The sequence below is a fragment of the Neobacillus sp. NPDC093182 genome (assembly GCF_044754045.1).
Map to the genome: position 1 here is coordinate 1 of NZ_JBIVOI010000006.1, position 57671 is coordinate 57671.

Consider the following 57671-nt stretch of genomic DNA (forward strand, 5'->3'; position numbering starts at 1 on the left):
TCACACCCGTTCCCATACCGAACACGGAAGTTAAGCTTCTCAGCGCCGATGGTAGTTGGGACTTTGTCCCTGTGAGAGTAGGACGTTGCCAGGCTGCAATACTATTATTATTCCGCAGTAGCTCAGTGGTAGAGCTATCGGCTGTTAACCGATCGGTCGTAGGTTCGAGTCCTACCTGCGGAGCCATTCTTTTATGGAGAGCTGTCCGAGTGGCCGAAGGAGCACGATTGGAAATCGTGTAGGCGGGTAACCCTGTCTCAAGGGTTCAAATCCCTTGCTCTCCGCCATAAAAACACTGTCTATTATTAATTTGGCCCCTTGGTCAAGCGGTTAAGACACCGCCCTTTCACGGCGGTAACACGGGTTCGAATCCCGTAGGGGTCACCAAAGTTTTTTCGCGCTAGCGAAAATAACTATCCATTATTCGGAGGATTAGCTCAGCTGGGAGAGCATCTGCCTTACAAGCAGAGGGTCGGCGGTTCGATCCCGTCATCCTCCACCATGATATTTTCACTAGAGTGAAAATAATCTTCAATATTTATTGTCGCGGGGTGGAGCAGTCCGGTAGCTCGTCGGGCTCATAACCCGAAGGTCGCAGGTTCAAATCCTGTCCCCGCAATTCGGTCTGGTAGTTCAGTTGGTTAGAATGCCTGCCTGTCACGCAGGAGGTCGCGGGTTCGAGTCCCGTCCAGACCGCCATTTTCTTTATGAAATAGGCTTTATAGTGTGGCTCAGTAGCTCAGTCGGTAGAGCAAAGGACTGAAAATCCTTGTGTCGGCGGTTCGATTCCGTCCTGAGCCACCATTTTTATTCTATTGATTATATGCTTGCCGGTTTAGCTCAATTGGTAGAGCAACTGACTTGTAATCAGTAGGTTGGGGGTTCAAGTCCTCTAGCCGGCACCATTTGGTTTTTATCTCATAATATGTGGAGGGGTAGCGAAGTGGCTAAACGCGGCGGACTGTAAATCCGCTCCCTCAGGGTTCGGCGGTTCGAATCCGTCCCCCTCCACCAAGTTAATTTCATGATAGTGAAAATAAGCATTGTTTTTAGGGGTATAGTTTAAAGGTAGAACGAAGGTCTCCAAAACCTTTGGTGTGGGTTCAATTCCTACTACCCCTGCCAATTAATTTTATTATGGCGATTGTGGCGAAGTGGTTAACGCACCTGATTGTGGTTCAGGCATTCGTGGGTTCGATTCCCATCAGTCGCCCCATAAGACCATTTTTGGATGAAGATAAAAGATTATCATTGGGCTATAGCCAAGCGGTAAGGCATCGCACTTTGACTGCGACATGCGTTGGTTCAAATCCAGCTAGCCCAGCCAATTCGCGGAAGTAGTTCAGTGGTAGAACACCACCTTGCCAAGGTGGGGGTCGCGGGTTCGAATCCCGTCTTCCGCTCCATAATATGGCGGCATAGCCAAGTGGTAAGGCAGAGGTCTGCAAAACCTTTACCACCGGTTCGAATCCGGTTGCCGCCTTTAATTTTTCACTTGAGTTTTAATAGCGCATTTTATTGCGCCGGGGTGGCGGAACTGGCAGACGCACAGGACTTAAAATCCTGCGGTAGGTGACTACCGTACCGGTTCGATTCCGGTCCTCGGCATTATCTTTTAAAAATTTTATAATGCCGGTGTGGCGGAATTGGCAGACGCGCACGACTCAAAATCGTGTTCCTCTGGAGTGTCGGTTCGACCCCGACCACCGGTATCTAAAAACACTCACAAACGTTGTTTTAACAACATTTGTGAGTGTTTTTGTTTTAATATGCTTGAACTCTATTAAGCGCATCTAAGTCATCTGATTCCTCTTGAATTCGTTATATCAGGATAGCGGGGATCATACAATCCAAATGTACAACTATCGCTGCTCCTTCTATTAAAAGGGTGTTACTAGCTGGCGGTCAAAAGTAAGGTTAAATTAAGTCAACGAGACTAAAAAAGGAGACATTCATAGGAAAGATCGTTATCTTCCATGAAATGTCTAATTGCTAAAATATATTATTTCTGTACATTCAAGATGGTCGTAAACACTTTTTGGTACCCATAAAAACCTAGTATGGCAATAAAGGGTCCAGTGAAGAGAATGATCAGAAAGGGCAGATAGGTAAAACTAACATAAAGTATAAAAATGCATATTAATACGATTCCAAACGAGAATATAGGATTAGCAACCGTAATAATCAGAACATTTTTTAAGCTCTGTGTAAGTTTTGATTCAGTATGAACTGTGTCTGATAAAAAGTACAAAGTATAAAGTAACAAGAAGGCCAAAATAAATAAAACGATGTAATTTACAAAAGATACATCCGATTTCATGTATAGGAAATCAACTACTCCCACTAACCATAGGAAAGATAGAATAAGTCCGCCAGAGAGACTCCGTTTATAATTCTCTTTATAAAACCTCCAGAAGGATTTAACAATTTGTATTTCCTCCTTCATGAACCACTTCCTAACAACTCCGAACATTGCCGTAGTGGCAGGAAATAACAAGAATGGTGATAGCACTACTATAGTTAGTACTATCATAAGAACCTGACTTGTATGTTCAACAAGAACTAGAAGTATGCTTAGATAAGCTATAGGAAAAATAAAAACCAACCAAGTTATGTTTAATGAAGCTAAGTTAATAATCCATTCAAAAACGGGTTGAATTCTGCCAAATACATTATTCAACGACTCTCACTCCTCTTCTATTCTACTTTTCTCAATAAACCATATAAAGTTAACTTTGTAAATCAATAAATTTTTTGACCCTAATAATCAAATAAGCCAGTCACCGTTATCTCTAAATTACAATGGATAATTTCTATAATAATTGGGGTGTTTTGGTGTCGGGGAAAGATGCTAGAGTTAGGACAGCGGTTACATTCACTCCTTTTCTGTTTGTAACCGTTTCCTTAATGATGCTAAATATCAACTATATAGCGAGGATGAGAAATAGATGGAAAAAATAGCGGACAAAAAGATAGTTGAATTTCCCTTTCAAAATCCCGATTTACCATTGGAAGCTAGACTGAATGATCTTATTTCAAGATTAACATTTGAAGAAAAGGTTAATTTGATGTGTCAATATCAACCCGCAATTGATCGTCTGGGAATAAAAGCGCATAAACAAGGAACGGAAGCAGCGCATGGTATGGCTTGGTTAGGGAAGGCAACCACTTTTCCGCAGACCACAGGATTAGCTTGTACATGGAACCAAGAATTACTGCAGGAAGTTGGGGATGTCATTAGCAGTGAAGCCAGGGCTTTTTATAAGAAAAATCCAGAAGTAAATGGATTAACATTATGGGCTCCTACTGTTGATATGGAAAGAGACCCAAGGTGGGGAAGAACAGAAGAGGCATATGGTGAGGATCCCTATTTAACAGGGAAACTAACCGCTTCCCTAGTAAAAGGAATTCAGGGAGATCATCCGTTTTTCTTCAAAGCCGTTGCTACGCTAAAACATTTTCTAGCGAACAACAATGAGATTGACCGTGGCATCTGTTCGGCGAGTATTGATCCTAGAAATATGCACGAATATTATCTTAAAGCTTTTGAAGTGCCTTTTAAAGAAGGCGGTGCCTACTCCATGATGACGGCATATAATTCCATTAATGGGACACCGGCTATTCTTCATCCTTATGTCAAAGAAATTGTGAAAGAAAAATGGGGAATGAACGGATTCATAGTCAGTGATGCAGCAGATTTGTTAGGGGTTGTAAGAGAGCATGGGTATTATGATAATCATGCCCAATCGGTTGCTGATGCGATTAAAAATGGAATTGATAGTATGACAGATGATTTTGAGGAAACAACAAAGGCGATATTGGAAGCAGTGGAAAGAAAATTAATCAATGAAAATGACCTAGATTGTGCATTGAGAAATACGTTCCGAGTACGTTTTCGTTTGGGAGAATTTGACCCAGCAGAAAACAATCCATATTCAACAATCACTGAATCCATTATTTGTGATCCGAAACACGCTGAAATATCCAATCGAGCCGCTAAGGAATCGGTTGTTCTGTTAAAAAATGAAAATAACACTTTACCATTAAATGGGAGTGCTCTTAAAAAGGTATCAGTAATCGGACCATTAGGAAATATTGTTTATCGAGACTGGTATTCAGGAGATTTCCCTTATACCCTAACACCCTATGAAGGAATAAAAAGCAAGTTGGAAGGAAAGCAAGTAACATTCCATAGCGGAAATGATAAGATCCTGCTAAAACAGGGAACTGATTTTGTTGCTTTAGGAGCGGAAGAAAACAGTCCGCTAATCATCACTAAGCAAGAAAAACATGAAGCAGCACGGTTTGAGCTTTCAGATTGGGGATGGGGAAGCTATACAGTCCGTTCATTGGATAATGGTAAGTACGTAACAAGTGCTGACGATAAAAATATTGCTTCCTCAGCTGATGAAATCTATGGGTGGTTTGTAAAAGAGGTTCTACATTTCATACCTGAAAATGAAAGTAAGCTTACGCTGTCAACTTGGAATAATCATGCTGTCGTACTAGGTGAAAACGGCAGATTGCAAGTTTCTGAGAATCATGATAGCAGCAATGCTGTTTTACTTGAAAAAGAAATAATCGAAAATGGGCTGGAAGAAGCGGTTAAAGCAGCCAAAGAGTCGGATGTGGCGATTGTATTTGTCGGGAATAATCCTGTTGTTAATGGCAAGGAAGAAATTGACCGGCCAGATATTACCTTAGCCCAAGCACAAGAACGATTAATTAAAGAAGTATATAAGGTAAACCCTAATACCATTGTAGTCGTTGTTGGAAGTTACCCGTTTGCCATTAATTGGGTGGATGACAATATCCCAGCCATCCTTTACACCTCACATGGTGGTCAAGAATTGGGGAATGCCATAAGCGATGTATTATTTGGAGATTATAATCCAGCGGGCCGATTGAATATGACCTGGTACCGCTCGGTCAATCAATTACCCAGTATTTTAGACTACGACATTATTAAAGGTAAACGTACTTATCTGTACTTCGATGGAGATGTACTATACCCATTTGGCCACGGAAAATCATATTCAACTTTTGAATATAGTAATCTTAGACTAAGTGTTCATGAAATAACTGAACACGAAGAAGTAATCATAAGTGTTAACGTGAAAAATAAGGGCACCCTTGCTGGTGATGAGGTCGTACAACTATACTTCCGTTCACTAGATTCCCGCTTCCAAAGGCCGCTTAAACAGCTAATTGGTTTTAAAAGAGTTTCTATCAAAGCTGGGTATTCACAAGAAGTACAATTTAGCATAAATGCCAGCGAACTAGCGGTTTGGGATGTTACAAGGGATAAATATTGTGTGGAATCAGGCGTATATGAGTTAATGGTTGGAAAATCATCCTCTGATATACAGCTGAAGGAACGACTAAAGGTTAACGGGGAAACCATCCCTTTACGAAATCTTTACGTGAATACCAGAGCAGAAAACTATGATGATTATGACGGGACTATCATAAATGAGTGTAAAGAAGGCGGTCATTCCGTCCAGATGAAAACAGGGTCTTGGATTATGTTTTCCGATATAGATGCTAGCAGGGGCTTACAATCGATTGAAGTTCGTGCTGCCAACCAATCGAAAAAAGCTGAGATTGATATTTATCTAGGACATCCTGGGGGAGAAAAGATTGGCCAGCTCGTGGTCAATAACACAGGAGGCAGTCAAAGCTGGCATACGGTAACGGGCGCAGTTACATTACCTGAAAACGCCGTAAATACCAAGATTTATTTTGTAAGTAATGGTGAGATATTGATCAGTTATTTCCGTTTCATTGCTTAGTGGTATCGAGACTAAGGCTATAAAGGTGAAAGGTCAGGTGGGCAGGCATTGCCTACTGACCTTTTCAGATTAGAGGTGAAATAATGGGAAACGCCAAAAGTAATGATTTGAAATTATGGTATACATCTCCAGCCTCAAAGTGGGAGGAAGCAGTACCTATCGGAAATGGAAGAGTAGGAGCCATGGTTTTCGGGGGTGCAAAGTACGAAAAAATTCAATTAAATGAAGATACACTGTGGTCGGGTGAACCAGGAGCTAAGATAAATAAAAATGCCCTTCATACGTTAGAGAAGGCAAGAGAGCTTATATTTAAAGGTGAGTATTTTGAGGCTGAACAATTAATAGAGAAAAATATGGTTGGAGAAGATTGTGAAGCCTACCAGCCTCTAGGTGATTTGACCATTGAACATAATTGTGAAGGGGCAGTAACAAGCTTTCGGCGTGAATTAGACTTACAACGTGCTGTTGCCTTGACTGAATATCAGATTAAGGATTGTACGTATCGCAGGGAAACGTTTATAAGTTACCCTGATCAGGTTCTTGCTATTAGGATAAAAGCTTTAGGTCCAAACAATCCTGCTATAAACCTGAAAGTTCATCTAGACTCATTACACCCGTATGTATTAACAGAAACCAATAACAAGCAGCTAATTCTGAATGGGAAAAGCCCTATTTCTGTAAAAAATCCTGGTGAGATTTTATACGATGAACATCGAGGCTTGAGGTTTCAAATACATCTGCTAAGTTCGACAGCATATGGGAACCTTTCTGTGTCAGATGGAACAATGGATATTACAGGTGAAAATGAAGTTATCTTACTGCTAACTGCTAAAACAAATTTTACAACCTTTAATGAAATCCCAAACCTGGATTTAAGCAAAGTTGAAAATCAATGTCAGACGATTTTAACTACCGCATTAGAAAAAGGTTTTGATGAATTAATGCTTCGTCATATTGAAGATCATCAGGCTTTATTTAATCGTGTTTGCCTATTTCTAGATGGAGAGGAACAATATGAAGAACTGCCTACAAACGAAAGGCTGGAACGTTATAAAAGCAACCGGAATGATTGTTCACTGGAGGCTCTGTATTTCCAGTACGGACGGTATTTGATGATTGCATGTTCTAGACCCGGTACTCAGGCAGCAAATCTGCAAGGAATATGGAACCCGTATATTCAACCACCCTGGAATAGTGACTATACGACCAATATAAATACGGAAATGAACTATTGGCCAGCGGAAGTATGTAATTTATCAGAATGTCATGAACCTCTTTTTACTATGATCGAGGATTTATGCCTAACAGGAGAAAAAACAGCAAAAGAATTATATGGAGCAAGGGGCTTTGCTGTTCACCATAATGTTGATTTATGGCGGAAGTCTACTCCTACAACCGGCCAGGCATCATGGGCCTTTTGGCCAATGGCCGGGGCTTGGCTGACAAGTCATTTATGGGAGCATTTTTTATTCACTAGGGACGAAGGATTCCTTAAGGAAATAGCCTACCCATTAATGAAAAGCGCTGCACAGTTTTGCTTAGATTGGTTAATAGAGGGACCAAACGGGTACTTAGTTACAAATCCATCAACATCACCGGAAAATAAATTTCTTTCCCATAATGGTAAGCCAACAGCTGTTTCCTACGCCTCAACAATGGATGTAACGTTGATTAGAGAGTTATTTCTTAATTGTCTTAATGCAGCTCAAGAATTAAGCATTCAAGATGATTTCTGCATTGAAATTTCCCATGCATTAGAACGGCTGGTGCCATTCAAGATTAATTCTAATGGACGTTTGCAGGAATGGGTGGAGGATTTCCCTGAACATGAACCTGGTCATAGACATGTATCACATTTATATGGATTATACCCAGGCAGTCAGATTAATCATCTAGCGACCCCGCATTTAGTTGAGGCCACACAGAATTCTTTAACCTCTCGCTTGGAGAACGGGGGCGGGCATACCGGCTGGAGTTGTGCTTGGCTAATAAATCTTTTTGCTCGTCTTCACGATGCCAGAAATGCACATTTATATGTACAAACATTATTAGCACGTTCCACACATCCGAATCTTTTCGATGATCATCCTCCCTTCCAAATTGATGGGAACTTCGGCGGGACAGCAGGAATTGCAGAGATGCTAGTCCAAAGTCATTTGGGAAAAATTGAACTCTTACCCGCATTACCTGATGTATGGGGGAGTGGTAGAGTCAGCGGCTTAAGAACAAGAGGTGGTTTTGAGGTAAAGATGGAGTGGGCTGAAGGCCAACTAAAAATAGCAGAAATAACATCAAGTGTTCAATGCCAGCTAAAAGTTTCATATAAGGGTAAAAAAATAAGAATGGTAAAAGAAGATGGTACAGTTGTAACAGCTAATGAGCTGACAGTAGGGAAAAAAGAAACCATTAAAGTTATGGCACTGGAGTAAATAGCAGGGCTTGTAAAACTGCAGATGAGGAGGGAAAGGTATGATTAGTACTAAAATCTCAAAAATGATTTATGGTGGAGACTACAACCCAGAACAGTATGACAGAGACACCATGTACGAAGATATAAGGATGTTTAAAAAGGCTAAAATTGACTTTGTTCGAGTAAATATATTTGCGTGGGCCACCTCACAAAAGGACGAGGTTTCCTATGATTTTACCTGGTTAGATGAAGTGATTGACACTTTATATGACAATGGCATCCAAGTTGGGATTGGAACAGGAACAGCAGCCCATCCGGCCTGGATGGCAAAGAAGTACCCTGATATCCTTAGAACTGAATTCGATGGAAAGAAAAGGAAGTTTGGCGGCAGACATAATTCATGTCCAAACAGTCTTACCTACCGAAAATTTGCCTCTCTGTTTGTTGAAAAACTAGTTGACCGCTATCAAGATCATCCGGCAGTACTGCTTTGGAATATATCGAATGAATGGGGCGGCGCCTGCTATTGCGAAAATTGTGAGAAGGAATTTCGTGTTTGGCTAAAAAAGAGATACCAATCATTAGATAACGTTAATAGAGCGTGGAATACTAGCTTTTGGGGACATACGTTTTACGATTGGGATGAAATTGTAACACCCAATCTTTTAAGTGAGCACTTCGGAGAAAGGCAAACGATGTTTCAAGGGATATCATTAGATTATGCCAGGTTTAATTCTGACAGTATGCTAGAATGCCATAAAATGGAGTATGAATTGATTAAAAAAGCCATACCGGAAACGATTGTTACAACCAATCTTATGGGCGCTTATAAACCATTAGATTATCAGAAATGGGCCCCTTATATGGATGTAATCGCTTGGGACAATTATCCCTCTATGGATACACCTGTAAGTTATACAGCAATGATGCATGATTTAATGCGAGGGTTAAAGAATGGCGACCCATTTATGTTAATGGAACAAACACCAAGTCAACAAAATTGGCAGCCATACAACTCTTTAAAGCGTCCAGGTGTGATGCGCTTATGGAGCTATCAGGCAGTTGCTCATGGGTCTGATTCCGTACTCTTTTTCCAAATGAGACGCTCCAGAGGGGCTTGTGAAAAATTTCATGGCGCTGTGATCGAACATGTTGGACATGAAAATACGAGAGTTTTCCGTGAAGTAGCAGAACTGGGGGATGAACTTACTCAATTACATGATAGGTTACTAGATTCAAGAGTTAACGCTAAAGCAGCGATTGTATTTGACTGGGATAACTGGTGGGCTGTTGAATATTCAAGTGGTCCGTCCATAGCATTGAAATATGTAGATGAAGTCCATAAATACTACAAAGCATTGTTTGATATGAATATTCAAGTGGATATTGTAAGTGTAGAAGCAGATTTAACTCAATACAAAGTTGTCATCGCACCCGTTTTGTATATGGTAAAGCCGGGATATGCTAAAAAGATAGAGGGATTTGTAGAAAATGGCGGGACATTTCTAACCACCTTCTTTAGTGGAATCGTAGACGAAAATGATCTTGTCGCGCTTGGAGGATACCCTGGTGAACTGCGTAAGGTATTAGGAATTTGGTCTGAAGAAATTGACGCACTTGCTCCAGAACATAGTAATAAGATTGTGATTGAGAAGGAATATGGCAATTTAAAGGGGACGTACACCTGTAATCTGTTATTTGACCTTATTCATTCTGAAGGTGCTGAGGTAATCGCAACGTATGGAGAAGATTTCTACCAGGGAAGACCAGTGGTAACAATGAATAGGTTTGGCAAAGGGCAAGCATGGTATATTGCCTCAAGTCCTGAACAACCATTTTTAGCAGATTTAATGAATGAAATTGTTGAGGAAAAGGGAATTAAAAACGAAATTGCAGCAAATAAACATGGAATAGAAATAACAAAACGAACAAAGGGAGATAAAGTTTTTATTTTTGTATTAAATCATAATAGTAATTCCGTAAGTGTTGAACTGCCTGGTATAAAAGGTGTTAATCTATTAACCCAAAGTGATGTAGCGGAATCTATTGAACTTGGTTCATTTGATGTAGCTATTATTGAACAATGGTAAAGGGAACAAACAGAGGGGCTATAGCTATAAATAGCCTCTTTGTTTATAGGAACTTTTTTTATCACCATAAATAATTGCTAATCTTATAAACTACTATAGAATAATAAATATACATGTAAGGTTATCAATTAAAGCGCTTACGCGTAATCGTTTTGGTGGTGCAATTTTAATGAAAAAAATTAAAAACTATTTTAATAATATGAAGCTCCATTCTAAGTTAGTATTTTGTTTTATCATAGCCGTTTTCATTCCCCTGCTCACTGTTGGTTCCTTTTTAACACATGAATTAAGATCGAATGCTCTTTCTGATACAAAAGAACAAGTGTCATCAGATTTAGAAAGGGTTAAAAAGCGAACGGCGGAGACACTGGAAAAGGCGATTTATGTATCAAATAACTTAACTTTAGATACTGAGCTAAAGGAAATAGTCAATACACAATATCGTACCATTCATGAGGTTGTTTCAGCCTATAATCATTATCAAAAATTCGAAGAGTATCTTAAAACCTATCAAGAGATTTCTAATATACGTGTTTATACAAATAATAAAACAATGTTAAATAACTGGAGGTTTATGCCGGAAAACACGATTAATAGTGATTTTTGGTATCGTTCAGCTAAAGAGGCTCATGGATTAATAGGGTGGTATTATATCCCAGATGAGACAAAAAAGAACCGAAAATTTTTAAGTTTAGTACGTAATATAAATTACCACGATTATAAAACAAATGCTGTGCTTGTTATAAATGTTAACAATAATCATCTATACGATATGCTTAGCCAAGAACGAACGCCAGTTATGATACTCGATGATAATAATTTTATTGTCGTTTCTAATCGGAAAAAATTTATCGGTAAAAAAATCGATGAAGTTGTAAAGATTGATGTCCCTCCTAGTGAATGGGCAGGTACGTTCACTGGAGAGGTTGATGGAGAAAAATCAGAGGTTCTTGTCGATATCTTATTACCTGAGATTAGTTCTAACAAGGTAAGGTTCGTTTCGGTTATACCTAAGAAGATCATTATGGCAGATGCAAACCGATTTTTACTATTGGGCTTAGTTGTAATCGTATTTAGTTTAGTTATCGCTATCATGTTAATCTACTTCTTCTCAAAACTTTTAGCAAACAGGTTCCTTAAACTAGGTGAACAAATCGATACGATTTCAGAAGGGAATTTAACCGTTGATATCCATGTGGATGGAGAAGATGAGATAGGGTTATTATCAAACCAAGTAAATCACATGGTTCGAAATATTAAAGAGCTAATAGATGAAGTGGAGAAAGCACATATCAAAAACAACATTTTAGAGAAGCGTCAACAGGAAATTAAACTGAAAATGATGGCTAGTCAAATAAACCCTCATTTCCTATTCAATGCTCTAGAATCGATTAGAATGAAAGCTCATATGAAAGGCGAAAAGGAAATAGCAGGGGTGGTCAAGCTGCTCGGAAAATTAATGAGAAAAAGTATTTCTGTTACAGGAGAAATGATAACGTTACAAAGTGAAATAGAATTAGTCAAGTGTTACCTTGACATTCAAAAGTTCCGTTATGATGATCGTTTATCCTATTCATTAAATATTGATCCCAATACAGAAAATATTTCAATACATCCTCTTATTATACAGCCTCTCGTAGAGAATGCAGTACTTCACGGTTTAGAAGACCAATCACATGGGGGAACTGTAGAAATTACCACAAAGTTGATGGGAGAGGAATTACATGTAATCGTTTCGGATAATGGCAAAGGTATCAGTGATGATAAAGTAGTATCCATTAACAAAGTACTAGAAAAAACAGAAGATAATAGAGGCAATAGAATTGGATTAGTTAATGTGCATCAAAGGCTTACACTTACATTTGGAGAACAAAGCGGTCTTTCCATTAAGAGCAATCCTAATAGTGGGACAAAGGTGTCATTTGTCATACCAGTAAGGGGGAATAATCATGTATAACGTGTTATTAGTTGATGACGAGCCAATGATTCGAGAAGGAATGAAAACAATTATACCGTGGGAAGATTTTGGTTACCAAGTAATCGATACCGCAAGAGATGGTAAAGAGGCTTTAGAAAAATTTAGGACAAATGAAATACACTTAATGATCGTCGATATACGGATGCCAAAGATGAGCGGTTTAGAACTAATTGAAACCATTAGAAAAGAGGATGTTAAGGTACAGTTTATTATTTTGAGTGGATATGCTGATTTCGAATATGCCCAAAAGGCTATACGAGAAAATGTAGCTGGTTATTTATTAAAACCTGTCGAGGAAGAGGATTTGATTGGTTTTATTCAACGAATTAAGCTGAGTTTAGACAAGGATCAATCAGATAATCAGGTTAGGACTGTCAGTTTACAGGAAGTCAGACATACTGTATTACAGACGATTATTGAAAGAAATGAAAAGGTGTCTAGTGAGGAAGTATATGGGGATATTTCCGAACTTGGATTGGATGGAAGGTTCTATCAGCTGGTGATGATACGGCTGTTTCACAATACTAACCTAGAACTTGAGGATTTTAGACAGCTATTAGCACAAGATCTTGAAGGGAATTGGGGCTATTTATTTATTAAAGATCATTATCTTTGTATCTTGCTAAAAAACATAAGACCAAGCCTAAAATCTTATAACGAACTGTACGATATAGTGAAAAGCTATCTTAAAAACTCGTCAATTGTTATGTGCTTAAGTGAAGTCTTTACTGAGATTAGCAGTTTAGGTACAGAGTATAGGAGTACAAAGACTAGACTTGATTTGCAATTCTTTTATAAAGAGACAAAATTTCTTAGAACGGACTCAGAACTTGTTTTCCAGCCTAAAGAGGAATACCTGCCGGATGTGCCGTCAAATGAGTTTCCAGTGCATTCTTTTGCGGAAAAATTATATTTTGCCCTTGATGCGTTAAATGAAAAAGCAATGAAAGACGAAATTATCAATGCTGCACAAACGATGATTAATAACCATCATACGGAAGAGCAAATTAAAATCAATTATATACGCTTACTATCTCTAGTTTTTAGTAAATGTTCAGTAAATAAGCCAGAGCTTGGCGACACATTATCCGATGTAACCGCAGAGCTACATAAAATAAATAGGGAAGCGACTATAAATTCACTGCTGGAGTTTATTTATAGTTTACTAAATAAAGTTATTACTAGTCTCAACGTTGGGGATCATGAAGATCAACTAAAAAAACTTGTGGATTTCATTCATCGTAACTATCCGGAAAATTTAAGGCTTGAAAATCTTGCTAAGGTATTCGATTATAACAGTGCCTACTTAGGTAAAATTTTTAAGAACCATACAGGGGAATATTTTAATACCTATCTAGATAAGGTCAGAATGGAAAATGCAAAAAAATTATTAGCTGGAGGTATGAAGGTTTATCAAGTAGCTGAAAAGGTTGGCTACTCGAATGTAGATTATTTCCATAATAAATTTAAAAAATATATAGGAATGTCTCCGAGTAATTTTAGAAAGGAGAAGCTGTAACGTACACGATACATTCGTTGTACGTTCTTTTATTTTTACTAAACCTATGAAGTTACTTATATCAAAATTTTATATGATTTTTGTTTTAATTTGTTAGGTATTATGCCCATCGTGAATGCGCTATCATTGGTATATAAGTAAGGAGGAGGTCTAATGCGTGAAAGCGGTTACTAGCGAAGAGAAATCAATTACGATTATTCAAAAACCGAAAAAAAAGAGCTTCTGGAAAACATTTGTGCAACAGAAATATTTATATTTGATGTCTGTCCCTTTTGTCCTTTTAGTTATTGTTTTTAATTATTTTCCATTATGGGGATGGTCAATGGCATTTCAAAATTATAAGCCAGCTCTATCTCTTTTCCAGCAAGAATGGGTCGGGTTCGAACATTTTATTGAACTGTTTTCAGACGAACGGTTTTATCGGGCACTAAGAAATACACTTGGTATGAGTGTTCTTGGATTAACGGTAGGTTTTGTAATGCCGATTATCTTTGCAGTCCTATTAAATGAAGTAAGGTTATCCATATTTAAACGAACAGTCCAGACGATTACTTATTTGCCACATTTCGTATCTTGGGTTGTTGTGGCTGGCATCGTGACAAAAATGCTCTCTACGGATGGTGGAGTGATTAATGAAATGTTGGTAAGTTTAGGTATTCTTGATAAACCTACCCAATTTATGGCAGAAGGTACGTATTTTTGGGGAATCGTTGTAGCCTCTGATATTTGGAAAGAGATGGGATGGAATGCGATCATTTTCCTTGCTGCAATCTCAGGGATTGACTCTCAGCTATATGAGGCAGCAAAGGTAGATGGTGCAGGCCGGTTAAGACAAATTTGGCATGTAACGCTGCCAGGTATAAGGCCCACGATACTCGTTTTATTAATTTTAAATATCGGCCATTTAACTAGCATTGGGTTTGAGAAACAAATGCTGTTAGGAAATAACTTAGTTGTTGATTATGCAGAAGTACTAGATTTGTATGCATTGAATTATGGAATTGGGTTAGGTCGATTCTCATATGGTACTGCAATCGGCATATTTAACTCTGTAATTAGTATTATTCTATTATTTGTGGCCAATGGAATTTTCAAGAAATACTCGAACTCCAGTGTAATGTAAGGAGGAACAAAATTGAGAAGACATAATACACTTCACAAAACAGTACTGAAAGATCGTTTGTTTGATAGTTTTATATATATCTATTTGCTCTTTATTTCGGTAGTAACCTTATATCCTTTTTTAAACGTATTAGCCATTTCCTTGAATGAGTCACTAGATACGGTCCGAGGCGGGATATATATATGGCCAAGATCGTTTACATTAGACAATTATAAAGAAATATTCCAATACGATAACTTGATTACAGGATTTATAAACTCAGCTTCTCGTACCGTTATTGGGACAATCCTAGGAGTACTTTCTTCTGCTATGGTTGCATACACACTAAGCCGTGCGGACTTTCAAGGCAGGAAATGGTTCTCAACCATTATTGTACTAACGATGTATTTCTCAGGCGGTCTGATTCCGGGTTACATGTTAATTAGAGATTTAGGATTAATTAATAGTTATTGGGTCTACATTATCCCGGGTATTGTAAATGCATTTAATATTATCATTGTTCGGTCGTTTATGGATGGACTTCCCTATGCTTTGCAAGAATCTGCAAAGATTGATGGGGCAAATGACTTTACAATCTTCTGGAAAATTATCATGCCATTGTGTAAGCCTGTTTTGGCAACGGTTGCGTTATTCGTTGCTGTTGGGCATTGGAACTCCTGGTTTGATACTTATTTATACAATAGCATGAATGAAAATTTGACTACCTTGCAATATGAATTAATGAAAATCTTACAAAACACGTCAATGGGGAGTACGGATCCTAATTCGATGAAAGGGATGACGGCGGACCAATTAAAAACATTTGTTTCTCCTGAATCCATAAAAATGGCCATTTCAATTGTCACGATTGTTCCCATCTTAGTCATTTATCCTTTTGTTCAAAAGTATTTTGTTCAAGGAATGACGATTGGTGCAGTAAAAAGTTAGGGTGACGGTAAGGACAACTTGTCAATTTTAACGTAACTGTAGGAGGTGATTGACGAAATAAAGGGTAGAGTATAGATGATATAATGATTCGTCGATGTAAATACCAATAAGAGACTATAGGGGGATATACATGAAAAAGCGTATTAGCAAAATCACTTTGTTATTAGCTGCTTGTTTTGTACTGATTGTTTCTGGCTGTACAAGTAAATCTAATAGTGATGGTGAGAAAAATAAAGAAGGACTAACAGAGTTCACATTATTCAGCGCTGATCCACATGCCCAGTGGGATGATATGAGCAGCCCTGTCAGCAAATTAGTAAAAGAAAAAACAGGAGTAACATTAAAACCTGAATTTGACGTAAATGGTGGAGACCAAAAAATTGCCTTAATGGTTGCAAGTGGCGAATACCCGGACTTAATCACACCAAAAGGCGGAGCAGGTACATTAGTTGAAGCGGGCGCACTTATCGATCTTACTGACCTTATAGAAGAGCATGCTCCAAACTTGAAAAAAATCTATGGTGATTACATGAACCGTTTAAAATGGAGCAGTAAAGACGAATCTATCTACATTTTGCCAACAACTCCAGTAGATACACAATATTTTAGTCCAGGCCATGGTGTTGGACTACAGCACTCAGTGGTAAAGGAACTAGGATTTCCTGAAATTAAAACGCTAAAGGATTATGAAAATGCGATTAAACAATATAAAGAAAAATACCCAGAAGTAAATGGGCAGCCTACTATTGGATTATCATTACTCGCAGATGATTGGCGCATTATGATTTCTACCACTAACCCAGCTTTCTGGACAACAGGATTATCAGATGATGGTGAATTCTATGTTGATCCAAAAACATATGAAGCCATCTTCCATTACAAACGTCCGGAAGAAAAAGAGTATTTCCGTTGGTTAAACCATATGAATGCTGAAGGATTATTAGACCCAGAAAGCTTTGTTCAAAAATATGACCAATACTTAGCAAAATTATCTTCTGGCCGTGTATTAGGGATTATTGATGATGATTGGCAATTTGCTGAGGCACAGCGCTCATTACGTGAACAGGGCTTACATGACAAAATGTATGGTTTATATCCTGCAACGTTAACGGAGGATATGAAACACGCAAATTTCCAAGATGCTGGTTATCTAGCAGGTTGGGGTATTGGTATTACAGTTGATTGTGAGGATCCAGTTGCAGCAATTAAGTTCCTTGATTATCTTGCTTCTGAAGAAGGTCAAATTCTTCAAAACTGGGGAATTGAAGGTGAACACTACACGATCGAAGATGGTAAACGTGTGATTTCTGATGAAGAAATGGATAAAAGAAATAACAATGCAAATTATGTGAAAGAAACTGGAATTGGTGTTCTAAAAGGGTTTGCACCGGCTTATGGTGATGGTGTTCTAGACTCCAATGGACAGACCTATACCATCGCCTCTCCAGAGCAAGTACAAGATTCTTATACGGATGTAGAAAAAGAGGTCCTTTCTAATTTTGGAGTCAAAATGTGGAAAGAATTATATCCACAAAAAGATGAATTCCCTGTAAAACCTTGGGGGGTATCCTTTAATATCCAAGTTCCAAGTGATTCAGACTTAGCACTAATCGAACAAAAAGTACTAGATATCGTGAAGAAACGTATTCCTGAGGCAATTCTAGCAAAGCCTGCTGACTTTGATAAAATCTATGATAGCTTCTTAAAAGAAATTGATAAGGCTGGTGCAAAAGAAGCAGAAGCAATGCGTACGGATCTAATTAAAGAAAGAGTAGAGCTTTGGAATAACTAAAATCGACTAGGTGAATAAGAAACAAAATAAGAGACCCAAGTCACATCTGGGTCTCTTTTAACAAAATGGTATTTATTTTTTATAGATTAAATGGATTCAATAAATTACGAGGTGAAATCATGAAATTTACAGACGGTTATTGGTTAATTCGAGAAGGACTCGAGCTGATTTCTGGGGTGCAGTTTTTTAAAGCAACACAATCCGGAAACACACTAAAGGTATTAGTTGCGCCGAAGGATCTATCCGACCGTGCATTCCAGTTAGATACAGCATTATTGACAGTTGAATTCTCAGCACCAATTGAAGATGCGATTCGTGTAAAAATAGTACACCATAAAGGGAAAGTTAAGCGTGGACCGGAATTCAATTTATTTAAAAAGCAAGTCCCTGTTTCAATAGAGGAAAGGGAAGACCAAATTCATTTTACTAGCGGGAAAATGAGTGCAGTTATAAATAAAAAAGGACCATGGGAAGTTAAATACTATTATAATGGCAAAAAAATGACGGCCAGTGGTTATAAGGCAATGACTCATATAACCGAAAGTGCTAATAAAAGAACCTATGTGAGAGAGGAACTGAATTTAGGTGTTGGGGAAAATATTTACGGTCTTGGAGAACGATTTACATCATTTGTGAAAAATGGCCAAGTAGTTGAATTATGGAACCAGGATGGCGGTACGGCATCACAGCAATCCTATAAAAATATCCCTTTTTACCTATCCAATAAAGGTTATGGAGTATTTATTAACCATCCAGAAAATGTTTCCTTAGAAATCGCTTCAGAAAAAGTATCAAAAGTTCAATTCAGCGTTAAGGGGGAATCATTAGAATACGTTATTTTTGGCGGAGAAACATTGAAAAATGTTATATCCAATTATACAACCTTAACAGGGAAACCTGCATTGCCGCCGGCTTGGTCATTTGGACTATGGTTATCTACCTCATTTACGACAAACTATGATGAAGAAACGGTTAATAGTTTCGTAGAAGGAATGCGGGAAAGAGATATCCCATTATCTGTTTTCCATTATGATTGTTTCTGGATGGAGGCGTTAAACTGGACCGACTTTGAATGGGATCAGAAAATGTTTCCTGATCCAGATGGAATGTTAAAACGGATGAAAGAGAAGGATTTAAAAATTTGTGTTTGGATTAATCCGTATATTGCTCAAGAATCCAAACTATTTGATGTAGCCGCTGCTAACGGCTATCTTATTAAACGACCTAATGGAGATGTGTGGCAGTGGGATCGATGGCAGCCAGGCATGGGAATTGTGGATTTCACAAATCCGGCTGCTTGTGAATGGTATGCCAGCCATCTTAGAAGATTAGTAGGTATGGGTGTTGATTCCTTTAAGACTGATTTTGGTGAAAGAATACCTGTGGATGTTGTTTACTATGATGGTTCAGACCCAGACAAAATGCACAATTATTATACGTTTTTATATAACAAAGTAGTATTTGATGTATTAAAGGATAAGCTCGGAGAGGGTGAGGTAACCTTATTTGCCAGGTCAGCCACTGCGGGCGGCCAACAATTCCCAGTCCATTGGGGCGGTGATTGTGATGCTACCTATGAATCAATGGCTGAAAGTATCAGAGGGGGATTGTCACTTGGATTGACAGGTTTTGGATTTTGGAGTCATGATATTGGCGGATTTGAAAGTACAGCGCCAGCTGATTTATTTAAGCGCTGGGTTGCATTTGGCCTGCTATCAAGTCATAGCCGTTTACACGGCAGTAAGTCTTACCGGGTACCTTGGGCATATGATGACGAAGCAGTAGAGGTAACAAAATTCTTTACGAAATTAAAGGCAAAATTAATGCCGTATATTTTTAATTCAGCGAATGAATCCTCTACACTAGGACTTCCAATGATGAGAGCAATGCTTCTTGAATTCCAAGAAGATTTGGCAGCGGAAGCACTTGATAGGCAATATATGTTTGGGGATTCCCTGCTTGTAGCTCCTATTCTAAATGAAGAAGGGGATGCCTCCTTTTATCTCCCTAAAGGGAAATGGACCCACCTATTAACAAATGAAATAGTGGAAGGCGGAACATGGATCCATGAAAATCATGATTATTTGAGTCTTCCATTATATGCACGTCCTAACTCGATCATCGCAATAGGTTCAGATGAATACCATGCAGATTATGATTATGCGGATAATGTGGAACTTCATCTTTTCCAGCTAGAAGATGGAAAAACGATCAGTGCTACTGTCCGTAATCAAAAATCAGAGATAGAATTAGCTGTCACAGCAGCTCGTTTTGGAAAAGAACTCGTGGTAAATGTTACTGAAACAAAAGGAAAACCTTGGTGCATGGTAGTAAGAGGCATTTCAGTATTAAGCAAGACTGATAATGTAACAGTTGAAGCGACTGAGCTGGGTATGAAACTGATACCAGAACAAGGCAGCCAAAGTTTTACAGTTGGCCTGTAACCAAATAGGTTAATGACAAGAGGACATACCTCTTGAAAGGTATGTCCTTGAGATTTTCAAATTACAAAAATAGATTGATAGAGGGACTTAATATGACAATTATTCAATTTCCAAAGGACATGAAGTGGGGAACCGCTACTGCTTCTTATCAGATCGAAGGGGCAGCCTTTGAAGATGGCCGTGGACTCTCAATTTGGGATACCTTTTCCCATACACCTGGAAAGGTGGTAAATGGAGATAACGGAGACGTTGCCTGTGATTCGTACCATAGATATGAGGAAGACATTAAAATGATGAAGGAGCTGGGGATTGATACCTATCGATTTTCAGTTTCCTGGCCCCGTATTTTTCCGAATGGTACAGGTGATATCAACCGTAAGGGATTAGAATTCTATCATAAATTTGTTGATAAATTAATAGAAAATGGAATTGAACCAATGTGTACACTCTATCATTGGGATCTTCCACAAGCTTTACAAGACAAAGGCGGCTGGGCAAACCGTGATAGTGTTGAAGCTTTTGTGGAATATTCAGAGACGATGTTTAAGGAATTTAATGGGAAAATAAAAAAATGGATTACGCTAAATGAACCATTATGTATTTCATATATTGCTAATTATGCAGGTGCCCATGCGCCTGGAAATACAGACTTACAACTAGCGACCGATATTTCTCATCATCTATTGGTGGCCCATGGCCGGACTGTTCAAAAATTTAGAGAGCTTGGCATAAATGGTGAAATTGGCTATGCTCCAAATACAACATGGTTCGAACCATTTAGCAATAGGCCAGAAGATGTTGAGGCATGTTACAGAGAGATTGATCATCAAGTTAGATGGTTTATGGATCCTGTGTTTAAAGGGGAATATCCTCAGCATTTAGTGGACTGGTTTAAGGAGAAAGGTGTGGAGCTTTCTATAGAGGAAGACGATATGGAAATCATCCAACAGCCAATTGATTTTTTAGGAATTAATTATTATGCAGGTCAAATTGGACGATATAAGGAGAATACTGGGCTATTTAATTGTGAAACGGTAGAAATGGGATATGAACGTACCGATATAGGGTGGCCAGTTTATCCGGAAGGATTTTATAAAGTATTAACATATGTGACAGAAAGATATGGAAATGTACCCATTTATATTACTGAAAATGGGGCATGCTACAATGATGAGCCTGTCTTCGGCACTATAAAAGACAACAGGAGAATTAAATACCTTCAGCAGCATTTAACAGCCTTAAGCAGAGCTATAGAATCAGGAGTGAATATTAAAGGTTACTTCTTGTGGTCTATGTTGGATAATTTTGAATGGGCAGAAGGGTATAGTAAGAGGTTTGGAATTGTCCATGTTGATTTTAATACCTTAATACGTTGGAAAAAAGACAGTTATTATTGGTATAAAAAAGTGGTGGATAATAATTGGTTTGAGTATTAGGTTAATCATTTGAAAAAACAGAGTGTTATTTGTTGTTGTTGACAAAGTATTTAATTACTATTAAACTTATAAAATATTGAAAATACTATCGCAATAAAAAATTTAATAATTAGCAGCTATGAATGCTATGGATCAAACTATAGCAGGAGCAGCTTCTGGAGAGACCGCTAGAATTTTAGCGGCGCCGAAGGGTTCACAATCTCAGGCAAAAGGACAGAAGAGTACTGAATATTTATTTGTTATGCTGATATTCATTAGCATGACAACTATTATTTGTTATTCTTAGACCTAAGAGATTGGAGAACATCCAATCTCTTTTTTTTATTGGGTAAATCTATTGCTCATCGTTTCACATTAAAAGTAGTTTTAGGGAGGAATTTGTTTTGGCACAGCAAGAATTAAAGAGGGATTTAAAAAATCGGCATGTTCAATTAATTGCCATTGGCGGAACCATTGGCACTGGGTTATTTTTAGGGTCAGGTAAAGCGATACAACTGGCAGGTCCATCCATCATCTTTGCATATTTAATCGTGGGTATCGCCGTTTTTTTCGTTATGAGGGCGCTAGGGGAACTCCTGTTGTCTAAAGCAGGTTACCAATCGTTTACCGATATTGCAGAAGATTATCTTGGACCTCGGGCAGCATTTATAACAGGATGGACATATTGGTTTTGTTGGATTATGGTTGCTATGGCTGATGTTATTGCAGTTGGAGTCTATATACAATATTGGTTTGACATTCCGCAATGGGTACCTGCTATCATCTCATTAATCATTTTATTAGGACTTAATCTATTAACGGTAAAGCTTTTTGGTGAATTGGAGTTTTGGTTTGCTTTAATAAAAGTAATTACTATTCTCGTATTAATTGGTATTGGGGTTATATTGCTTGTGATGGGATTCAAGACCGATGCTGGAACGGTAACAATTCAAAATCTTTGGGAACATGGAGGACTGTTTCCGAACGGAATTTCAGGTTTCTTACTATCATTCCAAATGGTTGTATTTGCATATGTGGGAGTTGAGCTAGTGGGTGTATCGGCAGCGGAAACCTCCAATCCAGAAAAGAATATCCCATCGGCTATTAATAAAATTCCTGCAAGAATTCTTTTTTTCTACGTAGGTGCATTGATTATCCTACTATGTGTGAATCCCTGGACCCAGCTAAATGCAGCAGAAAGCCCATTTGTAAAAACATTTAGTTTGGTCGGAGTTCCTATTGCCGCAGGAATTATTAATTTTGTTGTATTAACTTCAGCCGCTTCTGCCTGCAACAGCGGTTTGTTTTCAACAAGCCGGATCCTTTTCAATTTAAGCAAAAATAATCAGGCTCCATCTAATTTTGCAAAACTGAATAGAAATTATGTACCAAGTAACGCATTATGGACATCCACGCTTGTGGTATCGGTCGGTGCGCTTTTGAGTAAACTTATTCCGGCACAAGCTTTTGGAATCGTGACAACCATTAGTGCCATTTGTTTTATTTGGGTTTGGGGTGTTATATTAATTTGTCATATAAAGTATAAGAAAACACGCCCGCAATTACATGCTAAATCAACATTTAAAGCACCATTCACACCATTTATTAATTATGCGGTCCTAACGTTGTTTGCTATGATTCTTATCATTATGCTGGCTGCCGAAGAAACACGTCCTTCCTTATTGTTGACACCTCTATGGTTTATACTATTATTTATTTTGTATTCCAATAGAGGAAAAAAGGAAAAAGATATCAAACTATCAGCATAAATGTTTTAGAAAAACAGAAAACCACCCTGCGCCGTTAGAGCAGGGTGGTTCTCCTATCCTGTCACCTTAAATATCATCTACAATGATATAGGTTGCTTTAATGGGTCCATGAACGCCAACAACTAGGATCATTTCGATGTCTGCTGAGTTGCTGGGTCCTGTGATGAAGTTAATGCAGGAGGCGATTTGTTCGCCGTTTTTTACTTTTTCATTTATGATACGGGCCGCTTGTGTCATGCGGGGAACGATGCTGCTTTTCGGGATTATTATGATGGAAGTCGCAGGTAAAAAGCTGACTGTTCTCCCTTTATCCTTGCTGCTAAAGAGAACGGCTGTGCCTGATTCCGCCAATGTTACATCACTGATCGTAATTCCGATATTTGCAGCCTCGGCCTTTGCGATATTTTCTTCGCCTTTTGTATGATCCCAAATATGAAGATCAATTCCCTCTTGAGGCCATTCTTCCTTCATTAATTTTTCGAGGCCAAATTGTGAAAAGCGTTCATCTTTCCAGGTGACAATTGGGCCGCCGCCATTGTGGTTTACCACTTCTTTTAATGAGTCAGATAGATTAGCACTTGAGGTCATGACAAAATTCGTATGGATATTTTTACATTGTTCCCGTAATACGTCCACAAGCTCATCTTGTGAGCTGCCTTTTAGAACTTCATCTTGGGGATGAAAATTCCAGATGGGTCTTTCTATTTCCATTTTTTGTTTACGGCCTAGCCGGCTGGCTATTTTTCCTAAAAATGCATCGCGATTCTGTATGGTACCTATCATGAATGATTTCCACCTTTCGGACGATTTTTAAACCAATCACGGAATCTTTCTTTATTTGGTGCAGGGAAATCCCTTGATTCTGTCCATGCTTTTAAAGGGCCCGGACCTTTTGAGATTTTTTCATCCTGCGTAAATGGCGACATTACCGGCGCTGCCAGTTTTGAACCAAATTTATAAAGAGCAGGGGAGGATGCACCAAAACCGAATGCCTTCATCAAAAGCTTTTCAGAGATCGGAGCTCGTCCTTCTTTTTCCACGATGACTTGGCGATGTTTATGAAGAAGCTGATGCAGTGGAATTTTGACCGGACATGCCTCTGTACAGGCCCCGCATAAAGTCGAGGCATAGGGTAGCTCTTTATAATCATCATATCCGCCTAGTAACGGTGATAGCACCGCACCGACAGGACCAGAATAGATGGAACCGTATGAATGGCCGCCGACATGTCGATAAACGGGACAGGCATTTACACAGGCTGCACATCGGATACATTGGAGAATGGATTGGAATTCACCGCCAAGAATGTCCGATCTGCCGTTATCTACAATGACCAGGTGAAACTCTTCTGGTCCGTCGACATCGCCGTCCTCTCTCGGGCCTGTTAACGTGGTGATATAGCTCGTCAGTTTTTGCCCGACAGCACTTCTCGTTAATAAACTAACAAGGACTTCCATCTCTTCAAAGGTTGGAACTAGTCGCTCCATTCCCATTACTGTAATTTGTGTTTTCGGTAAGGCACATACTAAATCGGCATTTCCTTCGTTTGTCACGAGGGTAATCGAGCCGGTTTCAGCGATGGCAAAATTACATCCTGTTATTCCGATATCAGCTGTCAAATATTCTTGACGCAGTTTTTCACGCGCATGTAAAGCAAGCTCTTCTGGTTTTTCTGTCTGTTGATATCCATGCTTTTCTTTAAAAACATCGCGGATTTGCTCCTTATTTTTGTGCAGCGCAGGAACAACAATGTGAGAAGGAGGTTCATGGTCATCTACTTGCAAAATGTATTCCCCTAGGTCTGTTTCAATCACCTCACAACCTAATTGCTCAAGACCTGCATTTAAATGGATTTCTTCCGTCACCATCGACTTTGATTTTACAATTTTTTTAGCACTTTTCTTTTCCGCGACATTCTTAATATACTCTGTTGCCTCTTTAGCCGTTTGAGCAAAGAAGACATGTCCTCCACGTTTGGAGACATTCTCACTTAGCTGGTATAAATAATAGTCTAGGTTTTCTAGTACATGCTGGCGGATTTCTTCCCCGTGTGAGCGCCAATCTTCCCAGTTCCCTAACTCTTCTGCAGCGCCCAAACGACGAGATTGAAATCGCCCTTGGGCACTCGAAACAGCTCCACGCATGAAGGAATCTTGAAGTCCTTTATCAACGCGGTCAGTAAACTTATCTTCGCTTATTTTCATTGACATTGGTCATCCCCCTTTTTAATACTGTAATCTTTTTTTATCGGCTGTTAAGGACTTCGGCAATATGCATGACTTTAACCGGCATGACTTTTCGGGTAATACGGCCGCCTATATTCATTAAGCAGCCAGCGTCTGCCCCGATTAATATATCTGCCCCGGTTTCTTCAACTGTACAAACCTTTTCATCAACCATTTGCTCTGAAATATTCCCCATTTTAACGGAGAAGGTCCCTCCGAATCCGCAGCATCTTTCTTTACCTGGCAGTTCGGTAAATTGTAACCCCTTAACATGACTTAATAAGGTCATCGGTGCTTGTTTGACTCCCAGTAATCTAGTCATATGACAGGAAGTGTGGAAGGTTGCATTTCCTTCTAATTTCGCACCCACATCTTCTACTTTTAACACATCGACGATAAATTCCGTGAATTCATAGGTTTTATCTGCCAGGGCTTGGGCTTTTGGCTCCCAAACAGGATCACCCTTAAAGATGTGTGGGTATTCTTTAAACATATAAGCACAGGAACCAGCTGGAGAAACCACATACTCCGCATGTTCGAAGGTAGTAATCATACTTTTCATTGCTTCTTTTGATTCTTTTACGTACCCACTGTTATAGGAAGGCTGCCCGCAGCAAATTTGTGATTCTGGATAATCAATTTCGCATCCAAGTCTTTCTAGTACTTCCACTGTTGCTTTGCCAACATCACCTTGAAACATATCTACTAAGCAAGTAGCAAAAAGTGTGACTTTCATTTTTCTCGCTCCCTTATACCTAAACTTATTTCTTTAACCCCTTATTTCAGTAAAAGTCAATCAACAGGTCATCAGATGACTTAATGATAATAAACCATATCTAATAATTAATACTATAACAAATATTTAAATAAATGAAAGTGTTCACATTTTATTTTACAAAAAAGCTCAAACTTCTGAGCTTTTTTGTAAAGGCTCTTTTCTTAATCTTTATTGCTCTGAGAGCTTAAATGCGCTTGAATTAGCTATAAATTGAATTGCTTTTCATCGGTTTCAAAAAAATATTTATTTAGAAGGCTTTCGACGTTTTCAAGATGTTCAATCATTGATATCTTTGCCTTTTCTTCGTCCATTTCTAAAATAGCATGATAGATTTTGGCATGTTCTATTGCTAAATTTTCTGTCGTGGTTTGTTTGGAGAACAACCATAAGCGCCTTGTTTCTTTCATCGTTTCGATCATAAGCTCTGACACTTGATCGAGTAAAGTGGATAATATGGGATTGCCAGCTGCAGCAGATACGGCTAAGTGAAACTGAAAGTCTGCTTTCTCCCCGAGCTCTTCATCGCCTTGGACCCGTTCCATTTCTTTGAGAGCATCGGCCATCTCTGCTAAATCATCTTCACTCCGATTTTTGGCTGCTAATGCAGCTGTGCCGGTTTCAATGATTTTTCTCACTTCTAAAAGATGGGCAACATCCGTTTTATTCATAAGGATGGCGCTTGATAGGGGGAAGGTCATTTGTTTCGCATTAAATTCCTTAACATAAGTACCTTCTCCTTGCTTCATTTCGACTAATCCCATTGCTTTCAAAGCGGATAATGCTTCACGTATAGCTGACCTGCTTACTTGAAAGTTTTCTGCCAGCTGCTGCACAGATTCAAGTTTACTCCCAGGCGGCAGTTGTCCACTGCGAATCATCTCCTGCAGAGCTTCGGTTACTTCCTCATATATTTTTTTGGGTTTTATTTGTTTATATTCCAAGCCGTCCACCTCAGTCCGATTGATATTTATATTATACATGAAAAGTGCAATAGCGCTTGCCGTTAACTCCTCGGCTGGGGTAGTTCCAAGACGTTCCCCTTGACATCTCATTCAAAAAAACTTATGGTTATCTTCGGTAACAGTTATCCATGGTAACTACTTTGTGCAGGAGGGTGAGACAGAATTGGAAGGTATTTTTCAGCGTTATTTAAGTCTGTATAGAGCACTTATAACTAAATTGAATGAACTAATGAGTCCTTATGAGCTTTCTTACTCTTTATGGCAAGTTATTTTTTATATAAAAAACAATGGACCTTCGACACTTGTAGATATTGCAAATCATTATAATGTAGAAAAACCTACCATCACGAGGAGAGTTCAACGTTTGGAAGATCTGCAACTGGTAAAGCAAATTCCGGGGATGGATAGGCGGGAAAAAGTCATTCAGTTAACAGAATTAGGAGAAGAGATTTACCAAACATGTAGAAAAAAAATAACGGATTTGGAAAATAGGGTTATGGAAGGTATCGCTAATGAAGATCAAATGATTACGTTTCAAACGCTTCCTAAGATACAGGAAAATATTATGGAAGGCGAGGGAAGCAAAAGTGAGTAAACCTAAATTATGGACAAAGGATTTTATTATTGTATCCAGCGTCAATTTTTTGTTAACGTTAGTCTTTTATTTATTAATCGTGATTATAGGTGTGTATGCGGTAGAGGAATATCATGCTTCTACAAGCCAGGCCGGGCTTGTTACAGGGATTTTTATTGTTGGGACATTAATTGGGCGTCTGTTTATTGGCCGTAGTATCGATTCAATTGGCCGTAAAAGAACGTTGTTCATTGGATTAATTCTTTATATTTTAACAACGTCTTTGTATTTTATCCATTTGGGTATCACCTTCCTGCTTATTACCCGTTTATTACATGGTATTACTCTGGGAATCGCAAGCACAGCAACAGGAACGATTGTGGCGCAGATTATTCCAAAAAGACGAAAAGGTGAAGGTATCGGCTATTACAGTATGAGTTCCACATTGTCTACAGCAATCGGACCGTTCATTGGACTATATATGAGCCAGCATACAAGTACTACATTAATTTTTAGTCTCTGTCTGGCTTTAGGAATCCTCAGTTTGATCACGGCATTTTTTGTGAATGTGCCGGCATTGGAAGGATCAACAAAGACCACTGAAATAAAAGGAGTCAAACTCTCTCATTTTATTGAGCCAAAGGCAGTTCCGATTGCATTGATTACTTTAATTATAGGTTTCTGTTACTCTAGTGTTCTTTCTTTTATTAATTTCTATGCACTTGAGATTGACCTGGTTAGTGCAGCAAGTTTCTTCTTCCTTGTGTATTCAATAGCGGTATTGATTTCGCGTCCATTTACAGGCCGTTTAATGGACGTGAAAGGGGCAAACTATGTGATGTATCCGGCATTTGTTCTCTTTACAGCTGGAATGCTGCTTTTGGGTTCAGCCCACAGCAGCATCACTTTGTTATTAGCCGGTATACTTATTGGTCTCGGATTTGGGAATATGCAGTCATGCACTCAAGCAATCGCTGTTAAGCTGACACCTCCTCAGCGTATGGGACTGGCAACGTCGACTTTCTTTATATTTCTTGACGCTGGGCTTGGATTCGGTCCTTATTTGCTTGGATTCTTCCTGCCATTTACGAGCTATAGTACTCTTTATATGATTTTAGGCGTTGTAGTGTTGGTATCTTCTGGTCTTTACTTTTTACTATACGGAAAGAAAGAAAGGGCTAGTATCAATGCTTTAGCTCGATAATAAATTTGAAGGGACATCTTGTATAAGAGATGTTCCTTCTTTATTAGAAAGGAAATCGAATCAGAAAAATGAAGCAAAAGAGGAAATATAAGTAAATTGTAGAATAATGCATATAGGAACTTTATTGAAGAGAAAACAAAAAGGTTTATAGAGAATGGTAAAGGGGGGAACACATTTATGATTCCAAAAATAGATCCCATTTCAATCACCACAATAAAAGAAAGAAGTGTGGATTCCATCGTCGATTGGTTCGATCAGCATAAACAATCATTCTATACGCTTGGTTTGTCCTATCTTAGTAATCAGCATCAAATGGAAGAGCTCTTTTACCGGTCCATTATTAAAGTCCACAAGCAATTGCCTCAATTTAAAAGTGAAACATCATTCGAAATGTGGGTTACATCCATATTCATACATACCTGTCGAGAGCTTGCTGTGGATAGAAGTTTGCTGGCTAGAGTGGAAACTGAACCTCGTCAGGATATATATAAAGCTCTAGATCAATTGAAAGTGAACGAGAAAGAAGCGATTGTCCTCACCTATGTAAAGGGAATTCCAAAGGAGGAAGTCGCACATCTTCTCCAAGTTTCCGTGGAAAAGATGAAAGACCTTTTGTTTACCGGAATCCAATCACTTAGAAACGAAATGGGGGACGGAACAACTTATAATGGCTGTAAGGAGTATCATAAGGATTACATTGATTATTTAGAAAGAACGCTGGACCGGCCGAGAAAGATTGATTTAGAGAAACATCTTTATCATTGTGAAAATTGTCAGGAGGATTTAGCAGCCTTTCAGGAGGTCATGGTAACCAGGTTAAATCTCACTGATAGGCTGGAAGATTTACATGTTCCTTCAGTTTTAATAGAGAGCATCAGAGATAGGCTGGCAGAAAAGGAAAAGAATAGACAACAGAAGAACAAGAAACGTTTAAGAAAAGGACTCATTTTTGCATGTGTATTCGCATTATTAATGAGTATAGAAGTTTTTACAGGGGTGTTTTCAAACCTCTACTATACATGGACCGAAGAGGATCACGAATTGCGTGCCTTTCTTCAACAGGACCTGGGGGAAACCCTGAACCTTGAAGCAGAAAGCAGCGGGATCAAAATAAAGATAAAAAGTGCGATTGCTGATGAAGTCCAGACGCTTATTTTTTATGAGATAGAGGATACAGATGAGGACAATCAATATGCAATCGACAATTTTGAAGGGGTTTTTGTGGAAAACCAACATGTAATCATGAACGGTGAAGGATATCTAGGCTACTATCCTCCCGACCTTGAATCGGATCTAAATAACAAAGAAAAAAACGTGTATCAAGGGAAGATTAGTCTGCTTCCACTCACAAAAGAAAACGGGACAATCAAACTGAAGATCGCAAAGCTTCAGAAATTGAATCGTGATTCCGGTGACCCTTATGGCTTTAGGGCTTACGAGAACATGGAGTATGAAACAGGGGAATGGAACTTCGAGATTCCAGTAACCAAAAATCCTTCTGTCGAATATTCATTGGATGAAGAAACAGAAGTCGAGGGAATTCCGGTTCGATTTGATAAACTAACCATTGCTCCAACAGCGACGGTTCTGCACTATGGTATTAATAATGAACAACCGGAGAAGCGGATAGACAATCTTAATGTTGACATTCTGGAAGTAAACAATAAAAAAATGAAAGCTGATATGTATGGCAGATCTTTTTTAGAAACACATCAAGTCGGAAATTGGTTTACGTTTCAAAGACATTTTGATCCTCTTTTTGGAGAAAAGCCAAAGGAGGTAACCATTCAATTGGAATCCGTTCAGTTAACGTTTAATGACCAAAAAACCATCGAACTGGATGCTACTCAGGAATATCCTCAAACCTTTGAATATGCAGGAAGTACAATCTCCATTGACAAGGTCGAGGTTGGACAGCCCACCAAAGTTGTCATCAGCGATCATAAAATTGAAAATCGTGCATATGAGACGTTCCACTTCCAAATCATGGGTGAGGATGAAAATGATATTAGTTCAATGGAGATGAGTTCTGAAGGCGTACTTATTGATAAAAACGGGGTCGAATACGATATGAATGAACCTGTCCCATATGATGAAATCGAGCAACCCCGTCATTTCATTACAGTTCAAAGCACGGAGTTACAGAGTAACACCGCAGGAGAAAAAGTAATTCCTAAAAGGCTGGAGATTTATGGATATAATGCAACAAAGTATTTGGATAATGTTATAAAGATTTTGTTGGAATAACAGAGGTTCCCTAGCAAACAGATTAAATATTTCTATTAGTATCTTTGGCAGATTTTATTATTGCTATTCCCTTGATGGTGCCCATTTAATGTATTTGAAATTTATGTAAGGAAAAATTTTATTAATGGTATTTATACTTTTACGCTGGCATATCATTAAACAATGAAGGTCCCATCGGATGTTTTTTGTTTAATGATTTTTTCGACAAAAAATGCAAAATTCCCTTGACGATAGAGAAAAAACTTTGTAAGATAGTAACTGTGTTTAAGGTCATTATATTTTGTTAATAATTATTTTTGTGCGGGTGTAGTTTAGTGGTAAAACCTCAGCCTTCCAAGCTGATGTTGTGAGTTCGATTCTCATCACCCGCTCCATACATATTACCAAACGCAGTGTATCGTTACTAGAGAACGATGCATTGCGTTTTTTTATATTTTGGCATTTTTATTAGTCGGCGCTAATCGCTTCGGCTATATTGTAGTTTGCATCACCGCCATGAATTTGTGTAAACATCTTCATCAACGATTCTGTCAGTCTTTCAGCACTTTTCACCGCTGTAGAAGGCTGTAAGTAGATGATCTGCAGCGCATTTTTGGTTGTTACCGTTACCGGTGCTCTATTGGAATCTATAAAAGGACTTCCAAATGGTCCAAGCTCGTCCGATGAGACAATCAGATTTTCTAATGAATTTTTCCGGCCATTCAATCCTAAATATTCTTCTCCTGGCTTTGCAACTTCGATCCTTATCGGTCCCTCTAATTGATCGCTGTCATAAATACCAATCGGCACTTGATATTGCAGGGAGAAAAAGTTATTGATATCAATGGCACTTTGGACTGTGGTAAGATAATTCTGTTTCTGTACTCTGCGGTATAGAGCCTCTGCAGAATGGCGATAACGATTTGGGTCTTTGCCAAATGTTTTAAAGATACTGCGCCATTCCTGAATTCCTGGCAGCTCTGTTAGATTTTTATTTTCTAAATCAAAGTAAATCGACTCTTGAAAAAGCTGCAGTCTTCCTTTTACCATTTGTGGTGAATCGCCGACGGTAATATCTTTGTATTCGATGATTCCAAGCTTAAAATTAGGAATCTTGCTGATGATTTCTGACGAAAGCTGAATTTCCAATGATTCCACCTCCAAAATTTCATGAAAATAGTTTATCATAATGAGATGTGTACCGAAAAATTAACGGCTTACTATAGATCACTTTTAAAGGGAGGGAGGTTACCGAATGAATATTGACCAATTGAAGGAGGAAGTCATTGCGTATAGTAAAACGATTGGCATAGATAAAATTGGTTTTACCACGGCAGACCCTTTCACTGAGTTGAAAAACAGATTGATTCGCCAGCAAGAACTTGGGTATCAATCCGGCTTTGAAGAACCGGATATTGAAAAACGGGTTACACCCGCATTGCATCTTCCAGAACCACGTTCCATTATTTCTATCGCTCTGGCCTATCCTTCGAAAATGAAGGTTCGTGTTGAAGGGAAAAAAGGCGAACGGAGAGGATTTTTTTCCCGTGCTTCATGGGGATTAGATTATCATCATATTTTACGAGATCGGTTAAAAAAGCTGGAGGAGTTTATTTTAGCAAAAGTCCCGGATGCTCGACTCAAATCAATGGTCGATACCGGAGAGCTTTCTGACCGTGCGGCTGCCGTGAGGGCTGGGATTGGCTGGAGCGGTAAAAACTGTGCGGTCATGACGCCGGAGTTTGGCTCTTACGTCTATCTTGGCGAAATGATTACCAGTATTCCTTTTGCTCCCGATTCACCGATGGAGGATCAATGCGGCTCCTGTACGGCTTGTATCGAAGCCTGCCCGACGGGAGCGCTGGTACAAGGCGGTCAAATTAATGCGCAGCGCTGTATCGCCTTTTTAACACAAACTAAATCCGTGATTCCTGAGGAATTTAGAGATAAGATTGGCAACCGGGTGTATGGCTGTGATTCCTGCCAGACTTCTTGTCCAGTCAATAAAGGGAAGGATTTTCACTTCCATGAGGAAATGGAGGCAGACCCCGAGATAGCCAAGCCATTACTGAGACCCATTTTAAAAATGAGCAATCGTGAATTTAAAAACAAATTTGGGTCAGCAGCAGGATCGTGGAGAGGAAAAAAGCCAATCCAGCGCAATGCCATCATCGCCCTGGCCCATTTCAAGGACGAAAGTGCTGTCCCTGATTTACTAGGTGTGTTAGAAAATGAAACTAGCTCTGTCCTAAAGGAAACCGCAGCCTGGGCTCTCGGGAAAATTGGCAGTCCAGAAGCAGTCGAAGCGCTGGAAAAGGCAGCGGCAACAGAAGCCGATTTCGAAGTGAAGAGTGAAATTGAAAAAAACTTACTAAAACTAAAGAACTAAATGAGCAGTGGACATTCTGTCTTTGCTCATTTTTTTTGATTAAATTTCCCTTATACACATATGTATGAAACAGAAGGGGGAGATGAAGGTGGATCAATCACTCCAAGAATTGTTTGATGGTCGAGTTGAACAATTTGTTTCAAAGAGTAAGAGGCAGTCTGGGAATTATGAAAAGGCCGAGCAGAAGCTAGAGTCTTTAGCAAAACGTTCAGCAGAAATCGTAAAGGTGAAGGCACGCGGGGATATTATCAATCAATCTGTGGACGGGGATTTTCAAACCGCGCTCTACCAGGTTCATTACCAATACCTGATTAGGCAAAAAGGAACGCTGTATCAAGAGGAAGAAGTAGAAGTACGAATGTGCAAGTTTTTTAAGAATGATTTGATTATGGATAAAGAAATGAATCCTTATGTGAAGCATCCTGAGTTGGAAATCACGGCAGTGGAGGCACAGGAAGAACGGATTAGTTACCGGTATAATCGCTTAAAAGCTGTTCAATATGCGGAACGCTGGTGGAATAGCTACAATCCGGCCTATAAGACGTTTGAAAACAACTGTACGAATTATATTTCGCAATGTCTTCACGCAGGCGGCGCGCCGATGAGAGGGTATCCGAACAGGGGAATAGGCTGGTGGCTCCAAAATAATAATTGGAGTTACAGCTGGACAGTGGCTCATTCGCTGCGGTTGTATTTGGCTAATTCGAAAAGCGGCTTAAGGGCAAGGGAAGTCAGCAGCCCAGATCAATTGTTATTGGGGGATGTCATCTGCTATGATTTCGAGGGAGATGGCCGTTATAACCATAACACGATCGTAACGGGTAAGGATGCATATGGAATGCCGCTCGTAAATGCAAATACGTATAACAGCCGTATGCGGTACTGGGCCTATGAAGATTCATCCGCCTACACGCCCAATATTAAATATAAATTTTTCACGATTGTGGCTGGTTAAGAAAATTTGTTTGGTATGTCGATAATGGTATAATGGTAAAAGAGTTTTTTTTATGAGGTGAGATTCTTGGCAATACATGTAGTACTATATCAGCCGCAAATACCTTCAAACACAGGAAACATTGCGAGAACCTGTGCTGGAACCGATACATCCTTACACTTGATTCGTCCATTAGGGTTTTCAACGGATGATAAAATGTTAAAGAGAGCGGGATTGGATTATTGGGAGTTCGTAAACATTGTTTATTATGATTCTCTCGATGACTTTTATCAGAAAAATGAAGGCGGAGAGTTTTTTTATATCACAAAATTCGGTGAGAAGGCTTATAGTTCCTTTGACTATAGCAATCGTGATAAAGATTATTTCTTCATTTTTGGCCGTGAAACGACCGGGCTGCCGAAAGATGTGATAGAAAATAATAAGGATGTCAGCCTGAGGATTCCGATGAACGACAATATTCGTTCCTTGAATTTATCGAACACCGCCGCGATTCTAATCTATGAAGCGTTGCGCCAGCAAGATTATGGCCATTTGAAATAAGACGTGAGAGGCCGACAAAGGCCTCTTTTTGCTAAATAGAAAGGAAGGATTTCAATGAATGAAACCATTACTACTTTATTAAATCATCGATCTATCCGTCATTTTAAGGACAAGCCGTTAAGTGATGAACAAATTAAAACAATTGTCGCAAGTGCTCAAGCTGCGTCTACATCTAGTTTTATTCAGGCCTACTCGATTATCGGCATCAAGGATAAGGAAAAAAAGAGGAGACTTGCGGAGATAGCTGGTAACCAAGAATATGTTGCAGAGAATGGTCATCTTTTTGTCTTCTGTGCAGATTTAAGCCGTCATGAATTGATTGGAGAAATGGAAGGGCAGGATGTTCTAACTTCAATTGAAAGTACAGAGAAATTTATGGTAGCGCTAATCGATGCCGCGTTAGCTGCTCAAAATGCAGCAATCGCAGCGGAATCGATGGGGCTGGGCATTTGTTACATAGGTGGAATCCGTAATAATCTGGAGGCAGTCAAGGAATTATTAAAGACACCAGAGAGAGTCATTCCTCTTTTCGGTATGACAGTTGGTTATCCGGAACGTATTAATGATCAAAAGCCAAGGCTGCCCCTTGAACATGTCTATCATGAAGAAGAATACCAACAGGATAAAGAAGTTTATTTACGTCAGCTTCAAGAATACGATCAAATCATTTCTACCTATTATGAACAGCGCACAGATGGAAAAAGAAAAGATCGCTGGACAGAGCAAATGGCGAATATGCTTGAAAAACAAACACGGATGTATATGAAGGAATTTGTTCAAAAAAACAAGATGAATCTGATATAAAAGTGTACAGTTTTTACAAAAAAGCGTACAGCTTCGCACCAAACGATACAATTCTTATAAATAATAAAGGCTGCCTACAAGGCAGCCTATTTTAATAATAACTTTATTTATTTGAACCTGGCTTATCATTATAACCTGCTGTAAAGATAGCTGCTAGAAACGCCACCATAACTAAAACAACTAGAAATGTTCCCATGCTTATGTAAAGCCTCCTTAATTTTAAGATATTTCTCTAATTAGACACATATACATTTATTATAGCCTATCTTAAAAAAATGAAAAGAGCAATATTCCAATCTTTTCTTAAAAGAAAAAAGATAGGAAGGAATACTTCAACGTTACGCATGTTCAAGTTCATTGGTGCATAGAGTATATTAATCGTCTCTGATAACGCTACAGGGGGAGGGCCTTATGGATATCCTAAAAAAAATTGAGATGTTTCGAGAAGAGGAAGAAAAGCTACGTTGGGAAGGGTCATTTGGAGATTATTTACTGTTGTTAAAAGAGAAGCCATGGGTTGCACAATCGGCACATTCACGCGTATACAATATGATCAAAGACTCTGGGATTGAGGAAGTTAAAGGAACAAAGCAATACAATTTTTTTAGTAATCAATTATTTGGCTTAGAGGAATCACTTGAAAGGCTCGTCGAGGAATACTTCCATCCTGCAGCTAAAAGGCTGGATGTAAGAAAGAGAATTCTATTATTAATGGGTCCGGTAAGTGGAGGGAAATCTACTCTTGTTACTATGCTCAAACGTGGGTTAGAGGCCTATTCTCACACGGATAGAGGCTCTGTATTCGCCATTAAAGGCTGTCCAATGCATGAAGATCCGCTTCATTTAATCCCGCATCATTTACGTCGGGATTTTTATGAAGAGTATGGTATTCGAATTGAAGGAAATCTTTCGCCATTAAATATGATGAGGCTGGAGCAGGAGTATGGCGGGAGAATTGAAGATGTGCAAGTAGAAAGAATCTTTTTCTCAGAGGATAAGCGAACTGGAATCGGAACCTTCAGCCCATCCGATCCAAAATCTCAAGATATTGCTGACTTAACTGGCAGTATCGACTTTTCCACTATTGCTGAATTTGGTTCAGAATCAGATCCACGTGCCTACCGCTTTGATGGTGAACTAAATAAAGCAAACCGTGGAATGATGGAATTCCAGGAAATGTTGAAATGTGATGAAAAATTCTTATGGCACCTCCTTTCGTTAACACAAGAAGGAAACTTTAAAGCAGGAAGGTTTGCATTAATTTCAGCAGATGAGCTGATAGTGGCGCATACGAACGAAACGGAATACCGCTCATTTATCTCGAACAAGAAGAATGAGGCCTTGCATTCTAGGATTATCGTTATGCCAATTCCGTATAATTTAAAAGTTTCACAGGAAGAAAGAATCTATGAAAAGATGATTAGTGAAAGTGATGTTTCGGATGTGCACATCGCACCGCATACATTACGCGTAGCGGCGATGTTTACGATTCTAACCCGTCTAAAAGAACCTAAAAAAGGTGATATTGACTTAGTCAAGAAAATGCGTCTTTACGACGGTGAAAACGTTGAAGGCTTTAATGCAGTTGACGTAAGTGAACTAAAGAAGGAGTATCCAGATGAAGGCATGAGCGGTATTGACCCGCGTTATGTCATAAACCGAATCTCATCTACGATCATCCGGAAAGAAGTGCCTTCTATTAATGCTTTAGATGTATTAAGATCATTAAAAGACGGACTGGATCAACATCCTTCAATCACAGCCGAACTGCGTGAGCGCTATATGAATTATATTTCGGTTGCTCGTAAAGAGTATGATAATATCGCCAAAAACGAAGTTCAAAAAGCTTTTGTTTATTCTTATGAAGAATCCGCGAAAACGTTAATGGATAATTACCTTGATAATGTTGAGGCTTATTGTAACAAAGCTAAACTTCGTGATCCATTAACTGGTGAGGAAATCAATCCAGATGAAAAATTAATGCGTTCGATTGAAGAACAAATTGGTATTTCTGAAAACGCCAAAAAAGCATTTAGGGAAGAAATCCTGATTCGAATTTCTGCCTTTGCAAGAAAAGGGAAACGATTCGATTACAACTCTCATGATAGGCTGCGTGAAGCGATTCAAAAGAAATTATTTGCTGACCTTAAAGATGTCGTGAAGATTACCACATCATCCAAAACGCCTGATGAGCAGCAGTTAAAGAAAATTAACGATGTTGTTGCTAGATTAATTGACGAACACGGCTATAACTCAACATCCGCAAACGAACTCCTGCGTTATGTAGGAAGCCTATTAAACCGTTAATTAGGAATTTCCCTAGAAAAATAGCATGGACTGGCGGAAAGATCTGCCAGTCTGTTTTTTTCAATACGAGCTAACGATGCTCGTCCATTTTTAATAGCATAAGCCCAATTGTCAAAATAATTTGTAAATTATTTGCGGTTTCTGCATAGGATAAAGTAATCAACATTATATGCATTTTTACACTCGGGTTATTTTATGACATTTGAAACAAAATGTGACTCAGGAAAATAAAAAATTCATAAGGAGGGGTTTACATTGTCTGACAATAACCATCAATTTGTGATTTCAAGAGAAGATTGGTCCCTCCACCGCAAAGGCCACGATGACCAGCAAAGGCATCAAGAAAAAGTCCAGGAGGCAATTCGAAACAATCTTCCTGACTTAATTACAGAAGAAAGTATCATTATGTCTAATGGACGCGATGTAGTGAAAATTCCAATTCGTTCACTGGACGAATATAAAATCCGCTACAATTATGACAAAAACAAACACGTGGGCCAAGGTGACGGTGAGAGCCAAGTAGGTGACGTTATTGCTCGTGACGGTTCCAATGCGCAAAAAGGTCCAGGGAAAGGGCAAGGTGCTGGGGATCAAGCCGGTGAAGATTACTTTGAAGCTGAAGTGTCATTAATGGAATTAGAAGAAGCTTTATTTAAGCAACTAGAGCTGCCAAATCTGAAAAGAAAAGAAGAACAAGAACATTTAGTAGAGAATATTGAATTCAATGATATCCGCAAAACAGGTCTAATGGGTAATATTGATAAGAAGCGTACCATGATGTCTGCATTTAAGCGAAATGCAATGAACGGAAAACCTGCCTTCCATCCTATTTACAAAGACGATTTGAAATTTAAAACGTGGAATGAAGTGATAAAACCAGATTCAAAAGCAGTCGTGATTGCTATGATGGATACGAGTGGGTCCATGGGTATATGGGAAAAGTATATGGCTAGGAGTTTCTTCTTCTGGATGACCCGCTTCTTGCGTACAAAATATGAAACGGTTGAAATAGAATTCATTGCCCATCATACAGAAGCGAAGGTTGTGACAGAGGAGGATTTCTTCTCCAAGGGTGAAAGCGGCGGAACCATCTGTTCTTCTGCATACCGTAAAGCCTTAGAAATCATTGATGCAAAATATAATCCACGAAAGTTCAACATCTATCCATTCCACTTTTCTGATGGTGACAATCTAACATCTGATAATGCTCGCTGCGTCAAGCTGGTTGAAGAACTAATGAAAGTCTCAAACATGTTTGGATATGGTGAGGTAAATCAGTATAATCGCCATTCCACATTAATGTCAGCCTACAAAAATATCAAGGATGAGCAATTCCGCTATTATATTCTCAAGCAAAAAGCGGATGTATTTCATGCGATGAAAAGCTTTTTCCAAAAAGAAGAAAATAAAATGTATGCCTAAAAAAATCGACAGGTACCATGCCTGTCGATTTCTTCTTTTTATGTTAATTGTCATTTTTCTTGATCGAGGTAATGGTAGGAAACTTAATATAAAATGTCGTGCCAGCCTCGATTTCACTTTCCACCCGGATGAAACCATGCATAGCACGTACGATACTATATACCACCATCATTCCAAGCCCTGTACCGTTCTTGCCTTTTGTTGAATAATAGGGTTCACCGAGTCGTTCAAGTTGCTCGGAAGTCATCCCAATTCCAGTATCTCGGATACAAATCGTGACATAATCTTGACTAAAATGGGTTTCAATATATAGCTGACCGCCATGCGGCATTGCCTCAACAGCATTTTTAAGGATATTAATAAAGCATTGGCGGAATCGTTGTCGATCACCCTTGATGAATCCAATCACTGAAAAATTAGTGATAATCTCAACCGAATTTTGATTTGCCATCGGAGTTACGATGCTAATGATTTGCTTTAGTTCATTTTTGACATTAAGTTCTTCGATTGAAACTAACGATGGCTTGGCAAATGTTAAATAATCTTGAATGACTCGTTCGGCAGAATTAAGTTCATCTTTAACAATCGAGAGATATTCCCGTCGTTTATGTCTTGGAAGATAGTCATCGTTAAGTAATTGGACAAACCCGCTCGCAGCGGTGAGCGGATTCCGAATTTCATGGGAAATGGCCGCACCCATTTGCTCGACGGCCTTTAGTTTTTCTACTTTAATTAATTCAGACTTAAGTTCCACACTCTTTTTGATATATTCAATTGAATAGGCAATAAGACCAATACCTATCGGTGGAATCACAAAGTAGGCGATCAAAACATCATACCAAGGACTGCCGGTATATCTAAATAATTCTCCTCCAGTGGTAAGGATTCCCAGTATTATGCCTAAAAGAATCGCTGCAGAGATTCGACGATTGGATGATTGTTTCCAAAACCAAGGTGTTAGCCGAAAAAAGACAATCGCAAGCGGTGCATAGAGAAGGATTGTTGTAAGCAAGCCCGTGTCCAAGCCATAAAAGCTTCTAATAATAACCATGGCGATAACAATAATAAGACCAATTCCGAGATATAATCCGCCAATAACGATTGGAATGATCCTTAAATCGTACCGGGCATAGGGAACGGGATTATAAGAGAACTGAATACAAATCCATAAGACTAGGACAGAAATAATAATCATAGTCGTTTTTGATAAAGTGATTTTTCTGCTTCGATCCAGCCAAATTAAGCAAAAGAGGAGCAATATTATTAAAATGGAAAGATTTAAGAATAGGTGTTTAGTAATTTCCATCTATTTTCACCGTCCCAAGGGCTTATAAGAAAAATTTTACATTTAACTTCGTCCTATTACAACTAAATTTACTAATTATTTTGAATAAATACATGAAAGGAGGAGGAATATGTTGAAATATGTATAAAAGTGGAAGGACATACATCCTTCCGTTTTTAAATTTATGGAGTTGAGATAGTATTCCTTCCTTTGGTTTTCGAGGTATATAAACATGTATCCGCTAAATGGATTAAATCTTTTGGCTGCGTTTCTAAGCACGGAATCATTGAGGCAATGCCAATACTGATTGTAACAATCTCGGCTATTTCCGAGCTGCTATGGGTAATTTTAAGTGATTGAACCTTCTTTTGAATCAAATCAGCGATAGCGATGCCATTATCCAACTTTGTTTTGGTGAAGATAATGGCAAATTCCTCACCGCCGTATCGACAAAATGTGCTATATGGGTTATTAGCCATAAGGTCTTTTATTGCAGCAGTAATCATTTGCAGGCATTGGTCCCCAGCAAGGTGACCGTATGTATCGTTGTACTTTTTAAAGTAATCAATATCAAACATTAGAAGAGTTATAGGTGAATTCGTTTTTTGCAGGTTAGACCATTCCTTGTTAAGAACTTCATCAAAATGCCTTCTATTTCCGATGCCTGTTAGGCCATCCCTATAAGATAATCGATTTAGGAACTCATTTGCTTTATTTAGCTCCTGCTCACTTTCCTGTAATTTTATTAGGCTATGATTTAATTCTCTTACAGCTGCATTTGAGTTAGCAATGTAAATGGATAAGTGATAAGCGAAAAATCCACCTATTAAAGAAATAAGATAATGCATCATTAAAACATTTAAAAGCGTCTTTACATCTTCAATATAAAGGGCAAAGACAACTGAAATAAAAAATAAACCGATTAGGTTCATATAAAATGCTTTTAAGGCTGGCTGGATGTTTAATTTAGAAGAAAATCCACCACACACTATACCTGTTAGGAATGCGCTGATTGCTGCAACAAAGGCAGTGTCAGTCAAACCAAAGAGAACGATTCTTCCAATAGCAATTAATCCAGAAGCAATGATTGCAGGGACCCATCCTCCAAAAGCAGCTGCAATTACGATTGCAAGATGACGCAGATCGGCAATGGTAGTGGGATTAATTTGAAAACTAAATAACATTAAGATATTTCCTAAAATACCATAACAAATTCCCCAATCAAGTTTCGTCTTAAATGTTGAGGAATGGTGTAATGGTTTGTTTTTTAAAATTTGACCCATTACTGTAAAAGAAGCAATCAGTATGGTTACATTTGAAAAAAAGTCTTTTAACATTCATGTTCTCCTAATAATTTTCAGCCATCAACTTATTATAGAAGAAAAATATTCTTCTGTGAATGAACAAGTGTATATATTTCTTAGAATAGAATATTTGTGCTGCCATCCGAAAACTATATAGAGGAGTACGCTTTTTGGGAGGTTCTAATGAAAAATAAAGCTTTGATCTTCATTTTGTTCGTTTTTATTATTATTTGTTCACCTTTTTTTGCTGATGCACATGTAAAGTGGTTTACAGAAGTTACACCAGAAAAAGAAGAAATAGAACACATCTTATCACCGATGTTTATGATGATTAGCGTTTTAGTTGCTGCGCTGCTAGCTGTATTGACCCAGCTTTTGCCAGTGCTTGATAAAATCCCAATTACCCGAAAAATTGATAAAGTTTTGGATAAGTACCGGAAAACTTCTCGTTATATTTTAAAATACGGTACGGCACTTGCCTTAATTATTCAGGTTTTAGCAGGAACCATTTTTGCACCCGAATTTGCTATCACGAATCAAATGATACGAATATTAATGTGGATAACCATCATCCTGCTATTGATTCCCTATCATTATGCCACAAAAGCTAGTGCTCTTATCTTGCTGGGCTTATTTATATACCAATTAACCCGTTCAGGTTTATTTCATATGCTTGATTATGGCTTTTATCTAGCGATTGTTGGTGTATTATTAGTGGGAAAAACGAAACTAGAAGATTGGGGATTTCCTTTCCTATACTTAGGGACCGGATTGTCATTATGCTGGGTCGCCGTTGAGAAATGGGTCTACCCTGCAATGAGTATGGATATTATTCATCAGCATGGTGTTCCTACGTTTGGTTTTCCTCCAGCGACATTTGTGGTACTGGCAGCATTTATCGAATTCATTGTTGGCTATTTGCTGATTGTGGGAATCCTAAATCGTCTTTTAGCTTTTGTGCTGACGTTGATTTTTATTTCAACGACCATGTTGTTTGGTGTTACAGAGATTATCGGACACCTAATGATTCATATCGTCTTAATTATCTTTATCATAGAGGGAGTATCGTTTTATGACCCGCCAATTAACATCCATAGAACCAAAATTTCTCAAATGGTATTTGTATTTTTGAATTTTGTCTTTACACTGGCAACCTTCCTTCTAATTTATTATCGTTTTGCATAGAGAAAAAAGCTTCCTCTTTTTTAAGGAAGCTTTTCTTCGTGCTATGAAAGTAAAACCGGGGATTTAATCATTTCTTTTGCTGCAAGAATGGCTTCTTCTTTTGCTTTTTCTACAATTTCAGGGACTCTTTGAGGATAAAGGTCTAAAGCCTCTACTATGATCGTCTCCATTACCTCAATGCCAAGGAAATTAAGCGCAATTCTTAAATAACGATCGCCGCATTCTAACTCCTTCATTGGTGTTCCGGTGTAAAGACCACCACGGGTATTGATATGAATGGCTTTTTTACCAGTTAGAAGACCCTTCGGACCATTCGCTGTATGTGTAAATGTTTTACCAGCAATAAATAAGTTATCTAAGTATGCTTTTAACACCGCTGGCGAACTTAAATTCCAAATCGGCGAGACGAAAACATAGTAGTCATAAGAAAGGAATTCATCCGCAAGCGCATGCATTTTTAGAATTTTCTCACGCTCACCGTCGGTTAATTGATTTAGTGTATAACTATATCCAGCTAATTTGCCTCTAGCAGACACTAATTCAGCATCCATATGAGCAATATCTAATGAGAATAAGTCGATCGTTTTTATTTCCGTTTCAGGGGATTCTTCTTTAATGGTATTGATAAATGCTTCGCCTATTTTCAAGCCTTTTGATTTCTCTAGTCCTTTTGGATTTGCTGTTATATATAATAATTTTCCCACGTAAACACATCCAATCCTTTTAATAGCGCTTATTACTACTATTATAAAAAAAATAAACCTGCCCAATTTTGTACAATAGGTGAAATTCTTGAACATTAGGTGTCGATTATGAAATATAAGGCTGTGTTAATCTGGTTTGTTAATTTTCACTTTAAACGTAAAATAAATTCCATTTCCGTTACTTCTTTGTTATACTTGTACATAAGTGAAAATACTAGGTAAAGAGGCCTTAATAGTAAATAGCCATAGTATGGCTTATACTGTTATGGCGTCTTTTTGGTTTTACAGGGTTTTGCGAGCGCTTGTTAGAATTGATAGGGATATGAATAATAGTAGCGAACCAAAGAAATTTAGTTTATTTTCGCAATATTGACAAAAAACGCAAATAAACTCTATAATGTTATCATATATTCTTCTCATTATAATAGGAGATTAGACATATGAAAAACATCATGGTGGAAGAATTATGCTCCCTTCATACGAATCTTTCGAAGGAAGAGGTTCAAATCATCCAAGAGTTAGTCGGTAATTTACCATTAATCGCTGACTTAAATAAAGCAAATATTTTTGTTGATTGTCTGACAAAAGAGGGGAAGCATGCGATTGTGGTCGCAGAAGCTGCACCGACAACGGCGAAACCCGTTTATAAAAATCCAGTAGTCGGTAAATTTGCTTATGAAGCATTTGAACCGTCAGTACTTTATACACTTCGGACAGGGAAACCAATGTTTCAAAACCGGGCTTTAAACCAAGAGGGAAAAACGGTGGATCAAAGTGTGATTCCAATTAAAGATCCTCATGATCGAGTAATTGGTGCGCTTATCATGGAAAAGGATATCAGCGAACAGCTTCAACATCAACGAAAAATGGAAGCGTTGTCAGAGGCGACGGAAACCTTAAGTGAAATTCTCATCGGCATGACCAAGAATCAGCCAATCATTCCTGAGATGATTGAAGAATCTCTCTTCTTTATTGATCAAGACGGGAAAATACTTTATTGTAATCCTTCAGCTATTAACCTCATTCAGGAAATAGGTGAAAATGAAAGTTCAATTGGAAAGCTTTTAGTTTCCTATTTTCCCAAAATAGAAGGAATCCTTAAAGAACCAGAAGAGCTCTTGATTCAAGAAGTGAAAATGTTAAATAAGATTTTTCAAGTGAAAAAAATTAAGTTGGGGCAATTTGAAAAAGCAAACGGGACGTTTGTAGTCTTCAAAAACATTACGGAACTAAGAGAAAAAGAAAGAGAATTGATTGTCAAATCAGTGGCCATTCGTGAAATTCATCACCGGGTGAAAAACAATTTGCAAACAGTTGCCAGTTTGTTACGGCTTCAAATGAGAAGAGGACTGCCAGAGGAAAGCAAAGTCCACTTTGTCGAAAGTTTAAATCGTATTACAAGTATTGCGTCGGTGTATGAAATCATCTTGTCCAATTCAAGCGTGGATGATGTTGATATCCATCAGTTGCTTGAGAAAATCGGAAACATGCTGGTTTGGGAATCAGAGCATGAGAATAAAAGGATTACTATTTCCTATACAGGGCAGCACCTGCAAATTAAATCCAATATAGCGGTTTCAGTTGCCTTGGTGGTAAATGAATTAATTCAAAATTGTGTAAAACATGCCTTTAAAACCATGACAGAGGGCCAAATTGAAATCTTGTTCCAGCAGAATGGCAAGGATATTGAGGTTCAAGTGAAGGACAACGGGATAGGATATTCACCCAATTCAAAACCTTCATTAGGATTAGATATTGTTAGAATGATGGTTGAGCATGATTTAGCTGGTCATTTTTCAATCATACAAACCGAAAAAGGAACATTGGCCTCCATCACATTCCCTGTAGAAAGGGAGATGATTTTAGCATGAAAAAGCGAATTATCGTAGTGGAGGATGAATCCATTGTGTGCCTTGATGTTTCAATGATGCTCAAGGATGCTGGATATGAGGTTATTGCTCAAGCCGGTGATGGAGAAAAAGCGGTAGAACTTGCCTTTTCATTAAAACCTGACTTAATCATAATGGATATTAAAATGCCAAAATTAAATGGATTGAAGGCTAGCGAAATCATTGCTAAAAAAATGAATACCCCAATCTTGATTCTAACGGCTTACAGCCAGCGAGAATATATTGATAAAGCGAAGCAGGAGAATATTATGGGGTACTTAGTAAAACCAATTACTGAAGCGAATCTAATTCCAGCAGTAGAAATTGCCTTAAAACAAGCCGAAAATGCCCAACTTTATCGGAAACAAGTTGAAAACATGAATAAGCAGTTGATGGAAAGAAAAAGGATCGAAAAGGCAAAAGGAATTCTTATGAAGAAATATAATCTATCAGAAGATGCAGCCTATCGAAAAATGCAAAAAATTAGTATGAACAAACAGGTTACTCTGGAAAATGTGGCGATGCAAATTATCGTCAAATATAATGCTTAAAATCTTTTACAAGTGAATAGACCGGGCAAAGGTGCTCTGCGGTTTTGACAATTAGAAACCGTACGGCACCTTTTTGTCTTTTTTAACGAAGGGGTAGTGGGAATCTTAGGTCTATTGCTGGAAAGATTGCTGCATTTTCCGTTTTTATATATTTTTTTACGTATAAGGAGGGGTTTAATATGGAGATGGTAGGAAAAATTGTAATCTACATCATCATGACTTGTGCTGTTATGGGAGCAGTTGCGGCTATCCGTAATAGCGATGACGGATTAGGTAAACAATTTATGGAAGGGTTACATGCGGTTGGTCATATTTTCGTGCCTGCGGCAGGGATCATGGCTTCGATTCCATATCTATCATGGTTTATTAACAAAGTTTGCGGACCTTTTTTTGCAGCAATCGGAGCAGACCCAGCGATTGCGGCCACGGCGATTTTAGCCACTGACATGGGTGGATATCAGCTAGCTGAAGTGTTAAAAGAAACGCAGGAAGGTTGGATCATGGCGATGATCGTTGGCTTTATGGCTGGTGCAACGATTGTTTTCTCGATACCAATGGGACTGGCGATGCTTGATAAGCGTGACCATAAATATATGGCTCTTGGTGTAATGGCAGGGGTACTAACGATTCCAATCGGTGCGCTTATTTCTAGTACCATTATTGCTCTTTCGAATTCAAAAGTCAGAGATTTTATCTCGACTTCAGGAGAAGCAAAATACCAATTTGCCTTAGGGTATGGACAAATCATGTTAAATTTAAGCCCGCTATTATTATTTGTGGTTGTCATTGCTCTAGGATTATATTTCCTTCCTGATTTAATGATTAATGCCTTCATGTGGTTTGGAAGAATACTAGATGCAGGGATTAAGCTTGTTCTTGTTTTCTCTATAGTAGAAATTTTTACTGGACTTTTCTCGACTGTATTTGGCAGTTGGGGCTTCCACCCAATCATGGCCGATCAAGAAGACCAGTTCCGTGCTTTAGAAACAGCAGGTTATATTGGAATCATGCTTGCAGGTGCATTCCCAATGGTTTATTTATTGCAGAAATATGCTGGCGGCCCGTTGGAAGCACTTGGGCGCAAACTTGGATTAAGTAAGGAAGGCAGTGCTGGGCTTGTTGCGACGATTGCGAATATCCTTGCAATGTTTAAACTCGTAAGTACGATGCCTCCGAAAGATAAAGTCATCAATATTTCTTTTGCTGTTTGTGCTGCCTTTCTATTAGGCGACCATTTATCTTTCACTGCTAACTTCCAACCAACGTTAATTTTTCCAATTATCATTGGAAAAATCTCTGCCGGTGTCATTGGTATTGGTCTTGCATACTGGCTATCTGTTCCAAAAGCACTTGAGCTAGAGAAAAAGGACCGGGAAGCAGGTATTATCGGTAAGGATGATTATTTACCAGCACGCGAAAAAGAACAGAAAGTAGTGTAATCCAAATGAGTGAAGAGAAAAAACGATTTATACAGGAATTTGTGCCAGGTAAGCAGGTAACATTAAGTCATGTCATTGCCAACCCTGACCCCGATATGTTTGAAAAACTAGGGATTCAAGAAGGCGGGGCCATGGGAATATTAACCCTGACACCAAGTGAAACGGTTATTATCGCAGGTGATTTAGCAACAAAAGCAGCGGATGTGCAAATTGGATTTTTAGATCGTTTTACAGGAAGTCTTGTCATCGTTGGAAGTGTATCTTCTGTTCAAATGGCAATGGAAGAAATTAACCGATTCTTATCTGATGTTTTACGTTATACACCTGCAGAGATCACCAAATCATGATGGGAGTTAAAGAGCAATGACGAAAAAAAATCGGGCGATGCTAATTGGCTCCATTGGCGCGGGTAAATCGACCTTGACGAACGCTCTCCTTGGACGCGAGTTTCAAGCGGTCAAGACCCAAGCACTAGTCTATCGTGACTGGATTGTTGATACGCCGGGTGAGTACACAGAAAATCCCTTTTTTTACAAAAATATTATGGCAACAGCATTGGAAGTGACTCACGTTTTATATATGCAGGATGCAACAAAACGAAAAACGATATTTCCTCCAGGATTCAGCACTGGTATAACCAAGTTACCAATCGGAGTTGTTACGAAATGTGATTCAGAGAGGGCAGATATAAAGGAAGCCATAATTCAATTAAAAAGAGTGATTCCAAAAGGTCCAATCGTTATATCCTCTGCCATAACTGGACAGGGTTTGGAGGAAATTAGAAACCTAGTTAAATGTAACTCAATAGAGGAAATGAAAGAGTACGTGAAAATGATTTCGGAAGAAGTAGTCATTTTCGTTTGAAACCCTTTACAAAAAAGAAACAATAGACTAAAATACTAGTATAAACAAGTGAATATACAAGGCAAAGGCGCCTTATACAAATCTGTCAAACCATTGATGGATTGTATAAGGCGCCTTTTTTGTTTTTAAAGAGGTGATCCTTATTAAGCGATATGAGCCTCAACATGAGGAAATAATCAGTGCTGGCATTGATATTGGTACAAGTACCACAAAGATTGTAATTAGCAAATTTTCTCTCATGAATATGGCAGGCGGAATGCATATGCCGCGAATTGAGATTGTTAACAAGGAAGTTCTTTATCGCAGCCCAATCTATCGAACGCCATTATTGTCGTCATCGTCTATTGATATTAAAAAGGTAGAATCCCTTGTACAGACGGAATATGAAAAGGCTGGGATCAAGCCTCAAGACATCAAAACAGGGGCGGTAATTATAACAGGGGAAACGGCCACAAAACAAAATGCACAGGAGATGATTCACCATTTATCGGATCATGCAGGTGATTTTCTGGTTGCGACGGCCGGCCCTGACCTCGAAGGGATTATTGCGGCCAAAGGTTCAGGAGCCTACGAATATTCGAAAAAGACAGGGAAAGTGATTGCCAATATTGATATCGGCGGTGGAACCGCTAATACTGCCGTTTATAAGTCTGGGAAACTGCTCGGGACCTGCACATTACATATTGGCGGCAGGCTGATCGAATTTACAGGCTCACAGATTAATAGCATTTCACCACCGGTAAAAGAATTGTTCCAGCAATGGCGTCTGCAAGTAAAAGAAGGCGGTCAGAGATCAGATTCGATCATAAAAGGTCTTACAGACTACATGGCATCCGTTATTGCCAGGATGTTAACCAGAGAATTGCTAGATTCGGATAAGCCATTACTTTTAGGTCACGCACCGAATTGGCAGGAAGAGATTGATAGCATTATGTTTTCTGGAGGAGTTAGTGAATGTCTGTATCATAACGAAAGCGATTCACCCGTTACAGCACATTATGACGATATTGGGGAAACGCTGGCTGTGTCACTTAGGGAAAGCCAGGAATTATCTCAATGGACATGGGTCAAACCCGATGAAACCGTACGTGCAACCGTACTCGGAGCGGGGACACAGACAACTGAAATCAGCGGTGCAACCATTCAGGTAGACAGCAGTCAGTTACCATTGCGTAATTTACCAGTTTATCAGATTCCTTTTGGTCATGACTTGCAGGAAGGGATAAAGAAACTGCCATCAGCCGTTCAACTCGCTGTAGAAATGTATGACCCACAGCGGGAGGGACAAAATTTTGCCTTGTATTTAACGGAAATTCCATACTTAGGTTTCTGTGATATTCAAGAATTAGCAGCAGCCATCTTGGAATCGGTAGCAGTAAAACCCAATGAAGAACAGCCGCTTGTCATTGTATTAGAAAGCGATCATGCTAAGGTCCTTGGTCAGACCATTAAGGTCCAAAAACCGAATCAAAGCATCATCTGCATCGATCAAATTCGGGTAGAAAACGGAGATTATATCGATATTGGCCATTTACTGCAAACAAGTGTAGTGCCGGTAGTGACTAAAACCTTAACGTTCCACAACTAGGAAAGGAGGATGTTTCTTTGAAGCTGCAAACAAATTACTTAGGAACTACCTATCAATTCAAATCCTTAAAGGACCTTTTTGCTAAAGCAAACGAAGAAAAATCCGGAGACCGCTTAGCAGGCTTGGCGGCTGAAACCGTCCAGGAACGGATTGCGGCAAAATTAGTACTCAGTCATTTAACTCTATCGGTGATTCGTGAAAATCCTTTACTATCCCCTGAAGAAGATGAAGTGTCTCGGATTATTGAAAGTCAAATTAATGAACCAATCTATCAATCAATCAAAAGCTGGTCCGTAGCCGAGCTCCGCGAATATATTTTGAACGACTCAACAACCGGTGAAGATTTAAAAAGACTAAGCTGCGGGTTAAATAGTGAAATGATCGCAGCCGTTGCAAAATTGATGTCAAACCTTGACCTCATTCACGCAGCAAACAAAATTGAAATTTTAACAAAATGTAATATAACAATCGGGTATAAAGGGACACTGGCTTCACGCCTACAGCCTAACCATCCGACGGACAATGTCGAAGGAATGATTGCGTCCCTGAAGGAAGGGCTCTCGTATGGGATGGGTGATGCAGTAATCGGAATAAATCCAGTCGATGATTCGGTTGAGAGTGTGAAGCGCCTGCTCCATGCTACCCATAATTTTATTAAAGAGTGGGAAATTCCTACTCAAAACTGCGTCCTTGCCCACGTCACTGCACAAATGAAGGCGATTGAGCAAGGTGCACCTGCAGATATGATTTTCCAAAGTATCGCGGGAACAGAAGCGGCGAACCGATCATTCGGCATTACGGCCTCTTTATTGGAGGAAGCCAATCATATGGCAAAGACACTCGGTACTGGAACGGGTCCGCAGCGCTTGTACTTTGAGACAGGTCAAGGATCAGAGTTATCAGCAGAGGCTCATTATGGTATTGACCAATTGACGATGGAATCAAGAAATTACGGGTTTGCCCGGTATTATGATCCCTATATTGTTAACACGGTAGTTGGTTTTATTGGTCCGGAGTATCTATATAACAGTAAGCAGGTGATCCGTGCCGGTCTAGAGGACCATTTCATGGGCAAAATGCATGGAATCCCAATGGGTGTTGATATCTGCTATACAAACCATATTAAAGCAGACCAAAATGATATTGAAGATTTAGGTGTTTTATTAACAGCAGCAGGGGTGAATTTTATCATCGCAACCCCGATGGGCGATGATTGTATGTTAAATTACCAATCCATGAGCTACCATGATGTCGCCACATTAAGGCAAACGTTGAACAAGCGGCCATCGCCAATTTTTAGTGAATGGCTCGAAAAAATGGGCATCTTTGAAAATGGAAAACTGAGTAAAATAGGCGGGGATCCGACCATTTTTTCTCGATAGGAGGTGAAGAACATGAATCCTGAGCTAATTGAGAAAGTCACAAAGCTGATTGTTGAAAAATTGCAATCAGGTTTAGAGCCCGAAAGTAAACCCGCACCAGCAAAGGAAAGACCTGATACGTCCGTGAAATTTTGGGATCATACATCTAATAGTAAACCCCAAAATACATATCAGCCAGCGATAACCGAACCAAGTGAGAAAGAAAAGGATAACGTGGAACTGATTCCACTTGGTGATTATGGAATCAAGAATCAAAAGAATGATTCGATAGATAGTGTGGTTCTGACTTCTTCACGGCTTGACAATCCATCCAATCCTGAAGAACTAGAAGAGCTTTTGACAAAAACCCCAGCACGGATTGGTGTGGGTAGAGCGGGCTTACGACCGAAAACAGATACTTGGTTAAAATTTCGCTTTGATCATGCCGCTGCCGTTGATGCGGTTTATGGAGATGTAAAGGAAGAACTATTAAATCGCCTTGGCCTCTTCAAGGTAAACACTCGGGTACTCGACAAAGAGGTATATATTCGCCGCCCCGATTATGGCCGAAAGCTGTCGGATGAGGCAAAGCAGACCATCAGCGAAAAGTGCCGTAAAGCACCAACGGTTCAAATCATTGTTTCTGATGGGCTTAGCTCCAGTTCGGTTGATGAGAACGTGGAGGATGTTTATCTATCACTCCAGCAATCACTGCAAAGCTTAGGTCTTGATTTGGGTACTCCTTTCTTTATCGAAAAGGGCCGTGTTGCCGTCATGGATGATGTGGGTGAATTGCTCCAGCCTAAGGTCGTAGTTCTGCTCATAGGTGAACGTCCAGGGCTTGTCAGTGCGGAATCCCTGAGTGCCTATTTATGTTATAGACCTAGAATAGGGACCATTGAAGCAGACCGAATGGTGATTTCAAATATCCACAAAGGCGGAATACCGCCAGTTGAGGCGGGTGCTTATATCGGGTCAGTCATTCAAAAAATCCTAAAATATGAAGCTAGCGGAGTTTCGCTTGTTCAAAAGGAAAGCTAGGAGGGAATAAGTGTGGCAATACAACGTATTTACGCTGATATTTTAGCCGTTCGAGTGATTCCAAATGTTGACCCTGATTTAGCGAAACATTTTAAACTGAAGTCTCATCATCGAAGTTTGGCCATCTTTACTTCAACCGTTGATGATATCGGCTATACTGCCTTAGATGAAGCAACAAAACGTGCGGATGTCGATGTGGTGTATGCCAAGTCCTTTTATGCAGGATCAAGTAACGCATCCGGGCCATTATCAGGAGAAATGATTGGGATTATGGCCGGTCCATCACCGGATGAAGTTCAAAGCGGGCTGGATGCAGTTCTTCAAACAGCAGAATCTGATGCTTATTTTGAGGCTCTAAATCAGGAAAAAACGCATGCGTTATATGCACATGTTGTTTCAAGCACTGGCTCTTATTTATCGGCGGAGGCAGGAATTAAAAGGGGAGAGCCATTAGCGTATTTGATTGCTCCTCCAATAGAAGCCGTTTATGGTTTAGATGCGGCCTTAAAGGCAGCCGATGTAAAATTGGTGAAGTTTTTCGGTCCTCCATCTGAAACCAACTTTGGCGGCGGTCTGCTGACAGGAAGCCAATCCGCTTGTCAAGCGGCGGCAGATGCTTTTCGAGATGCTATTCTGGATATTGCAGAAAAACCAATTAAATATTGAAGTCTTGAAGGAAGGAGTGTGTAATGGTGCAATTCGATCAAGATCTCCAATCGATTCAGGAAATGCGCAATGCCGTTAACCGGGCAAAAGAGGCACAATTGAAATACTTGTCCTACACACAAGAACAAGTAGATGAAATTGTAAAGCGTACAGCACATGCAGCATATGAGAAATCTCTTGAGCTTGCACAAATGGCTGTAGAAGAAACGGGCATGGGAATCGTAGAGCATAAAAAAATTAAAAATGAAGTGGGTTCCATGGCTGTTTATGAATCAATAATGAATGAAAAAACAGTCGGAATTATTCATGAAGACCGGACCAATAAAGTAATCGAGGTTGCGTATCCTTATGGAGTGATTGCGGGGATTATTCCCACAACAAACCCAACGTCAACTGCTATTTTTAAAACCTTGATTTCGTTAAAAACAAGAAATGCCATTGTCGTAAGCCCGCATCCACGCGCAGTCAAATGTACAGTAGAGGCATTGAAAATCTGTGAAAATGCGGCAATCGAAGCGGGTGCTCCTGAAGGGATCATCGGCTGGATTTCCAATCCGTCCATGGCAGCCACAACTGAATTAATGAAACATCGTGATGTAAATTTAATTTTAGCAACAGGCGGCGGCGCCTTAGTCCGTGCAGCCTATAGCTCTGGAAAACCGGCTTACGGTGTAGGTCCAGGGAATGTCCCTTGCTACATTGAAAAAAGCGCCAATATTGCTAAATCTGTATCCATGATCATCGATAGTAAATCTTTTGATAATGGAACGATTTGTGCAACAGAGCAATCGCTTGTTGTAGACCGTAATATTCTTCAAGTAGTGGTCCGAGAGTTAAAGAATAACGGTGCGTACCTGTTAAATGATGAAGAAAAAGCCATACTTGAAAAGGTAATCTCACCGGCACCAGGGAAATTAAACCCAGATATCGTTGGCCAAAGCGCGGTAAAAATTGCGGCTATGGCAGGTATTTCAGTTCCAGCAGATACAAGGGTTTTAATTGCTGAAGAATTACGTGTAGGAAAAGAGGTTCCATTTTCAATTGAAAAATTATCACCCATCTTTGCTTTGTATACAGCCAATAGTTACGAGGAAGCGAAAGAGTATTGTTTAAAGCTCCTTAACCTTGGCGGAAGAGGCCATAGCCTTGCGCTTCATACCAATGATGAGGCAGTCGCCAAAGACTTTGCGCTTGAAATGCCTGTATCCAGGGTTATGGTTAATACCTTATCATCGATTGGAGCAGTTGGGGGAACCACAGGATTAATGCCATCATTTACACTTGGCTGTGGATCTTTTGGAGGTAATATTACTTCAGATAATGTGTCCGCCCGGCATTTGATCAATATTAAGCGAATGGCCAATGGAATTCGGGACGCATCGATTCCAAAACCATCGGCAGTTAATCAGCCTAAAGATGATGCGAAAGATGTTGAGTTTATCGTCGACCAAGTGTTAAAACAGGTAAATCCTAAAGGTACGGTCGACGCGAATGTTATTGCACAAATGGTGAATCAAGTCATTCAAAAATATCAAACGAACTAATTAGGAGGAAATAAAAATGAGTAGAGAATTAACAGCATTAGGAATGATTGAAACAAAAGGTTTAGTAGCATCAGTTGAGGCAGCTGACGCAATGGTCAAGGCAGCAAATGTTCATTTAGTCGGAAAAGTTCATGTTGGCGGCGGGATTGTTACGGTTCTAGTCCGCGGTGATGTGGGTGCGGTGAAAGCTGCAACGGAAGCAGGTGCAGCAGCGGCAACTCGTGTTGGTGAGCTTATGTCAGTTCATGTCATCCCACGCCCACACAATGAATTAGAAAGCATTTTACCAAAATTAGAGGTTCAGGTTTAATAAAAGATTGCTGTATAAAAGACTATGTTGATTGGAGCGGAAGGCGCGAGATCCTCGAAAATGCTATCGCATTTCCTTCGTGCGGTGATAATTCAGGGAAGCCAATTCAATGTCCTTCGGGAGTACGGGGCAGGGGAGACCCCACAGGCGCTTTTGCGCCGAGGAGGCTCCCCGAAACGCCCGCGGAAAATGAATTACCTGGAGCTCTAATCAAAAGGCAAGTTTAACAAAGCAAAAGATTAATAGATTAGGAGCATGAAACATGGATCAACAGGCCATTCAATCGATTGTGAAAGAAGTGGTTTCAAGGTTAACAGCATCTTCCGTCAATCCCCATATGATCCCAATAGCTGTTTCTGCCCGGCATTGTCATTTAAGTAAAAGTGACCTGGAAGCTCTTTTTGGAGAGGGCTATGACTTAACAAAAAAAGCGGACTTGTCGCAGCCTGGTCAATTCGCTGCAAATGAAACCATTACGATTGTGGGACCAAGAGGGAGCCTTGAAAAAGTGCGCATTCTTGGTCCTGCGCGTAATATGACCCAAGTTGAAGTCAGCCAAACGGACTCTATTAAATTAGGAGTCAAGGCGCCGTTAAGGGAATCTGGCGATATCAAAGATTCTGCTCCGATTACTCTGGTTGGACCGAAGGGAAGTCTCTACAAAAAAGAAGGTCTAATCATTGCCCAAGCTCATATACATATGACGCCGGAGGATGCAGACCACTTTAACGTTGAAAATGGGGAATATGTGAAAGTCCAGGTGAACGGGGACCGTCCTGTCACACTCGGCAAGGTTTTAATCCGTGTCTCTCCCAGGTACAAACTTGAAATGCATGTGGATACAGATGAAGCCAATGCCGGTTTTATTACCGGAAAAACGATGGGGAAACTAATGAAAGGTGAGGGAAACGCACATGATTGATCGCCGAATGATTGAGCAAATCGTGAATGAAGTGATCAAACAGCTTACCGTCACAGAAATCAAACAGAAACCAAAACTACTTGTTATTGGGGAGCCATTATATATTGAGCCGCACCTTTTAGAGAAAATGCATGAAAAGTGGAATGTTCTAGACACGCATTCATTTTCCTCAAAAGACATACATAAGCTAGACCAAGTGATTTTCCTCCATATTACTCAGGATTTACTTGTAAAGGGGGCACTTGGTATTTTTGACACAGACGAGAGTAAATGGTTATCACGCTGTATCATGGAATCGATACCCGTATCTCTCATCCCAACTGCCTATTTACAGGAACAACTATTGGAGGGAAAGTCAAAAAACAGGGCGTATGTAGAGCAATTGCTTGCAAATAAGGAAACGTTAGATGCATTTGGAGTGAAACTTGAAACTTTTGAGAGCTTTGTGAACAAAGTGGAAGCCGGCAATTTCACCGAATCCGCTCCGTTCGCTAAAAAGCTGTTAACACAGAAAGATGTGGAAGATAGTAAACTGGCCCAAATTGTAGTGGATAGAACGACGATTATTACACCATTAGCGCGGGATACGGCACGCGCGCTGGGAAAAAACATTAAGGTAATTGAATCAAAAGGAGCGAAAGCTTAATGCAAAAGGGGACAGTGATTGGTAACGTATGGGCTACCAGGAAAGAGGATGATTTACAGGGGTTGAAATTTTTGTTTATCCAGCCGGAAAACCCTGACCGTACTCCAGCTGGAGCACCGTTTATTGCGGTTGACCGAATTGGAGCGGGCTTTGGTGACCAGGTCATCGTCACAAGTGGAAGCGCAGCAGCCAATATGTCCGGTGAAATGAAATTGCCGATTGATGCCCTAGTGATAGGGATCATTGATTCCGTTGATATCGATACGAAACGAGGTGAATAATCGTGGGAAGAGCATTAGGGATGATTGAAACAAGAGGATTAATCGGTTCTATTGAAGCAGCAGATGCAATGCTAAAATCAGCGGATGTGACATTGGTTAAGCAGGAGAAAGTAGACGCAGCGCTTGTAACGGTGTTGGTTCAAGGTGATGTCAGTGCGGTTCAAGCGGCTGTTGATGCAGGTAAAACGGCAGCAGCCCGAGTGGGAGAACTCATTTCCGCACATGTGATTCCACATCCGGATGAATCAATCCGTGAGGTGCTATTAAAGAAAGAACAAAAAGGAAATGAACCTGCCATCAAAAAGGAAGCTTCCTCCGAGACAAAAAGTTCTACTAGGAAGAAAACCGTTAATAAATCAGAGGAAGAAAATTAATCCCAAAATTTCATTTTTAAAGACTTGATATTGGAACGGGGGAGAAACATGGCTTTTATTCGTAGAAAAATA

General features: G+C 39.3%; 46 protein-coding genes, 17 tRNA genes, 1 rRNA gene and 1 riboswitch (1 of these 65 running past the window's edge). Of the genes, 55 read left to right on the forward strand and 9 right to left on the reverse strand.

The annotated features are described in order from the left end of the window. The 17 genes from rrf to ACIQAA_RS12365 all read left to right on the forward strand — a co-directional run. Positions 1-94, forward strand: a 5S ribosomal RNA gene (gene rrf / locus ACIQAA_RS12285); the annotation flags it as partial. A gap of 17 nt (positions 95-111) precedes the next feature. Beyond that, positions 112-186, forward strand: a tRNA-Asn gene (locus ACIQAA_RS12290). A 9-nt stretch (positions 187-195) separates the two neighbouring features. Continuing rightward, positions 196-287, forward strand: a tRNA-Ser gene (locus ACIQAA_RS12295). Positions 288-312: 25 nt separating this feature from the next. Then, positions 313-387, forward strand: a tRNA-Glu gene (locus tag ACIQAA_RS12300). Positions 388-426: 39 nt separating this feature from the next. Then, a tRNA-Val gene (locus ACIQAA_RS12305) sits at positions 427-502 on the forward strand. Between the two features lie 43 nt (positions 503-545). Further along, positions 546-619: transfer RNA gene (locus tag ACIQAA_RS12310), tRNA-Met, on the forward strand. 3 nt (positions 620-622) lie between these two features. Continuing rightward, a tRNA-Asp gene (locus ACIQAA_RS12315) sits at positions 623-699 on the forward strand. Between the two features lie 29 nt (positions 700-728). Continuing rightward, positions 729-804: transfer RNA gene (locus ACIQAA_RS12320), tRNA-Phe, on the forward strand. 25 nt (positions 805-829) lie between these two features. Further along, a tRNA-Thr gene (locus ACIQAA_RS12325) sits at positions 830-905 on the forward strand. A 24-nt stretch (positions 906-929) separates the two neighbouring features. Further along, positions 930-1014: transfer RNA gene (locus ACIQAA_RS12330), tRNA-Tyr, on the forward strand. 37 nt (positions 1015-1051) lie between these two features. Beyond that, positions 1052-1125, forward strand: a tRNA-Trp gene (locus ACIQAA_RS12335). A gap of 15 nt (positions 1126-1140) precedes the next feature. Further along, a tRNA-His gene (locus ACIQAA_RS12340) sits at positions 1141-1216 on the forward strand. A gap of 36 nt (positions 1217-1252) precedes the next feature. Next, positions 1253-1327 (forward strand) — tRNA-Gln (locus ACIQAA_RS12345). Between the two features lie 4 nt (positions 1328-1331). Continuing rightward, a tRNA-Gly gene (locus ACIQAA_RS12350) sits at positions 1332-1406 on the forward strand. 6 nt (positions 1407-1412) lie between these two features. Next, positions 1413-1483 (forward strand) — tRNA-Cys (locus tag ACIQAA_RS12355). Positions 1484-1522: 39 nt separating this feature from the next. Further along, positions 1523-1608 (forward strand) — tRNA-Leu (locus ACIQAA_RS12360). 23 nt (positions 1609-1631) lie between these two features. Next, positions 1632-1712: transfer RNA gene (locus ACIQAA_RS12365), tRNA-Leu, on the forward strand. A 290-nt stretch (positions 1713-2002) separates the two neighbouring features. On the opposite strand, the gene ACIQAA_RS12370 is transcribed toward ACIQAA_RS12365, so the two are convergent. Continuing rightward, complete coding sequence (locus ACIQAA_RS12370) at positions 2003-2680, reverse strand: YesL family protein (RefSeq protein WP_402619564.1); 678 nt, start codon at positions 2678-2680, stop codon at positions 2003-2005. A 268-nt stretch (positions 2681-2948) separates the two neighbouring features. Here ACIQAA_RS12370 and ACIQAA_RS12375 point away from each other — a divergent pair, with 268 nt between their 5' ends. From ACIQAA_RS12375 to ACIQAA_RS12425, 11 genes are all read left to right on the forward strand, one after another. After that, positions 2949-5792, forward strand: a complete 2844-nt coding sequence (locus ACIQAA_RS12375) for a glycoside hydrolase family 3 protein (protein ID WP_402619567.1) — start codon at positions 2949-2951, stop codon at positions 5790-5792. Positions 5793-5875: 83 nt separating this feature from the next. Beyond that, positions 5876-8221 carry a glycoside hydrolase family 95 protein gene (locus ACIQAA_RS12380; protein WP_402619569.1) on the forward strand — a complete coding sequence of 782 codons (2346 nt, stop codon included), beginning with the start codon at positions 5876-5878 and terminating at the stop codon, positions 8219-8221. Between the two features lie 40 nt (positions 8222-8261). Continuing rightward, a complete protein-coding gene (locus ACIQAA_RS12385) occupies positions 8262-10292 on the forward strand; it encodes a beta-galactosidase (protein ID WP_402619572.1) in 2031 nt (676 codons plus the stop codon). Positions 10293-10461: 169 nt separating this feature from the next. After that, positions 10462-12249, forward strand: a complete 1788-nt coding sequence (locus tag ACIQAA_RS12390; RefSeq protein WP_402619575.1) for a cache domain-containing sensor histidine kinase — start codon at positions 10462-10464, stop codon at positions 12247-12249. After that, positions 12242-13789: a response regulator transcription factor gene (locus tag ACIQAA_RS12395; RefSeq protein ID WP_402619577.1), complete on the forward strand. Its 1548-nt coding sequence runs from the start codon at positions 12242-12244 to the stop codon at positions 13787-13789. The genes ACIQAA_RS12390 and ACIQAA_RS12395 overlap by 8 nt, the downstream gene beginning before the upstream one ends. A 157-nt stretch (positions 13790-13946) precedes the next feature. Beyond that, positions 13947-14912 carry an ABC transporter permease gene (locus tag ACIQAA_RS12400; RefSeq protein ID WP_402619580.1) on the forward strand — a complete coding sequence of 322 codons (966 nt, stop codon included), beginning with the start codon at positions 13947-13949 and terminating at the stop codon, positions 14910-14912. A 12-nt stretch (positions 14913-14924) separates the two neighbouring features. After that, positions 14925-15839, forward strand: a complete 915-nt coding sequence (locus ACIQAA_RS12405; protein ID WP_402619583.1) for a carbohydrate ABC transporter permease — start codon at positions 14925-14927, stop codon at positions 15837-15839. A gap of 130 nt (positions 15840-15969) precedes the next feature. After that, positions 15970-17631 (forward strand): ABC transporter substrate-binding protein, encoded by a 1662-nt coding sequence (locus ACIQAA_RS12410; RefSeq protein WP_402619585.1) that lies wholly within the window; start codon positions 15970-15972, stop codon positions 17629-17631. Between the two features lie 119 nt (positions 17632-17750). Then, positions 17751-20075: an alpha-xylosidase gene (gene yicI, locus ACIQAA_RS12415; RefSeq protein ID WP_402619588.1), complete on the forward strand. Its 2325-nt coding sequence runs from the start codon at positions 17751-17753 to the stop codon at positions 20073-20075. Positions 20076-20167: 92 nt separating this feature from the next. Further along, a complete protein-coding gene (locus ACIQAA_RS12420; RefSeq protein WP_402619591.1) occupies positions 20168-21511 on the forward strand; it encodes a GH1 family beta-glucosidase in 1344 nt (447 codons plus the stop codon). A 145-nt stretch (positions 21512-21656) separates the two neighbouring features. After that, positions 21657-21738: riboswitch (glycine riboswitch) on the forward strand. Positions 21739-21894: 156 nt separating this feature from the next. Then, a complete protein-coding gene (locus ACIQAA_RS12425) occupies positions 21895-23259 on the forward strand; it encodes an amino acid permease (protein ID WP_402619594.1) in 1365 nt (454 codons plus the stop codon). A 66-nt stretch (positions 23260-23325) separates the two neighbouring features. Here ACIQAA_RS12425 and ACIQAA_RS12430 read toward each other — a convergent pair whose 3' ends face one another. The 4 genes from ACIQAA_RS12430 to ACIQAA_RS12445 form a co-directional block, all read right to left on the reverse strand. Further along, positions 23326-24042: a LutC/YkgG family protein gene (locus tag ACIQAA_RS12430; RefSeq protein ID WP_402619597.1), complete on the reverse strand. Its 717-nt coding sequence runs from the start codon at positions 24040-24042 to the stop codon at positions 23326-23328. Continuing rightward, positions 24039-25469 carry a LutB/LldF family L-lactate oxidation iron-sulfur protein gene (locus ACIQAA_RS12435; protein ID WP_402619599.1) on the reverse strand — a complete coding sequence of 477 codons (1431 nt, stop codon included), beginning with the start codon at positions 25467-25469 and terminating at the stop codon, positions 24039-24041. Before ACIQAA_RS12435 ends, ACIQAA_RS12430 begins: the two co-directional genes overlap by 4 nt. A 34-nt stretch (positions 25470-25503) precedes the next feature. Continuing rightward, positions 25504-26220, reverse strand: a complete 717-nt coding sequence (locus tag ACIQAA_RS12440) for a (Fe-S)-binding protein (protein WP_402619602.1) — start codon at positions 26218-26220, stop codon at positions 25504-25506. Between the two features lie 245 nt (positions 26221-26465). Continuing rightward, a complete protein-coding gene (locus ACIQAA_RS12445) occupies positions 26466-27203 on the reverse strand; it encodes a FadR/GntR family transcriptional regulator (RefSeq protein WP_402620266.1) in 738 nt (245 codons plus the stop codon). A 184-nt stretch (positions 27204-27387) separates the two neighbouring features. Here ACIQAA_RS12445 and ACIQAA_RS12450 point away from each other — a divergent pair, with 184 nt between their 5' ends. The 4 genes from ACIQAA_RS12450 to ACIQAA_RS12465 all read left to right on the forward strand — a co-directional run bounded on the left by ACIQAA_RS12450 (position 27388) and on the right by ACIQAA_RS12465 (position 31623). Next, positions 27388-27819: a MarR family winged helix-turn-helix transcriptional regulator gene (locus tag ACIQAA_RS12450; RefSeq protein ID WP_402619605.1), complete on the forward strand. Its 432-nt coding sequence runs from the start codon at positions 27388-27390 to the stop codon at positions 27817-27819. Beyond that, positions 27812-29002 (forward strand): MFS transporter, encoded by a 1191-nt coding sequence (locus ACIQAA_RS12455; RefSeq protein WP_402619607.1) that lies wholly within the window; start codon positions 27812-27814, stop codon positions 29000-29002. Before ACIQAA_RS12450 ends, ACIQAA_RS12455 begins: the two co-directional genes overlap by 8 nt. Before the next feature lie 177 nt (positions 29003-29179). Further along, positions 29180-31249: a sigma-70 family RNA polymerase sigma factor gene (locus tag ACIQAA_RS12460; RefSeq protein ID WP_402619609.1), complete on the forward strand. Its 2070-nt coding sequence runs from the start codon at positions 29180-29182 to the stop codon at positions 31247-31249. A 300-nt stretch (positions 31250-31549) separates the two neighbouring features. Beyond that, positions 31550-31623 (forward strand) — tRNA-Gly (locus ACIQAA_RS12465). Between the two features lie 73 nt (positions 31624-31696). Here ACIQAA_RS12465 and ACIQAA_RS12470 read toward each other — a convergent pair. Further along, positions 31697-32377: a B3/B4 domain-containing protein gene (locus ACIQAA_RS12470; RefSeq protein WP_402619612.1), complete on the reverse strand. Its 681-nt coding sequence runs from the start codon at positions 32375-32377 to the stop codon at positions 31697-31699. A gap of 106 nt (positions 32378-32483) precedes the next feature. Here ACIQAA_RS12470 and queG point away from each other — a divergent pair, with 106 nt between their 5' ends. The 6 genes from queG to yhbH all read left to right on the forward strand — a co-directional run bounded on the left by queG (position 32484) and on the right by yhbH (position 39645). Further along, positions 32484-33617 carry a tRNA epoxyqueuosine(34) reductase QueG gene (gene queG, locus ACIQAA_RS12475; RefSeq protein ID WP_402619614.1) on the forward strand — a complete coding sequence of 378 codons (1134 nt, stop codon included), beginning with the start codon at positions 32484-32486 and terminating at the stop codon, positions 33615-33617. Positions 33618-33705: 88 nt separating this feature from the next. Then, entirely contained in the window at positions 33706-34572 is an 867-nt protein-coding gene (locus ACIQAA_RS12480; protein ID WP_402619616.1) for an amidase domain-containing protein, read from the forward strand. A gap of 66 nt (positions 34573-34638) precedes the next feature. Next, positions 34639-35112, forward strand: a complete 474-nt coding sequence (trmL, locus tag ACIQAA_RS12485) for a tRNA (uridine(34)/cytosine(34)/5-carboxymethylaminomethyluridine(34)-2'-O)-methyltransferase TrmL (protein WP_402619618.1) — start codon at positions 34639-34641, stop codon at positions 35110-35112. A gap of 54 nt (positions 35113-35166) precedes the next feature. Further along, complete coding sequence (gene nfsA / locus ACIQAA_RS12490; protein WP_402619620.1) at positions 35167-35916, forward strand: oxygen-insensitive NADPH nitroreductase; 750 nt, start codon at positions 35167-35169, stop codon at positions 35914-35916. Between the two features lie 411 nt (positions 35917-36327). Further along, positions 36328-38223, forward strand: a complete 1896-nt coding sequence (locus ACIQAA_RS12495) for a PrkA family serine protein kinase (RefSeq protein WP_402619623.1) — start codon at positions 36328-36330, stop codon at positions 38221-38223. Between the two features lie 255 nt (positions 38224-38478). Continuing rightward, on the forward strand, positions 38479-39645 hold the full coding sequence (gene yhbH / locus ACIQAA_RS12500) for a sporulation protein YhbH (protein ID WP_402619625.1): 1167 nt from the start codon (positions 38479-38481) through the stop codon (positions 39643-39645). Positions 39646-39688: 43 nt separating this feature from the next. Here yhbH and ACIQAA_RS12505 read toward each other — a convergent pair whose 3' ends face one another. Further along, on the reverse strand, positions 39689-40951 hold the full coding sequence (locus ACIQAA_RS12505) for an ATP-binding protein (protein ID WP_402619628.1): 1263 nt from the start codon (positions 40949-40951) through the stop codon (positions 39689-39691). 161 nt (positions 40952-41112) lie between these two features. Next, on the reverse strand, positions 41113-42267 hold the full coding sequence (locus tag ACIQAA_RS12510) for a GGDEF domain-containing protein (RefSeq protein ID WP_402619630.1): 1155 nt from the start codon (positions 42265-42267) through the stop codon (positions 41113-41115). A 150-nt stretch (positions 42268-42417) separates the two neighbouring features. On the opposite strand from ACIQAA_RS12510, the gene ACIQAA_RS12515 reads away from it, so the two are divergent. Continuing rightward, positions 42418-43419, forward strand: coding sequence for a DoxX family membrane protein (locus tag ACIQAA_RS12515; RefSeq protein WP_402619632.1), 1002 nt, complete (start codon positions 42418-42420; stop codon positions 43417-43419). Between the two features lie 41 nt (positions 43420-43460). Here the strand turns inward: ACIQAA_RS12515 and ACIQAA_RS12520 are convergent, their stop codons facing one another. Next, the gene (locus tag ACIQAA_RS12520) at positions 43461-44123 is read right to left on the reverse strand and encodes an FMN-dependent NADH-azoreductase (RefSeq protein ID WP_402619635.1); all 663 of its coding nucleotides are present in this window, start codon (positions 44121-44123) and stop codon (positions 43461-43463) included. 440 nt (positions 44124-44563) lie between these two features. Here ACIQAA_RS12520 and ACIQAA_RS12525 point away from each other — a divergent pair, with 440 nt between their 5' ends. From ACIQAA_RS12525 to mdh, 16 genes are all read left to right on the forward strand, one after another. After that, entirely contained in the window at positions 44564-45994 is a 1431-nt protein-coding gene (locus ACIQAA_RS12525; RefSeq protein WP_402619638.1) for a histidine kinase N-terminal domain-containing protein, read from the forward strand. Then, complete coding sequence (locus tag ACIQAA_RS12530; RefSeq protein WP_402619640.1) at positions 45991-46563, forward strand: ANTAR domain-containing response regulator; 573 nt, start codon at positions 45991-45993, stop codon at positions 46561-46563. Before ACIQAA_RS12525 ends, ACIQAA_RS12530 begins: the two co-directional genes overlap by 4 nt. Positions 46564-46742: 179 nt before the next feature. Further along, positions 46743-48002: an ethanolamine utilization protein EutH gene (gene eutH / locus ACIQAA_RS12535; protein ID WP_402619642.1), complete on the forward strand. Its 1260-nt coding sequence runs from the start codon at positions 46743-46745 to the stop codon at positions 48000-48002. Between the two features lie 5 nt (positions 48003-48007). Further along, positions 48008-48349 (forward strand): ethanolamine utilization microcompartment protein EutS, encoded by a 342-nt coding sequence (eutS, locus tag ACIQAA_RS12540; protein ID WP_402619645.1) that lies wholly within the window; start codon positions 48008-48010, stop codon positions 48347-48349. Between the two features lie 16 nt (positions 48350-48365). Further along, a complete protein-coding gene (locus ACIQAA_RS12545; RefSeq protein ID WP_402619648.1) occupies positions 48366-48866 on the forward strand; it encodes a EutP/PduV family microcompartment system protein in 501 nt (166 codons plus the stop codon). A gap of 142 nt (positions 48867-49008) precedes the next feature. Next, positions 49009-50454: an ethanolamine ammonia-lyase reactivating factor EutA gene (locus ACIQAA_RS12550; RefSeq protein WP_402620268.1), complete on the forward strand. Its 1446-nt coding sequence runs from the start codon at positions 49009-49011 to the stop codon at positions 50452-50454. A gap of 17 nt (positions 50455-50471) precedes the next feature. Then, positions 50472-51836: an ethanolamine ammonia-lyase subunit EutB gene (locus ACIQAA_RS12555; RefSeq protein WP_402619651.1), complete on the forward strand. Its 1365-nt coding sequence runs from the start codon at positions 50472-50474 to the stop codon at positions 51834-51836. 12 nt (positions 51837-51848) lie between these two features. Continuing rightward, positions 51849-52856, forward strand: coding sequence for an ethanolamine ammonia-lyase subunit EutC (gene eutC / locus ACIQAA_RS12560; RefSeq protein WP_402619654.1), 1008 nt, complete (start codon positions 51849-51851; stop codon positions 52854-52856). Between the two features lie 12 nt (positions 52857-52868). Then, positions 52869-53522 carry an ethanolamine utilization microcompartment protein EutL gene (gene eutL, locus ACIQAA_RS12565; protein ID WP_402619657.1) on the forward strand — a complete coding sequence of 218 codons (654 nt, stop codon included), beginning with the start codon at positions 52869-52871 and terminating at the stop codon, positions 53520-53522. A gap of 23 nt (positions 53523-53545) precedes the next feature. Beyond that, positions 53546-55066 carry an aldehyde dehydrogenase family protein gene (locus ACIQAA_RS12570; RefSeq protein WP_402619660.1) on the forward strand — a complete coding sequence of 507 codons (1521 nt, stop codon included), beginning with the start codon at positions 53546-53548 and terminating at the stop codon, positions 55064-55066. A gap of 16 nt (positions 55067-55082) precedes the next feature. After that, positions 55083-55376: a BMC domain-containing protein gene (locus ACIQAA_RS12575; RefSeq protein ID WP_402619662.1), complete on the forward strand. Its 294-nt coding sequence runs from the start codon at positions 55083-55085 to the stop codon at positions 55374-55376. 262 nt (positions 55377-55638) lie between these two features. After that, positions 55639-56298 (forward strand): phosphate propanoyltransferase, encoded by a 660-nt coding sequence (locus ACIQAA_RS12580; RefSeq protein WP_402619665.1) that lies wholly within the window; start codon positions 55639-55641, stop codon positions 56296-56298. Continuing rightward, positions 56291-56944, forward strand: a complete 654-nt coding sequence (locus tag ACIQAA_RS12585; protein WP_402619668.1) for a hypothetical protein — start codon at positions 56291-56293, stop codon at positions 56942-56944. Before ACIQAA_RS12580 ends, ACIQAA_RS12585 begins: the two co-directional genes overlap by 8 nt. Next, complete coding sequence (locus ACIQAA_RS12590; RefSeq protein WP_402619671.1) at positions 56944-57225, forward strand: EutN/CcmL family microcompartment protein; 282 nt, start codon at positions 56944-56946, stop codon at positions 57223-57225. Before ACIQAA_RS12585 ends, ACIQAA_RS12590 begins: the two co-directional genes overlap by 1 nt. 2 nt (positions 57226-57227) lie before the next feature. Further along, a complete protein-coding gene (locus ACIQAA_RS12595) occupies positions 57228-57599 on the forward strand; it encodes a BMC domain-containing protein (protein WP_402619674.1) in 372 nt (123 codons plus the stop codon). A gap of 48 nt (positions 57600-57647) precedes the next feature. Further along, positions 57648-57671, forward strand: partial view of a malate dehydrogenase gene (gene mdh / locus ACIQAA_RS12600; RefSeq protein ID WP_402619676.1) — the 5' portion only. The gene runs 933 nt beyond the window's last position; 24 of the gene's 957 nt are visible here — the first part of the coding sequence; the start codon lies at positions 57648-57650; its stop codon lies off the right edge, out of view.

What these genes read in the sequence shown, in the direction of transcription:
- ACIQAA_RS12515 (WP_402619632.1), top strand. Translation starts at nt 42,418, where the DNA reads ATGAAAAATAAAGCTTTGATCTTCATTTTGTTCGTTTTTATTATTATT.
- ACIQAA_RS12590 (WP_402619671.1), top strand. Translation starts at nt 56,944, where the DNA reads ATGCAAAAGGGGACAGTGATTGGTAACGTATGGGCTACCAGGAAAGAG.
- ACIQAA_RS12505 (WP_402619628.1), bottom strand. Translation starts at nt 40,951, where the DNA reads ATGGAAATTACTAAACACCTATTCTTAAATCTTTCCATTTTAATAATA.
- ACIQAA_RS12580 (WP_402619665.1), top strand. Translation starts at nt 55,639, where the DNA reads ATGGATCAACAGGCCATTCAATCGATTGTGAAAGAAGTGGTTTCAAGG.
- ACIQAA_RS12570 (WP_402619660.1), top strand. Translation starts at nt 53,546, where the DNA reads ATGGTGCAATTCGATCAAGATCTCCAATCGATTCAGGAAATGCGCAAT.
- ACIQAA_RS12390 (WP_402619575.1), top strand. Translation starts at nt 10,462, where the DNA reads ATGAAAAAAATTAAAAACTATTTTAATAATATGAAGCTCCATTCTAAG.
- ACIQAA_RS12420 (WP_402619591.1), top strand. Translation starts at nt 20,168, where the DNA reads ATGACAATTATTCAATTTCCAAAGGACATGAAGTGGGGAACCGCTACT.
- ACIQAA_RS12410 (WP_402619585.1), top strand. Translation starts at nt 15,970, where the DNA reads ATGAAAAAGCGTATTAGCAAAATCACTTTGTTATTAGCTGCTTGTTTT.
- ACIQAA_RS12510 (WP_402619630.1), bottom strand. Translation starts at nt 42,267, where the DNA reads ATGTTAAAAGACTTTTTTTCAAATGTAACCATACTGATTGCTTCTTTT.
- ACIQAA_RS12460 (WP_402619609.1), top strand. Translation starts at nt 29,180, where the DNA reads ATGATTCCAAAAATAGATCCCATTTCAATCACCACAATAAAAGAAAGA.
- eutH (WP_402619642.1), top strand. Translation starts at nt 46,743, where the DNA reads ATGGAGATGGTAGGAAAAATTGTAATCTACATCATCATGACTTGTGCT.
- ACIQAA_RS12545 (WP_402619648.1), top strand. Translation starts at nt 48,366, where the DNA reads ATGACGAAAAAAAATCGGGCGATGCTAATTGGCTCCATTGGCGCGGGT.
- ACIQAA_RS12385 (WP_402619572.1), top strand. Translation starts at nt 8,262, where the DNA reads ATGATTAGTACTAAAATCTCAAAAATGATTTATGGTGGAGACTACAAC.
- ACIQAA_RS12430 (WP_402619597.1), bottom strand. Translation starts at nt 24,042, where the DNA reads ATGATAGGTACCATACAGAATCGCGATGCATTTTTAGGAAAAATAGCC.
- ACIQAA_RS12440 (WP_402619602.1), bottom strand. Translation starts at nt 26,220, where the DNA reads ATGAAAGTCACACTTTTTGCTACTTGCTTAGTAGATATGTTTCAAGGT.
- ACIQAA_RS12575 (WP_402619662.1), top strand. Translation starts at nt 55,083, where the DNA reads ATGAGTAGAGAATTAACAGCATTAGGAATGATTGAAACAAAAGGTTTA.
- ACIQAA_RS12395 (WP_402619577.1), top strand. Translation starts at nt 12,242, where the DNA reads ATGTATAACGTGTTATTAGTTGATGACGAGCCAATGATTCGAGAAGGA.
- yicI (WP_402619588.1), top strand. Translation starts at nt 17,751, where the DNA reads ATGAAATTTACAGACGGTTATTGGTTAATTCGAGAAGGACTCGAGCTG.
- ACIQAA_RS12530 (WP_402619640.1), top strand. Translation starts at nt 45,991, where the DNA reads ATGAAAAAGCGAATTATCGTAGTGGAGGATGAATCCATTGTGTGCCTT.
- eutS (WP_402619645.1), top strand. Translation starts at nt 48,008, where the DNA reads ATGAGTGAAGAGAAAAAACGATTTATACAGGAATTTGTGCCAGGTAAG.
- ACIQAA_RS12375 (WP_402619567.1), top strand. Translation starts at nt 2,949, where the DNA reads ATGGAAAAAATAGCGGACAAAAAGATAGTTGAATTTCCCTTTCAAAAT.
- nfsA (WP_402619620.1), top strand. Translation starts at nt 35,167, where the DNA reads ATGAATGAAACCATTACTACTTTATTAAATCATCGATCTATCCGTCAT.
- ACIQAA_RS12525 (WP_402619638.1), top strand. Translation starts at nt 44,564, where the DNA reads ATGAAAAACATCATGGTGGAAGAATTATGCTCCCTTCATACGAATCTT.
- ACIQAA_RS12435 (WP_402619599.1), bottom strand. Translation starts at nt 25,469, where the DNA reads ATGTCAATGAAAATAAGCGAAGATAAGTTTACTGACCGCGTTGATAAA.
- ACIQAA_RS12585 (WP_402619668.1), top strand. Translation starts at nt 56,291, where the DNA reads ATGATTGATCGCCGAATGATTGAGCAAATCGTGAATGAAGTGATCAAA.
- queG (WP_402619614.1), top strand. Translation starts at nt 32,484, where the DNA reads ATGAATATTGACCAATTGAAGGAGGAAGTCATTGCGTATAGTAAAACG.
- ACIQAA_RS12380 (WP_402619569.1), top strand. Translation starts at nt 5,876, where the DNA reads ATGGGAAACGCCAAAAGTAATGATTTGAAATTATGGTATACATCTCCA.
- eutC (WP_402619654.1), top strand. Translation starts at nt 51,849, where the DNA reads ATGAATCCTGAGCTAATTGAGAAAGTCACAAAGCTGATTGTTGAAAAA.
- ACIQAA_RS12495 (WP_402619623.1), top strand. Translation starts at nt 36,328, where the DNA reads ATGGATATCCTAAAAAAAATTGAGATGTTTCGAGAAGAGGAAGAAAAG.